We start from the raw sequence: 52,792 nt of genomic DNA, 5'->3' as shown, positions 1-52,792 counted from the left end.
ACCCTGCCACGCCCCTTTGCTAAGATGCCAGCGCGCCTTCGGGCGCACCTTATGGACGACGACCCTTATCCCCCTGCGCCGCGCCGGACCCCGTTCCTGAGCGCCAGCCGCCATCGCAAGCACCCGCCCTCCCTGCCACCAACCGGGGACGACGCCCGTGTTTGAAATGATCCTGATTGTCTTCGCGCTTGTTCTGCTGAACGGCTTCTTCGCCATGTCCGAGATGTCGGTCATGACCTCGCGCAAGAGCCGCCTGAAGCAGATGGCCGCCACCTCCAAGCGCGCGGCCAAGGCGCTGGAGCTGTCGGAGAAGCCGGAAAGCTTCCTGTCCACCGTGCAGATCGGCATCACCGTGATCGGCGTGCTGACCGGCTATCTCGGCGGTGAGGCGCTGGGTGAGGCCTTCGGCGGCTGGATCCAGGGCCTGATGCCGGGCTTTGCCTATGCCGGCAACATCGGCACCGCGCTGGCGGTCAGCCTGATCACCTTCATCACGTTGATTTTCGGCGAACTGGTGCCCAAGCGCCTGGCGCTGACCCGCTCCGAGGCCATCGCCGGCCTGGTCGCGATGCCGATGAGCTGGCTGGCCAAGCTGGCCCTGCCCTTCGTCTGGCTGCTGTCCAAGACCACCCAGCTGGTATTGCGCCTGTTCGGCCTGGGCAAGGATGAAGTCGCCTCGGTGACTGAAGAAGAAATCCGCATGCTGGTGGCCGAGAGCCACGAGGCCGGCGTGATCGACGCCCACGAGCGCGACATGATGAACCGCGTCATGCGCCTGGGCGACCGCACCGCCGACAGCCTGATGACGCCGCGCAACCGCATCGCCTGGCTGGATACCCAGGCCGGGCTGGAACGCAACCTGGAAATCATGGCCGAGCACGAGTTCTCGCGCTACCCGGTGCTGCGCGACAACGACATGGACGTGGTCGGCGTGCTTGAACTGAAATCGCTGGCCACGCGCATGGCGCGCGGCGACAACGCGCTGTTCCAGACCCTGCGCGAACCGCTCTATGTCTCCGAATCGACCCACGCGATGAAGCTGCTGGAGATCTTCCGCGAGGAACAGCAGTCAATGGCGCTGGTGGTGGACGAGTACGGCGAGATCCAGGGCCTGGTGACCATCAGCGACCTGATGGGCGCCGTGGTCGGCCGCCTGCAGGCAGTGGAAAATGCCGACGAAGATGCGCTGGTGGTGACCCGCGAGGACGGCTCGCTGCTGGTGGACGGCTCGCTGCCGATCGAGGACCTGCGCGAGCTGATCGGCAGCAACGACCTGCCCGATGCCGAGGATGGCGACTACTACACGCTGGCCGGCATGTGCATCCACTACTTCGGCCGCATCCCGCACGCAGGTGAATACTTCGACTGGGCCGGCTGGCGCTTCGAGGTGGTCGACCTGGACGGTGCACGGGTGGACAAGCTGCTGCTGCGCACGCTGTCCGACGAGCAGGCCGATGAGCTCACCGCCTGAGGCCGGCCAGGGTCCGGGCGAGCAGCGCCCGGCCTACCGTAACGAGGGCATCCGCACCCTGCTGGAGATGTTCGCCTCCGGCGACCCGGCCGAGCACATGCCGCTCGGCCAGATCCTGTGCAACCTGCAGCAAAGCGCGTTCGGCGTGTTCCTGTTCGTGGCGATCCTGCCGTCGTTCATCCCGATCCCGGGCATGGGCGGCGCGGTCAGCGGCCCGCTGGTGATCCTGATCGGCCTGCAGATGCTGTGCTGCCTGCGCAGGCCCTGGCTGCCCGGCTTCATCGCCCGCCGCGGGCCAAAGCGCAGCACCATGCACCGTTTCCTGGACCGCATCGACCGCCCGCTGCGGCGCCTGGACAAGATGCTGAAACCGCGCCTGCCGCAGCTGCTGACACCGCTGCCCGCCCACGCCTTCACTGGCCTGCTGCTGGTGTTGCTGGGCCTGCTGCTGTCGCTGCCGATTCCCTTCACCAACTTCCTGTTCGGCTTCCAGCTGCTGCTGTTCTCGCTGGCACTGCTGGAACGCGATGGCGCGCTGATGCTGTTCAACTGGATCGCGGCGCTGGCCGCGATCGCGTTCTTCGGTTTCAGTTCGGGGCAGCTGGTGGGCTATACGGTGGAGTTGTTCCAGCGCTGGTTCTGAGCACCGGAATTCACCGGGGTCGCCCCCATCCACGCATGGCGTGGATCTACTGGGAAACACGCGTGCCTGGAATCAGTAGATCCACGCCATGCGTGGATGAAGCTCTCAGCGCAGGTCGATGAACCCGTTGTCGGCCAACGCCGCCGGCTCATCCTGCACCGCCGACAGCACGAAACTCAGCGCCGTGCCCAGCAGCGTGCCCGGCCCATCCCAGTACTCGGCCGAGTCGGCACGCACCTGGATCAGGCGCAGGTTCGGGTCGTCCTTGCCGCCCGGGAAGAACAGCTTCATCGCCGGTGACCACAGCGCCTCGATCTTCGCGCGATCATCGACAACCCGCGCGCGCCCCGCCACAGACACGTAGGTGTTCTTCGATGGCGAGGCATAGGCCACGTTGACGCGCGGATCGAGCGCGATCTCGGCCACCTTCGGGCTGTCGGCAGTGATGACGAACCACAGGTCACCGTCGAAAGTGACCTGCTGGGTGGCCAGCGGCCGGCTGTAGAGCCGTCCGTCGACGCCGGTGGTGGTGAACATCGCCACCTCCACGTCCTTGATCAGATCTGCCAGCTGGGCGATGTGTTCGGCGCGGGTGTCGGCCATGAGGGGGCTCCTTCGATATGAGCCCCCATCAGACGCGGTTCGGCCGCAATGGGCCGTGACGCAATTGTTCAGCCCGCGTGGCGGGCGTGCCAGGCCTGCATGGTCAGTTCGAACGAGCGCAGGCGCGCGCGGTGGTCGTACAGGTTGGCGGTGAGCATCAGCTCGTCGGGCTTGTGCCGTTCAACGAACGCGGCGATGCCATCGGCCACCTGTTGCGGATCGCCGAGGACGGTGCAGGCCAGTGCCCGCTCCACGCCCAGTTTTTCGTGCGGCTCCCAGAAGGACTCGATGTCGTCGATGGGTGCCGGAATCTTGCCCGGGCGGCCGCGACGCAGGTTCACAAAACTCTGCTGCTGGCTGGTGAACAGGCGCCGCGATTCGGCTTCGCTGTCGCTGGCAACGACGTTCAGGGCCAGCATCGCGTGCGGCTGCTTCAGCGTGGCCGAGGCGCGGAACTCACGGCGGTACACCGCCAGCGCTTCGTCCATCACGTCGGGCGCGAAATGCGAGGCGAATGCATACGGCAGGCCCATCGAGGCGGCCATGCGCGCACCGAACAGGCTCGAACCGAGGATCCAGGTCGGCACCCGCAGGCCGCCACCGGGAACGGCCTGCACCGCCTGCCCGGGCTGTACCGGCTCGAAGTAGTGCAGCAGCTCGCGCACGTCCTGGGGAAACTGGTCGGCGCTGTCGAAATAGCGGCGCAGTGCACGCGCGGTCGGCTGATCGGTGCCCGGCGCACGGCCCAGGCCAAGGTCGATGCGGTCCGGATACAGCGAGGCCAGCGTGCCGAACTGCTCGGCCACCTGCAGAGGCGCATGGTTGGGCAGCATGATGCCGCCGGCACCGACGCGGATGCGCTTTGTGCCACCCGCCACGTGACCGATCAGCACGGCGGTGGCCGCACTGGCGATGCCGGGCATGTTGTGGTGTTCGGCCAGCCAGTAGCGGCGGTAGCCCAGCGCATCGGCGTGCTGGGCCAGTTCCAGCATGTTGGCGAAGGCAGCGGTGGTGTCACTGCCCTCGCAGACCGGGGCCAGGTCAAGGATCGACAACGGGATCATCAGGCGTTTTTCCGTCACAGGATCCCCCATGCATGGGGACGGCCGGGCGCGGCGGCCAGTGACGGTGGCGGGATGCTGATTCCCGTGGGGCGGGTTCAGGGCTGGCTGCGCCGATCCGGGGTGCCCTGATCCGCGCCAAGCGCGATTGGTAGTGCCGGCCGCTGGCCGGCATACAGGTAGATGGCTTCGCAGCCAGCCAGCGGCCGGCTCTACCGGGGAAGCATCAGAACGCGCTGGGGCGCGGCTCGGCCAGCGGCTGGTCAACCATCGGCTTCAGCTCGGCATCCAGCGCCACGCGCTCATCGAACACGAAGCAGCGGCCTTCGTAGCCTTCGCCGCCCACCTCCTCGAAGTAGCCGAGGATGCCACCATCGAGCTGCAGCACGTTGTCCATGCCGTCGTTGACCATCCACAGCGCGGCCTTCTCGCAGCGGATGCCGCCGGTGCAAAAACTGACCACGGTGCTGTCCTTCAGCGCTTCGCGGTGCGGCGCCAGCGCCTCGGGCAGGTCGGTGAACTTGTGGATGGGCAGCACCAGCGCATCCTTGAAGGTGCCGTACTCCACTTCCTGCAGATTGCGCGTATCGAGCATCACCACCGGCTTGCCGGCGTCGTCATGCCCCTGCCGCAACCAGCGTTGCACCGTGGCCGGATCGATTGCCGGCGCGCGCGGATAGTCCAGCGGCTGACCGTCGTCACGGCGGAAGCTGATGATCTCGTCCTTCACCTTCGCCTTCAGCCGCGCGAACGGCTGATGCTCACTGAGGCTGGTCTTGACCCGCATGTCGGCAAAGCGCGCGTCAGAACGCAGTGCCGCGTAGAAGTTCTCGATCGCCTCCGGCGCACCCGCCAGGAACAGGTTCAGCCCCTCGCCCGCCACCAGGATCGTGCCCCGCAGCTGCGCCGCCTCGGCACGCGCCAGCAACTGGTCGCACAGGGCCTGGGGAGCGTCGATGACGGCGAAATGGTAGGCGGCGGTATTGGCGATCATCCTGGCATTTTAGCGCCAGACCGCCCCAGGGTCAGATTTTCACGTTCATCCACCCGTGGCGTGGATCTGCGACAGATCACGGGAACTGTCAGAGGCAGGGCGGTGTGAGCAGGCGGGACCGTTGGCGCCATGGATGGCGCCATCGAGCCCCCAAGGGTGAGGGCGCTTTGCTTGCGAAGCACTGCTTCGCAAGCGCCCGAACGCACAGTCGCCAGCGGCTGGGCCGGACCGCGGAGCGGGGTTTACGGCGTGTCCCGCCTGCCCACACCGCCCTGCCCACCACAGATTGCCTGCGGTTGCTGTTGCTGTTGCCGGCCAGCGGCCGGCACTACCGCGGGTGCCGGGTGCAACCCGGCCGAAACCCCTTACCCCCGCAACAGCACGAACGGCAGCAATACCAGCGCAGCCGCACCGGCCATCGCCAGCAGCACCAGCACCACATACCCCGGTCGGCGCCGGAACAGGCTGCCGAAGGTCTCCGCCGTGCCCTCGCGCAACGCCTGCTCGCGCTCGGCCCGGATGCGCGGCCCGCGTTCGGCCTGGTACTCCGCCATCAGCGCCTTCGCACGCAGATGATCGGCGTCCTCACGTAGCCACAGGCCGCCGTTGGAAATGCCCCAGGGGCTGGGTTCGGTGCGATACCAGGCGATGCCATGCTGGTCGAGCAGCGTGCAGACATCGGCATATTCGTCGTCGCCGACATTACGCAGATTGAGCAGGAGTTTTGCCATGCCCCCATGATACCCGGCGCCGATGCGCTACCCTTGCCGCCCTCGCCCTGCGCCCTTCTGGAGACGCCCGATGCGCCGCCTGCTGCTTCCCCTGCTGCTGTCCCTCGCCGCCGCCGGCTGTTCGACCGAACCGTCCGGCCCGCCGCCCGGCGGCACCCTGACCACCTTCGAGCGCATCGATACCGTGCCCGGCACCGGCACCGAGGCCGTCTCCGGCAGCAAGGTGACCGTGCACTACACCGGCTGGATCTACGACAACCGCACCGAGAGCAAGCACGGCAAGACCTTCGACAGCTCGGTCAGCCGTGGCGAACCGTTCACCTTCGCGCTCGGCGCCGGCCAGGTCATCCGCGGCTGGGATGAGGGCGTGGCCGGCATGAAGGTCGGCGGCAAGCGCACGCTGATGATCCCGCCGGACTACGGCTACGGCGACCGCCGGGTCGGCCCGATCCCGGCTGGCTCGTCGCTGGTGTTCGACGTCGAGCTGCTCGATGTCAAACCGTAATACCGCAACGCCCCATCGGGTCGCCGTCATCGGCGGTGGCCCGGCCGGCCTGTTCGCCGCCGAGCGCCTGCGCGCCGCTGGGCTGGACGTGGACCTGTACGAGGCCAAGGGTTCACCCGGCCGCAAGTTCCTGATCGCCGGCAAGGGCGGCCTCAACCTCACCCACTCCGATCCGCGGCCGCTGTTCGACAGCCGCTACCGCGAGCAGGCCGAAGTGGTCGGTCGCTGGCTGGATGGCTTCGACGCGCAGGCGCTGCGTGACTGGGCCGCCGGCTTCGGCGTGGAGACCTATGTGGGCAGCTCCGGCCGCGTATTCCCGGTCGACCGCAAGGCAGCGCCATTGCTGCGCGGCTGGGTGCGCCGCCTGAAAGAGCAGGGTGTGCGTCTGCACGCCAACCACCGCTGGATCGGCTGGGGCAACGACGGCACGCTGCGCTTCGCCACAGAGGCGGACGAGATCGACGTCCACGCCGATGCCACTGTGCTGGCCACGGGCGGCGGCAGCTGGCCGCAGCTGGGCAGCGACGGTGCCTGGGTCGCGCCACTGCAGGCGCGTGGCGTGGACATCGCACCGCTGCAGTCGGCCAACTGCGGTTTCGACGTGGACTGGACCCCGTTCTTCGCCCAGCGCAATGCCGGTGCGCCGTTGAAGCCGGTGGTCGCGCACTGGGTCGACCTGGCCGGACAGCCACAGTCGCTGCAGGGCGAATGCGTGGCCAGCGAGTACGGCATCGAAGGCAGCCTGATCTATGCGTTGGCGGCGGACCTGCGCGAGACCATCAACCGCGATGGCCACGCGATGCTGTGGCTGGACCTGGTGCCGGGCCGCGACGAGGCGCGCCTGCTGGCCGATCTGTCGCGCCCGCGCAAGGGCCGCAGCTTCGGCGAGCACCTGCGCCGCCAGGCCGGCCTGGATGCAGTGAAAGCCGCACTGGTGTTCGAGATTCTGGGTAAAGAAGCGGGCAACGACCTGCCTGCCGTGGCGGCTACGCTCAAGCGCCTGCCGCTGCGCCTACAGCGTCCCCGGCCGATGGCCGAGGTGATCAGCACCGCCGGTGGCGTGCGCCTGGATGCGCTGGATGATGGCCTGATGCTGCGGACAGTGCCCGGCGTGTTCTGCGCCGGCGAGATGCTGGACTGGGAGGCACCGACGGGTGGCTACCTGTTGACCGCGTGCTACGCCAGTGGCCTGCGTGCTGCGGAAGGCGTGATCGGGTGGATGGCGGAGCGGTGACGCCTGCCTTGTAGAGTCGAGCAAGCTCGACGCTACATCACCACGGCCGGCGCATGCTCACCGAGGCCAGCGCCACGCCGCTGGGATGCGGGTAAGTCTCTTCGCGCACGCTGATGAACCCCTGCCGTTGATAGAACGGCACGGCATTGAGCGAGGCTGACAGCACCACCTCATGCTCAGGATCGGCCATCGCCAGCAGGCGCTGCATCAGCGCCTGGCCAATGCCCTTGCCGCCACGATCCGGATCGACGAACAACGCATCGACTTCATTGGCATCGGTATCAATCACACCGAAGCCGAGCAGGACACCCTGCCCGTCCTCGGCCACCACGCAGCCGCCCTGCCCCAGCAGCCGTGCGTACTGCGACGGCGGCGGCGAAGCCGACCACGGTGCGATGATCTCCGCCGGATAGTGGCTGCTGCAGGTCTCGCGAACGCAACGCGTGCGCAGTGCCCACAGCGTGGCGACATCGTCCATGGTGCCGGTCCTGAACTGCATGATGCCTCCTTGTAGCGTCGAGCCATGCTCGACAGTTCTTCGTTCCAGAAAGGCAGTCGAGCATGGCTCGACGCTACAGGGGCGTTATCGCGACTTGCTGGCGCGCAGTGCCTGGATCTTCGGAGGCGGCTGGAACGAGTCACTGCGTGCATCTGCCCAGAACGCATGGAACACCGCATGGTCGGGCACCTTGTGCAGCAGCTCGCCCGGTTCCAGGTAGCGGTACAGCGAGGCCAGCGAACGGATCTCCACCGGCGAAACACGGCGCAGGATGTGTTCCGGCCCCAGTTCAGCCGGATCATTCAGGCCTGCGGCACACAACAGTTCCTTCAAGGCATGCAGCGTGTGCTCGTGGTAGCTGTACACACGGGTGGCCTTGTCCGGTGCATCCAGATGCTTCCAGCGCGCAGGATCCTGGGTTGCGATGCCGGTCGGGCACTTGTCGGTGTGGCAGCTCAGCGATTGGATGCAGCCCAGCGCGAACATGAAGCCTCGGCCGGCATTGCACCAGTCGGCTCCCAGCGCGATGGTCCGCGCGATGTCGAACGCACTGGTGATCTTGCCGGCCGCACCGATGCGGATGCGATCGCGCAGGTCGAGGCCGACCAGGGTGTTGTGCACCAGCAGCAGCGCCTCGTGCATCGGCACGCCGACATGGTCGACGAACTCGGCCGGTGCCGCACCGGTGCCGCCCTCGGCGCCGTCGACTACGATGAAATCCGGCAGCAACCCGGTTTCCTGCATCGCCTTGGCAATACCGAACCACTCCCACGGGTGGCCGATCGCCAGCTTGAAACCGACCGGTTTGCCACCGGACAGCTCGCGCAGACGGGCGACGAACTGCAGCAGCTCGACCGGCGTCGAGAACGCCGAATGACGCGACGGCGACACGCAGTCCACCCCCATCGGCACGCCACGGGTCACCGAGATCTCGGCGGTCACCTTCGGCGCCGGCAGCACGCCACCGTGGCCGGGCTTGGCGCCCTGCGACAGCTTGATCTCGATCATCTTGACCTGATCATGGGTGGCATTGGCAACGAAGCGCTCCTCGCTGAAACCGCCCTTCTCGTCACGGCAACCGAAGTAGCCCGAGCCGATCTCCCATACCAGGTCACCGCCCATCTCGCGATGGTAGGGCGAGATCGAACCTTCGCCGGTGTCGTGGTAGAAGCCCCCTCGGCGTGCGCCTTCGTTCAGCGCGCGGATGGCATTGGCCGACAGTGAACCGAAACTCATCGCCGAGATGTTGAACACGCTGGCCGAATAGGGCTTGGCACAGTTCGGGCCGATCAACACGCGGAAGTCATGCTTGGCGATGGCGGTCGGTGCCAGCGAATGATTGATCCACTCGTAGTCCACCGCATAGGTGCTGCGCAGGGTGCCGAATGGCACCGTGTCCATCTCGTTCTTGGCGCGCTGGTAGATCAGTGCCCGCTGCTGGCGCGAGAACGGCACGTCTTCCAGGTCGCTCTGCACGAAGTACTGGCGGATCTCCGGGCCGATCGATTCCAGCCCGTAGCGGAAGTGCGCCATCACCGGATAGTTGCGGCGCAGCGTGCTGCGCTTCTGCAGCAGGTCCCAGGTCCCCAGCGCCACCATCGCGGCAGTCAGGCCGACGCCCCAATACCAGGCAGGCCAGATCGTGGCCAGCCACAGGCATATCGGGAACATCAGGATGGCGAGCAGGTAGACGATATACCGGTGCATGGCTTTCCTCGGTTGCAACTGCCCCCGAGTCTACCGCGACGCTCGCTGCCCGGGCTTACAAGCGATCGTCAACCACGTTGCGCGGCCAGGCCGATTTCACGTCGTAGACCAGGCCACCCGGCGCCAGCAGCCCCCGGATTGCGGATTCATCCATCGCCCTGAAACGGGCGTGGGCCACCGCCAGCACCACCGCGTCATAACGCCCCGCCGCGGGTTCGGCCAGCCAATCCAGGCCCTCGCCGGTCAATGCCGCAGGGCCGACCCACGGGTCGCTGACCTCCACCTGTGCACCGGCATCGCGCAGCCGTTGTGCCAGTTCCAGCGCGCGACTGTTGCGCAGGTCCGGGCAATCCTCCTTGAAGGTCACGCCCAGCACCAGGATGCGTGCGTCCGCCGGCGCGCGGCCGCGCTCGGCCAGCATCGCCAGCACCCGCGTCGCCACGTGCTCGCCGACGCGGTTGTTGACCTGTCGTGCGGTGTGGATCAGGTCCGGGTGGTAGCCCACGCTCTCGGACTTGTGCAGCAGGTAGTACGGATCGACGCCGATGCAGTGACCGCCAACCAATCCTGGCCGGAACGGCAGGAAATTCCACTTGCTGCCAGCGGCGTCCAGTACGTCCTGGGTATCGATGCCGAGCCTGTCGAAGATCAGGGCCAGCTCGTTGACCAGCGCGATGTTGACGTCGCGCTGGATGTTCTCGACCACCTTGGCTGCTTCGGCCACGCGCATCGACGGTGCCGGGAACGTACCGGCGGCGATGATGCGCTGGTAGAGACCATCGATTACCGCAGCGACTTCCGGTGTCGAGCCGGACGTGATCTTGCGGATGTCGGCCAAGCGCCGCTGGCGGTCGCCGGGACTGACCCGTTCCGGGCTGTAGCCGCAATAGAAGTCTTCGTTGAAGCGCAGGCCCGAACCCTGTTCCAGCAGCGGCACGCACACTTCCTCGGTGGTACCGGGGTACACCGTGGACTCGTAGATCACCAGATCGCCGGCGCGAAGATGACTGGCAATCAGCCGTGTCGCCGAACGCAGGGGCTCCAGGTCGGGCTGCTCGTATGCATCGATCGGGGTCGGCACGGTGACGATGTAGACATTGCAGGCATCGAGCAGTGCCGGATCGCTGCCGTACTGCAGCAGCTGCGCACTGGCCAGCTCGTCGGCTTCCATTTCCAGCGTGTGGTCCTGGCCGCTGCGCAGCTCGGCGATGCGACCGGCATCGATATCGAAGCCCAACGTCGGCCACTGCCGGCCAAACGCCACCGCCAACGGCAGGCCGACGTAGCCCAGGCCGATCACCGCAAACCGGGGTGCGTTGGCCGCCGCAACCGGCGCACTCATCGGCACATCCCGTGCAACGGATGCGATCGCACATACGCTGCCATGGCTTCGGCCAACACACTCATCTGCTGTACCACTCCGGAAAACCTGCGCCAGAAAGGCTACAGCCTACCGGCCCCGGCGCCCTGCCGCCAAGGCGGGCTCAGGACCCCAACGCCACCGCGGCCGGTTCCAGTTCACCGTCGGCGCCGGTCCAGGCCTGCAGCAGGCGCTCGAATCCACCGCTGCCAAGCAGGAAGCCGGGCCACGCGGCATCGACAATCTGCGCCAGCAGCTCCGGCTCGATCCGCCGCGTGCCCATCGACCAGCGTGGAAATGCGCGCTGCACCACGGGTGCACGGCACAGCACTTTCAGCTGCCCGTGGCTGCGCGCGTTGAGGATGCGCTGGAACACCGAATCGATGCCGTCCTCCGGGCCTTCCAGATACTGAAGGAAGCGTGCTCCGTCGAACATCAGGACACCGGTGACACCGGCTACACGATTGAATGCCGTGGCGTCGGCCAGCAGGCGGTCAAGATCGGTTGTCTGCAGATCGGCGCGGGCCTCACTGGCGTAGGCAATCGCGTGCAGCGACATCAGGTGGCTCCCCCCCTGGGAACGATGGCAGGGACTATGACATGAATGCGATCGACAGTTAAGCGCGCCGCCGCCGAGATGCAATCCGGTCGCAGTACCGCAGGTGGGCTACAATCGGCGCCGCGCTGCAGGCCCGGATGGCGAAACTGGTAGACGCATCGGACTTAAAATCCGCCGGGGGCAACCCCATGCCGGTTCGATTCCGGCTCCGGGCACCACACGCACGCAGCATAAGCCACCTTCAGATCGCCCGCGAGTAACGCGGTTGCTCGTGCGCGGCACGCAGATACGGGTCGAAGCACATCGCCAGCAACCGCAGCAACGGTCGCCCGGGTTCGCTGGCACGCACCACGCCATCGCGGTATTCGGCCAGGCCATCTTCCTGCAGCCGCTGCACCGAACGCAGGTCCTCGGCGAAGTACTGCTCGAAATCCACGCCGTGACGCTGCCCCAGCAGCACGCCATCCACCTCGCCCTGGCACATCAGCTGCTGGATCAGTTCCGCACGCAGCTGGTCGTCGGCACTCAACGCCACGCCGCGCCAGACCGGCAGCTGGCCCTGGTCCACCGCGTCCTCCCACGACGGCAGGTCGCGCGGATTCTGGCTGTAGGTGGCACCGATGTGACTGATCGCACTCACGCCCAGGCCGAGCAGATCGGTATCGGCGTGGGTGGTATAGCCCATGAAGTTGCGATGCAGCTGGCCGGCGCGCTGCGCGCGCGACAGATCCTCTTCCGGCAGAGCGAAGTGATCCATGCCGATGTACTGATAGCCCGCGGCAGAGAGCTTCTCCACCGCCAGGCCCAGCAATGCCAGCTTGTCTTCCGGCGAAGGCAAACGGCTTTCGTCGATCTGCTTCTGCGCGCGGAACAGATGCGGCAGATGCGCGTAGCCATACACCGCCAGGCGATCCGGGCGCAGCGCCAGCACCAGTTCAAGGGTGCGGCCGAATCCATCCAGGCTCTGCCCCGGCAGGCCATAGATCAGGTCGACGTTGACCGAACGCATGCCGCTGTCGCGGCAGGCGCGCAGGATGTCCAGCGTCTGCTGCACGCCCTGTATGCGGTTGATCGACTCCTGCACCTGCGGGTCGAAATCCTGCACGCCCAGGCTGGCCCGATTGAAGCCCAGCCGCGCCAGCATGGCGACGTCGCGGGTGTCGATGAAGCGCGGATCGAGTTCGATCGAGAAATCGCGCTGCGGCGAATCGCTGAAATCGAAGCGTCGGCGCAACCCTTCCACCAGCGTGGTCATCGCCTCGGCGTCGAGGAAGTTCGGCGTACCGCCGCCCAGGTGCAGCTGGATCACCTCGCGGCCGTCATCGAACTGCGGCGCAAGCAGGTCGGCCTCGGCCAGCACGCGCGAGACGTAGCTGTGGCCACGGCCGCGGTCGCGGGTGATCACCCGGTTGCAGCCGCAGTAGAAGCAGGGGCTGGAGCAGAACGGCACATGCACGTACAGCGACAGCGCGCGGGCCAGCTGGTTGCTGTCGGCGATCGCCTGGCGCAGCGCCGGCGCGTCGAAGCCATCATGGAAATGCGGCGCGGTCGGGTACGAGGTGTAGCGCGGGCCCGGCCGGTCGTGCCGGCGCAGAAGGTCGGGGTCGAAGGTCCAGGCCAGGCCACCGGCGGCGGGAGAGAACGTGTCCATGCCGCCAGCATCGCGCCGGGCGGCCTGCGCCGCCTTGACCCAGATCAATCCTTGCCGGGGATCCCCAGCACCGGCAGGCCGACCTGCGGCCAGCGCAGCATCTGGTAGCGCTTCCAGAAGGTGTCACCGATGCGCGCGGCCACGTCGTTGGCCAGCTCCTGCATCGGCGGGTTGTTGCATTCGGCGGTGGTGATCCGGAACAGCACCAGCCAGCGGTCGAACAGATCCTTGTCCAGCTCGATGGCCATGTGCTTGGACATCGGCGAGCCCTTGAACCGGCGGGTGCCGCGCAGCATCGCCGACCAGAAGTCGACCAGCTGCGCCAGGTGCTCGGGCCAATCGTGGACGTGCGCCCCGAACACCGGTCCCAGCCGCTCTTCCTCGCGCACGCGGGCATAGAAATCGTGAACCAGACGGGTCACTTCCTGCTCGGTGCACAACTCGGGCGAGGCGACGGGGAGGACAGGCGGCGGTATTGCGTTCATCGGGGTACCCAAAGCGTGCCGGCAGTGTGCCGCACCCAGGCGGCAGCGCCGTTGATCCAGATCAATGTCGGCGCAGTCCGCTGCACCTAGGCTGGCACGCTTGCAGGAAGCATGCCCTGCGGATGCTGCGCCAGCCTTGGCGAAGTATACGCGCCGCCCACTTTTCGATCCGGGACAGCATGAACAGACCTTCTCCCAACCGCCGCCAGCGGCTGATCCAGCAGTGGGGCGCCATCCTCTGGCCCAGCTTCATCGCCGCCGGCGTGGCCAGCGTGGTGTTCTTCGCCTTCGTCGATCCGTTGCGCCTGCAGGCCATCAGTTTCCCGGGCACGGCCATCAGCCGCGAGCTGGGTTATACGGCGGGATTCTTCATGTTCTGGTTGGTGACGGCACTGTCCAGCGCGGTCACCTGGTACCTGCAGCGGCCCATGCCGAGCGATGACGACGACGAGCTGCCGCTGGGATGAGCACGTCCTGCACCCGGATTCCCCGTCCCTGGCACTGGCGCGGCACGCTCAGCGCCGCCCTGCTGGCGCTGTTCTACGCACTGCCGTGGCTGCGCTGGGACGGACGCCAGGCGCTGTTGCTGGACATCAATGCGCGGCGATTCGACCTGTTTGGCTGGACCCTGTGGCCCGGCGACGTCGGCGTGCTGATCGGCCTGCTGACGGTGCTCGCCGTCGGCCTGGCGCTGCTTACCCATCTCGCCGGCCGAGTGTGGTGCGGTCACGCCTGCCCGCAGACGCTGTGGAGGCGCGCCTTCGACTGGATTGCCCGCAGCGCGGCCCGCATGCTGCCTGCACCTGCTGTACGCCCGGGCACCCAGCTGGCCTGGGGACTGCTGTCCGTGTGGACCGGCATTACCTTCGTCGGCCTGTTCAGCCCGATCACCGGATTGCTGGCCGCTGCGCCAAACGCTGGCTGGAGCGGCTGGGAAACGTTCTGGGTGCTGTTCTATGCCGCTGCCACCTGGGGAAACGCCGGCTTCCTGCGCGAGCAGGTCTGCCGTTCGTTGTGCCCGTTCGCACGCATGCAGCCATTGCTGACCGATCCGCATACGCCGCGCATGCTGTACGACGCCCGCCGCGGCGAGCCGCGCGGACCGCGTCCGTCCGGCCTGGGCGGCGTGCTCGGTCGCGGTCGTGGCCTGCTCGATCCAACAACTGCGCAGGACTACGTGTTCCGCGCTGCGCATCCGCTGCTGGCCGGACCGATGCCGACCTTCAGCGCCGATCGCCTCGGTGACTGCACCGACTGCGCTGCTTGTGTCAGCGCCTGCCCGATGCAGCTGGACATCCGCCAGGGGCCGCAGGCCGATTGCCTGGCCTGCGGCGCCTGCCTGGAGGCCTGCGCACAACAGCAGCACCGGGCCGGTTTCGGTCCGGGACTGGTGCGTTACTGCAGTCCGCAGGCGATGGCCGGACAACCGAAGCGCCTGTGGCGACCCCGGACCCTGGCCCTGCTGTCCTTGTTGCTGGCGCTGCTTGCCTGCGGCGCCTGGCGCCTGCTTTGAATCAACGCGGCCCGCTGGCGTGCGGCGGAACCAGCTGCGCACGTCGCACGATGCCCAACTGCTCGATGATCAGCGCCATTTCGTTGGTGACTTCGGTACGCTCGGTCCCCTGCGGGACCAGGCGGTCCAGCACCTGCTGGTAGGTATCCCAGAACGCCGGACCGCATCCGTGTTTGTGGTAACTGGCTTCCAGTTCGCGGCGTACCCGTTCAGCCAAGCCATGCATGCCGTATTCCATACGACCTCCGTTGGACTTGTTCTGCATTGTTGACGGTCTACCGACTCACTTGCGTGCTACTGAAAGACTCCCAGGCTTCACGCCCGGTTGATGCCAATTAGTCATAGATTTCACGACAGGTCAATTACATGCAGCGACTTTCGTGATTGAAATTATTAATCGTTCACGAAACTACATACGGGGACATGGGTCCCCCGGATGGGGTGAAGCCGACAGGTCGCAGGAACCCTGGACCGACTCCTCCAGTAGATGACACCGATTGTGACCTTCAGATCGATCGATTTTGCCTATTTTTCTAAGCATACTTAGCAGAAGGCGCTTAGCGTGCTAGATGCGACAAAAGGCGGCGCAAGTCAGATGGATTCGCCCGCCGACGCTTCTGTCGTGGGGAACAGGTTCGGATAGCGCTGATGCAGGATGTACTGCCTCAGGGCCGGAATCGGGAAGTCCCTAGGCCATTGCGACACTGCGGAACGGCTGATACCAAAGAAGCGGGCCAGTTCGGCGTCGGTGCGGAATCCCAGCCGGGTGCGCACCTGCCGTTTGCTCCAGAATTCGATCACGGTCGGTCCCTCTGTTAACCAACCTTATTCTTGTGACAAGGCTTCTTCGCATTCCACGCGTTAAGCTGGCTTGCATAGATGAATACTCTCGGCCAACGACTCGCTATCGCCATGAAGAAAGCCGGGCACCCACGCCCGGCCGCTCTGGCCCGCGCCGCCAAATCAACGACGGCAACCATCAGCAACTGGCTCAACGACCATGTGAGCGCTTCGCATGTGAAGGCCGAACAGCTGTTCCGTATCGCCGATGCGGCCAAGATGGACGCGCGCGAACTTCTGTACGGAGTGAGCGGGCTTGGCGTCGGCGAACCTGGCAGCGCCTACATCCCCAGCCAGGCCCACCTGGATGTCTGGCAGGACGCCTACGAGCTGGTCAGCCACCTGGTGGCCGAGAACGGGCTGGAGATCGATCATCGCCGCCACGCGGCACTGGATCTGCTGGCGTTCGAACTGCTGATGGATGGCTTCAGCCGCAGCAAGGTTGCCCGCGTGCTGACGACCTCGATGACGTGAATGCCCCGCCGCTGGTAGCATGGACCGCGATGGGGATGGGGCTCCCCCGATAACCGCCTGAGAAGGCTGATGGCTCCTGCCAGGACGAACCCGGTGTTCGTCGACGGCAGGTCGTGCCTGCCCTCGGCGTTCGCCATTGACCCTGCGAACCCGCATTCGAGGCACGCCATGCAAGCATTGAACAATTATTTCCTGGTCTTCGTCGGAGGCGGCATCGGCGCCTGCCTGCGCCACGCCTGCAACCTGATCGGCGCGCGGGTGGCAGTCGGCAGTCCCTGGCCCTGGTCGACCTTCCTGATCAACATCAGCGGTGCGCTGCTGATGGGCGTGGTGGTCGAGGTCTTCGCCATGCGCAATGGCGCCTCGCCGCAGCTGCGCCTGCTGCTCGCCACCGGCATCCTCGGCGGCTACACCACGTTTTCCACCTATGCGCTGGAGATCGGCCTGCTGCTGCAGCGTGGCCAGCATGGGCTGGCGGCACTGTATGCCGGTGGCTCGGTGGCGCTGGGCCTGGCCGGTCTGTTCGGTGGCATGAAGCTGGCCCGGCTGGTGCTGGGCTGACGCTCAGGCCGCGTTGGCGCGGGCCTGTCCACGCCATTCCCGTGGCGACTGCCCGGTGTGCGCCTTGAACGCGCGCGACAGCGCCGCCTCGCTACCGTAGCCCACATCGTCGGCGATCCGCTTCAGTGGCCGCCCCTGTCGCAGCGCCTGCTGTGCGAGCCCGACCCGCCACCCCTGAAGGTACTGGCCGGGCGTGGTGCCCATCGCCTCGCGGAAGCTGGCGGCGAACACGCTGCGTGACATGCCGGCAACCTCGGCCAGGTCTTCCAGGGTCCAGGACTGTGCGGGCGCTTCGTGCATTGCCACCAGCGCCAGCCGTAGCCGCGGATGACCCAGCCCGGCGAACAGGCCGCCGCGCATCTCGCCGCCTTCCATCAGCTGGCGCAGCACCTGGATCATCACTACCTCGAACAGCCGGTTGACCATCGCCGCCCGCCCGCAGCGCTGCTCGAAGGCCTCTTCGAACAGCAGTTCCAGCGCCGCGTTGCCGCCATACAGATCGGCCAGCGGCAGGCAGATGAAATCAGGCAGCGCGGCGCTGATCGGATTGAGCCGGCCGCCCTCGAAATACAGGTTGGCGCAGGCCATGTCGGCGCCCTGCTGCGGGTCGGTACTGAAGCGATGTGGCATCGGCCGCGGATACAGCAGCAGGCTCGGCACTTCGACCTGCACGGTCTGTTGCCCGTGGCTGACCTGCAGCGGCCCGCGCCGCACCAGGTGCAACTGCCCAGCCTCGTCCTCGCCGTCCAGCGTGTTGATGCCGCACAGCGCGCCGGCATGGAACACCGAGGCGGTGACCGCAAAACGTTCAAGCAGAATGGCGAGACGGTCGACCATGACAGGACTCCGGGTCAAACGAGGCGGGCTCAATGCGACAGATCGTATCGGAATCAATACTGGAAAGGACGGCACTGGCCGCGTGATCCCGCGGGCGCTATACAGGCCGCACATCCCCGCGCATGGAGGCACCGATGTCGCTCCGCATCGCCCTGGCCCTGTTGCCGCTACTGCTCGCGGCCCCGCACGCCTCGTCCACCTCACCCTCGAAGATCGAACACCTGGCCTGGCTGGCCGGTTGCTGGCAGCTTGATGGCCAGCCGGCCGGTGCCGGCGAGCAGTGGTCCACCCTGGCTGGAAACACCCTGTTCGGCAGCAGCCGCAGCCTGCGTGACGGTCGCACCGTGGGCTTCGAGTTCATGCAGCTGCGCCAGCATGACGACGGCCGCCTGGTACTGACCGCCCTGCCCTCTGGCCAGAACGCCACAGACTTCAACGCCACCCGGGTCGATGGCAATGAAGCCGTGTTCGAGAATCCCGCCAACGACTTCCCACAGCGTATCCACTATCGGCGCCTCGACGACCAGCGCGCGCATGCGCGCATCGAGATCGCGCAGGACAATCCGAAGCAGGCAATGGACTTTCCCATGCATCGCGTCGCCTGCGGTGGACCGACGCCCGCACCCTGACACGCAAACGCCCCGGACCGGCCGGGGCGTCTGCATGCGGTCAACGCCACACGGGCATTCACCCGGCCAGCGTGGTTTCCAGTGCCTTCAGGCCATCGCGATAGATGCCCTCGAACAGCGCGGACGCTTCTTCGTTGCTGACGCCCACCGGAGTGAACTCACCGGACCAGTCGATCCGCGAACCGCCGCCCTGCTCGACCACACGCAGGGTGGATCGATAGCCGGTGACCGGGAACGGGGCCTGCAGGATCGAGTAGGTGTAGCTGCGATCGGCCTGATCGAAGGCTTCCAGGCGCTCGACGATGGCATCGCCATCGGGATTGGCCAGATGGCGCACGCGACCGCCTTGGCTGAGCGTGCTCTGGGGAATGTACGGAAGCCAGTCGGGCAGCGAATCGAAGCCGCCGATGAGGTTCCAGACCTGGTCAGCCGGGGTCGGCACGGTGATGGATACAGATGCAGTTGCCATGGGCATGTCTCCTTGGGGACTCAGATGTTGTCGATCGGCAGCGGGGCGTTGGCAGCGACCAGGCCCTGGGCACGCAGCTCCTGCCAGAACCCTGCCGGGATGATTTCCTTCAGTGCGGCGTAGTCCTCGGCGATGCGTTCGGGACGGCTGGCGCCCGGGATCACCGCAGCCACCGCCGGGTTGGCCAGCGAGAACTGCAGGGCAGCCGCCTTGATGCTGATGCCGTACTCGGCCGCGATGGCCTTGATGCGCTCGACCTTGGCCAGGATCTCCGGCGACGCCTTCTGGTACTCGAAGTGGCTGCCACCGGCCAGCACGCCGGAGCTGTACGGACCGCCGACCACGATGCCGGTGTTGCGCTCGGCCGCCTTCGGCATCACCCGCTGCAGCGCACGCTCATGGTCGAGCAGCGAGTAGCGGCCCGCCAGCAGGAAGCCGTCCGGACGGGCTTCGTCCAGGTCCAGGGTCAGCTCGATCGGCTCGACACGGTTGACGCCCAGGCCCCAGGCCTTGATCACGCCCTCCTCGCGCAGGCGGGTCAGCACCTTGAAAGCGCCGCGGCGTGCCGTCTCGAAGTACGACAGCCACTCATCGCCGTAGAAGTCCTGGGCGATGTCGTGCACCCAGACGATATCCAGACGATCGGTCTTCAGGCGCTTGAGGCTGTCGTCGATCGAGCGAAGGGTGGCATCGGCCGAGTAGTCGTTGACCAGCTTGTTGGGGCGGCCGGCGACGAACAGGCCGCCCTTCTCGCCAAGGTCACGGGCGCTGGTGTCTTCCACTTCGTCCAGGATCAGGCGGCCGACCTTGGTGCTGAGCACGAAATCGTCGCGGTTGCGCTTGGCCAGCGCGTCGCCGAGCCGGATCTCGGCCAGGCCGGCGCCGTAGAACGGGGCGGTATCGAAGTAGCGGGTGCCCTGTTCCCAGGCCGCGTCCACCGTGGCCTGGGCCTCGGCTTCCGGAATGTCACGGAACATGTTGCCCAGCGGCGCGGTACCGAAGCCGAGGGTCTTGCCAGCCAGCAGAGTGTTGATGCTCATGGGGTTCCCCTTGGGGAGGTTGTTGAGGTTGAGGTATAGGCTAGGCTTGCCCAATAAGACTGTCCAAGACATAATTTATCCATCTTGAGTCCCAGATGGTCTTATGCTCGATCTCCGCCAACTGCGCTATTTCGTGGCCGTCGCCGAAGATGAACACGTCGGCCGCGCCGCCGAGCGCCTTCACATTTCCCAATCCCCGCTCAGCCGCCAGATCGCCCAGCTGGAGGAACGGCTGGAACTGCAGTTGTTCGAACGCTCGCAGCAACGCATCCGGCTGACCGCCGATGGCCGCACCTTCCTGGCCGAGGCGCGCGCCCTGCTGACCCACGCCAACCGGCTGGAATCGCTGGCGCGCCGGCTCGGCCGCGGCGATGAAGGCGGCCTGTGCATCGGCTATCTGGAATACGCGATGCACTCCGGCGTACTGCCCACCGCCCTGCGCGAACTGCGCGGCGACCGTCCTGCCGTACACATCGCGCTGTACAACCAGCAGTCGGACGTGCAGCTGGAAGGCCTGCGGCAACGCAGCCTGGACATCGCCCTGGTCTGCGAACCACCCGCGTTCGACGATCCGGACCTGGAAGCCACGCAGGTGCTGAACGATCCGATGCTGCTGGCGCTGCCGGCCGGCCACCCACTGGCCAGCGCAGAGACCATCACGCCCGAGGATCTCGCCAGCCAGCAGTGGATCGGCGTGATGCACAAGGAAAGCGCGCTGCGCCATGACACCTTCATCGCCGCCTGCGCGAAGGCCGGTTTCACCCCGACCATCGCCATGGAGGCGACCGAACCACTGGCCGCGCTTGGGCTGGTCGCCGCTGGGCTGGGCCTGACCACCATCCAGCGCAGCCTGGACCACCAGGCACCGGAGGGCGTGGTGCTGCGCGAGCTGCCGTGGTTCAGCTACCGCACGCCGCTGTGGGCGGCCTGGCACCGCATCAACCTGCGCCCGCTGGTCGAGACCTTCCGCAGGACACTGGTGCAGACCGCCACCGAGGGCAAGCCGGCCTTCGTCGACTGAACCAACCGCGCTATGCCGGGCCTGCCTCGGTGTAGCGCATCACCACGAAGGCCTCTTCCGCGGCAGGTGCAACGAAGTGGCGGGTGATCTGCTCGAATTCCTCGTCACTGGCCTGGAATGGATGCTCGCCGAGTGCATTGCGCGCGCGCAGCCGCGCCTTGCAGACCTCGTCGGCCACATCGAGAAAATGCAGTTGATGTGCAGCGCCAGCCGGCGAGAACACTTCGCGCGCCCACGCGCGGCTGGCGGGCGTATTGAATGGGAAATCGAGCACCACCGAAACACCCGCCTGCAGCAATGCGCGCAGATGATCGGCCAGCGCATTGCGCAACGTGGTTGCGCGCTGCAGATAGTCGGTAATGGAATGGATTTCGCCCGGATACAGCGCCGCCAGCCATGCGTCCTCGCTGATCAATACGTGGCGCGGCTTCAACGCCAACTGCTGCGACAGGGTGGACTTGCCGGCACCGATCTTGCCGCACACCAGGTGCAGGGTCGGCGCAGGGTCGTTCGATGAAAGGTCGTGCATCTGCGTTCTCCTTGGTGGATTCCACTACCCGGGAGAGCGCTGTATGCAACCCGCCTTCCCGGGCGGGTTGCATGGCCGTGACGACCGCGCGCTACCCCGCCTTCCCGTGGGGAATGCGGATAATCGACGCGGTGCTGTGCAGGGCCATGCCGCCAGCGTAGAACGCAGCACCGCCGACCGGCAATGCCCTGCGGCAGTGCAGCGCGCGCAAGGTAGTGTAGGGATCTATGCTCGGCGCCATTCCCGCATGGAATGCCCACAGTGCGACCCTTGCTTCGATGCACGCTTGCCCTCGCACCGCATTCAATGCCGGGGTGCGACGCATTGATGCCGCACCTGCTGCACGTGCAGCCGGCGTGTGCCGCAGTGCATCAGGGGCGTGCCCAAAGGACTGCTATGGTGGCCGCGCCCAATGAAGGGCAGACAAAGGACTGACGTGATGATCAAGACGACCTTGAAGACCGTGATGTTCCTTGGCATGGCCGTGACCGGCCTGGCCTTCGCCGCAGGAACCTGCGAGTTCTGCACGCTGAAGTACGAGCAGTGCCTGCGTACATCACAGGGACCGCGGGGCAAGACCTCCGAGCAGTGTCTGGCCGAGTACAAGCTGTGCCGCGAAACGGACTGCCCGTCTCCCTGACCGGCATCCAGCCGGCTCCTGCGGGAGCCGGCTCAGCCCACCGCGATGTCGAACGCTTACGATGCAGAGACCGGTGGAGTTCCTGCCGCCTCCCCTCCCTGCTCACACAACGCATACGATGGCCTTCTTCGAACGACTGAGCGACACCCGCTACCTGCCGACCGAACACACGGGCGGCGCCTGGAACATCCGCGAACAACACATCGCACCGGCGATCGGGCTGCTGGCGCACCACCTGGAACGCGACGCCGCAGCGCGTGGGCACGGTTTTCTGATCGCGCGCCTGTCCTACGACATCCTCGGCACCATCCCGATCGAAGCGATGGACGCCGAGGTACAGGTGCTGCGCGGCGGTCGCACCATCGAACTGGTGGAGGCCACGCTGCGCCATGACGATCGCCCGGCGCTGCGCGTGCGTGCGTGGCTGATGCGCCCGAACGATACGCAGGCCATCGCCGGCACGCCGATCGCTGCCATCGCACCGCCGGAATCAATGCCCGCGTGGGATCCAGGTACGGTGTGGCCAGGTGGTTTCATCAAGAGCGTGGAGATCCGCCGGCACGACCAGGGGCCCGGCCGTGCCACCTACTGGGCGCGCGCGAAGCACGCGCTGCTGGACGACGAGCCGGTCAGTCCACTGGCCCGTGCCGCCACCCTGTTCGATCTGTCCAATGGCATGGCCGTGCGCGCCGATCCGAAGGAGGTCGCCTTCCCCAACCTCGATCTGACCGCGCACCTGTTCGGCATGCCTGAAGGCGAGTGGCTGGGCTTCGACACGTCGGTATCGTTTGGCCACCAGGGTCTCGGCTTGACCAGCACCGTGCTGCACGATGCACGCGGTCCGATCGGCATGCTCGGCCAGGCACTGACCGTGCGCCCGTAACCCCAACGGGCGGCGTCAGCCGCCCAGCGTGCCCATGGTGAAGGTGTAGCCGGAGCTCATCAGGAATTCGCGCATGCGCATCTCCGCGCGCCGCGGTGAGGCCAGGTTGGCCGGAGCATACAGCGCGTAGACCATGCCCGCGCCTTCGATGGACTCGCGGCGCACCCCGCAGTGGCGGGTCTCCGAAGCAATCACCCATCCATCCTTCAGCCGATCCGGCCCGATCGACTGGCCGTTCATCAGCCGGAACGTCAGCCAACGTACTTCCACAGAAGATTTGCTCATTGCTGGCCTACCGCCAGCGTGCCGCGATCGTTCATGTCCTTGCTCGCCATTGCAGCTCCCTAAGACTTGGAGCTCGACCATAGCGCCTTGCCATGTCGTGGGCGAATGAGACTGGAGGGGTACTTATGTCGCCAGGCCGAACTGCTTCCACAGTGCTTCGCGCCCCAGCTGCGTCAGCCGCAGTTCGCGTCGCCCCTCAATCCGCCGAAACCAATCGTTCTTCACGAAGCTGTCCAGCATCGCCTCGCCGACCAGGCCAGCCAGATGCGGGCGCCGCTCGGTGCAATCCAGGCATCCTCGGCAATAGCGCCCAGGCTTGACCGTCACTGGACGCCGCAGCAACTCAGCCAGCGGCTGGCCAAGCTCCCGCAGGAACGCTGCACCCTCTACACTCACCTGCCAATGCGCCTCGCGCGGGATCAGATGTCCTGCCTGCAACAAGCGGTCGGTGATCGCCACCGCATGCACGCCGGCCAGATGCCGATAACAGGAGCGCGCCTGGCGCAACGCCGGCATGCTGCGTGATGCCGCAGCGGTGCAGGACGGCGTGCGGTCGGCAACACGCAGGATGCCCTCCAGCATGTCGGCAACTTCGTGCGAGGCCAGCCGGTGGTAGCGGTGGCGCCCCTGCGCGACGGCGACCAGTAGATCGCCCTCGACCAACCTGCGCAGATGCGTGCTCGCCGTCTGCGATGTCACCCCGGCCACGCGTGCCAGCTCCGTCGCGGTATACGCACGTCCATCCATCAACTGCAGCAGCATGGATGCGCGCGCCTGGTCACCGACCAGGGCACCGACGCTGACAAGGGAACCGGAGGTGTGGACCATGCCTGCATTGTGGCATGCCGTTGCGGGCCGACAGTTCGATGCAGGCCGAAGCGTCGGCACCCGGTGCCAAGGCACAGTGGACACCCCGATAGCGCAAGGCCTGCCGTGAAAACTGCCCCGATCCCCCGCCGCCGCATCACCCCTTCGGTCCTGTACCCGGGCACGCCGGTGCTGCTGATGACCACGCTGAACGACGATGGCAGCAGCAACATCAGTCCGCTGTCTTCGTTCTGGGCCCTGGGCAACCGGGTGGTGCTGGGCCTCGGCGTGCAGGGTCAGGGCTATTGCAACCTGCAGCTGCGCAACGAGTGCGTACTGAACTTCCCGTCCTCCGCACAGGCCGCACAGGTCGAGGCGATCGCACGGGCAACCGGCTGCGAGCCGGTACCGGCCGCCAAACAGGCGATGGGCTACGTGCACGTCCGCGACAAGTTCGCACTGGGTGGATTCAGCGCGGTCGACTCGACGCATGTCGCGCCGGTGGCGATTGCCGAGTGCCCGCTGCAGGTGGAAGTCAGCGTGATGGCGATGCACCCGCCCGGCGAGGATGACGGCCAGGGCTTCGTGATCGTCGAAGGCCGCATCCGTTGCGTGCATGCGCACGAAGCGATCACAGTGGCTGGCACCCAGCACATCGACGTTGCGCACTGGAAACCGCTGATCTACCTGTTCCGCCACTACCTGGGCGTGAGCGAACCGGTCGGGCGCAACTTCCGCGCGGAGACGCCCATGGGCGCCTCTGCCTAGCGTTCTAGACCGTTTCACCCTGCAGATCGAGCACGGCCGTGGTCCAGCGGCGCTCTCCCAGCGCGGCCACCATGCCGCCTCGATTGACGAAACGGCGCGCGTGACCGTCTTCGATGAAGCAGGTCTCGTTCTGCATCGGCGCATATCCGGCCGAGGCGTAGTGCCGATGATCGAGGGCGAACAACACCGCGAAATCGATCCCGCGCTGGCGCAGTTCAGCGTGCGCAGCTTCGATCAAGCGTGACGCGACGCCCTTCCTGCGAGCGTCAGCACGCACCACCACACCGCCGATCAAGCCTATGCGTTCCGGTTCGTCGTCCAGCAAGACGTTGCGTTCGTACAGTGCAAGGTGAGCGATCACGTGATCGCCTTCCATCGCCAGGACCAGGGCGACCGGCCCCGGAATGGCGTAGCCGTCGCCCTGCATGTCCGGGAACGCCTGGCGGAGCAGATCCACCGCTTGGTGACGGTGATCCAGCACCACACCTTGCCAGCTGGATACCTGAACGTGCATTGCCCTGTCTTCGTGGAATAAGCAAGTGTCCCGCCCCATCGTGGCACGAAAACATGACCCGCCACTTGCGTTGTGGCATGGGAATTGCCTGTCTTCAGGACAGGTACCCCAAGGAGATCCACGATGAAGATCGAAGCCGGCATGGCCGCCACCCTGCACACCGCCCGACAGGCCCTGAGCGGCAATGACGCCACCGCCCAGACCCCGTTCTCCCAGCTGCTCGCGCAATCTCAGGCCCAAACTGCCGCAGCGCCACCGCGTGCTGTAGGCAGCGTGCGCGAGATCGATCTGGCAGGGCTGCTGACCGCCCGCGACAAGGCCATCCTCGGGTGGCCGGGCAACACCGATGATCTCACCAGCGTCGCAGCAGGCATCCTGGCACTGGACCGCGAAGCCGGCGTGGTACGCGGGGAAGTCAGTCGCGAGTACCTGTTTGGCGACCCGGCCAAGGGACTCGTTGGTCTGATCGGCTCCATGCACCCGGAAACGCTGTCGAAGAACAAGGACGTTGCTGCCGCGATCGCAGCGCGGTTCGAACTGTATCGCTGAGCTCGCATCTGCTCAGAGCAGGGAGCGCCGGTACCAGACGATATCGATGTACCGATCTCCGCGCTTCACCGCGTCCGGCTCCGTGCCGAATACGCTGAAACCCGCCGATTCATACAGCGCGCGTGCGGCAGTATTGTCCGCCAGCACAGTGAGGGTGAGCGATTCAATGCCTTCCGCGCGCGCAGCCGCGAACGCTGCAAGAAGAAGCTGACGGGCGATACCCTGGCCACGATGGCCAGCCCCCACGTGGACACTGTGCACTTCCGCCGTATGCCGTCGCGCCATCCACACCGGGCGCACGTAACGCAGGAAGCCCACCAGCGTGCCGTCAACGAAAGCGCCGAAGTAGCGCGTACCAGGATCAGCAAGCTGGGCGCGCATCACGTCCGCCGAGTCATTCTGCGCCTCGGCCAGCGTGGACAGGAACGCAGCGGGCGACTCGCGAAGCGCCTGCAACCGTGCTTGCCAGAGAATATCGGCGTCGTCAGCGCTGAGTTGCCGGATAAGCATGCGACGCACCCGTGAGGTTGTTGATGCACAGGTGCCCAGCCTAACGTGGGTTCGCCTGATGCGACGTGCATGCAAGAATGAAGACAGCCCCTTCTTCATTCTCCGCCATGACTGAACTGCAGATTCCCCGCGTTGGATGCGGCGCCGTCGTCCGTGATGCCGACGGCCGCATCCTGCTGATCCAGCGCGGACGCGATCCGGAGCGCGGGCATTGGGGCCTGCCCGGCGGCAAAGTCGACTGGATGGAAACGGTGGAGGCTGCTGTGGTCCGCGAAGTCTGCGAGGAGACCGCCTTGGAAGTGCAGCTGCTGCGCCTGCTGTGCGTGGCCGATCATTTCGAGCCGGCGCTTGCGCAGCACTGGGTCGCGCCGATCTTCGAGGCACGGGCACCTGCGGGTGCCCAGGCTTCCATCCAGGAGCCGGGTGTGCAGACCGGGCTGGGCTGGTTCGCACTGGATGCCCTGCCCCAGCCGCTGACGCAAGCCACGGTGCAGGCGCTGGCCCGGCTGTAGCCATCGTTGGATGCCGGTCCAGGTCACGGAGAACCGGATTGAAGCGCCCTGAGCAATCTCAGCACCCTCCTTGAGCGGTGAGCGCCAAGCCTGTACGGCCGGGTTCAGGCTGAATGGTCGGACTTGTTTTACTCGGACGCTGCAACCGCCTATTGACGACTCATAACTCCATGGTTATAAATTAACGCATAACCAATTGGCTATGAATTGAGATGAGAGCGGGCGATGGAACATGACACAACCCATGCGCTGTTCAGCGCACTCGGGGAATCCACACGGCGCGGAATCTTCCAGCGCCTGGCCCGGGAGGGAGAACAGACGGTGGGCAACCTCACCGAGTTCGCGGGCATTTCCCAGCCCGCCGTCTCCAAGCATCTGGCCGTGCTCAAGCAGGCAGGGCTCGTCGAGGGCCGCAAAGACGGGCGCGAAACCTATTACCAGATTGCACCTGGCGGACTTTCTCCTCTGGTGGACTGGCTCAAGGTGTACAGCGACTTCTGGAACGGACGTCTCGATGCCCTGTCCAGCCTGCTGGACAGGATGGACTCATGAACACGTCGCCGGATGTACATAGCCTGGTCTTCGAACGGACGCTACCGCATCCCCCGGAAAAGGTATGGCGCGCGTTGACTCAGTCCTGGCTTATCGAAGAGTGGCTGATGGCCAACGACTTCGTTCCCGAAGTCGGTCGCCGTTTCACGTTGCGCGCAACGCCCCTGCCAGGGTGGTCGGGAGTAACCCATTGCCAGGTCGTCGCGGTAGAGCCTCCCCGGCTGCTGGTGTATCACTGGGGAGATGGGTCGGAGTCCACAAGCGGCCTGAAGACCACGGTGACCTGGACACTCCTGCCTGAAGGCAACGGGACACGTCTGCTCATGGAGCAGTCCGGTTTCCCCTCCACGTCTGCGCTCAGTTACACACGTATGGGCGAGGCGTGGCGTCGCTTCCTCTATCGCCTTGAAATTGTCGCAGGCGCTTTCGCCAGCTGATTTCAAGCCGTTCTGAATCTTTCCTGCTGAGGCTTCCACTCGAAGCCTCATCGGTCCCGTGCGCCTTGCAGAAACGCAAGGGGTTCATTTTCCTTGGAGTTCAAGATGTCCAGCGTTCGAATAGCCGTTGTCTACCACAGCACCTATGGCCACACAGCACGGCAGGCCAAGGCCGTGCGAGAGGGAGTGGAGCAGGTGCCAGGCGCCGAAGCCGTTCTGTACACCGTCGAAGAAGCACAACGTCACTGGGATGATCTGGCCCTGGTGGACGGGATCATCTTCGGCACGCCCACCTATATGGGCAACGTCTCAGCTGCCTTCAAGGCATTTCAGGAAGTGACCTCACCCGAGGTGATGTCCAAAGGCGCCGCGTGGCAGAACAAGATCGCCGCGGGCTTCACCAACTCCGGCGCGCATGCGGGCGACAAACTCGGAACGTTGATCCAGCTGGCTGTTTTCGCTGCACAGCACGGCATGCACTGGGTCAACATGGCTTTGCCCGCCTCGAACAACTCAGCGAGTGGCTCTCCGAATGACCTCAATCGCCTCGGGTTCTGGCTGGGCGCTGCGGCGCAGTCCAATGTCGATGAAACGGCGGAAACCGCACCACCGGAATCTGATCTGGCTACGGCGCGCCATCTTGGCGAGCGCGTTGCTGTTCTGGCCCTGCATGTCAGCCACGGACGCAGCGCCTTCCGTTCCGCAGCGTAGCCGTCAGATTCCCAATGACAGCAACAGGAAATCCACCAATGACAGCAGCAAGCTTTGCTTCATTCCTTTCCCGACGTGCCTGCGCAGCGTCCGCGTTCTGCAACGGCGATGCGGCCCCGTTGGACGCTCTTCTGAGCAAAGACGGGCAAGCCACATTTCACAGCCCCAGCGGAGACAGCATCTCCGGCGCCGAGGACGTTGCAGCACGATATGCGCGCGATTCGACGCTTTTCCAGCCGGGGGGGACAAGCCGAATCGATGTCCTGCACCAGGCCGAGGGTGATCTCGCCTTCTGGACAGGACACCAGATTGCGGCCGTCAAACTGGCCGGCCGCGATGCCACAACCAAGGTGACCATCAGAGTGACCGAGGTCTTCCGCAACGTCGACGACGAGTGGAAGTTGATCCACCGCCATGCCGACTTTCCAACGGGCTGACAGGTTCAGTCCGGCGACTGGCGCACGAACGTCCACATGCTCTCTCTCGTGGGGCCTGTGCAACACCTCACTTTCATGTGTTTCAGGGCGGCAGGGACTGCTGCCCTGTCTTTTCGTACTGCCAGCCCTCGACTCTGCCCACGGCATTGCACCTCGGGACCTTACGACACGGGCTCCAGCTCCTGTTCCGTCGCCCAAGCTGGCAGAGTCGGCATCCATCAAATACAAAAAAAAGCCCTGACCGGAGTCAGGGCTTTTCAATTGGAGGCCTCAAGCGGAATCGAACCGCTGTAAACGGATTTGCAATCCGGTGCATAGCCACTCTGCCATGAGGCCAACGTACTGCACGCCAGGAACGGAGCCCTGACAAGACAAAACCCCATGATGGGGCCTGTCGGAACATGGAGCGGGAAACGAGACTCGAACTCGCGACCTCAACCTTGGCAAGGTTGCGCTCTACCAACTGAGCTATTCCCGCATAAGCCGCCATGGTACCGGAAACCCGGAACACACACCAGCGATTTCACCTTTCTGACTGCGCGTAAAGCCTTGTGGCCCAACGTGCCCCGCCTTGCCGTGGCGGGAGAAAAACAAGGCCCCTACCGGGGCCCTGTAGAATCTGGAGCGGGAAACGAGACTCGAACTCGCGACCTCAACCTTGGCAAGGTTGCGCTCTACCAACTGAGCTATTCCCGCAGATTCCGTTCGACCTGCGTCGAAGGAGCGCTATTGTGTCCAAATTCCTTCACGCCGTCAACAGTCTTCACATCATGCGGTCACGGGCGTCCGCACTGGGGTACGCTGCCCCGCCCAGCCCCGTTCGCCCATGTTCCTTCGCGGCAAGCCCCTGTTGATCGCCCTGGCGCTTCATCTGCTGGTAGCGCTGCTGTACTGGGCACTGATTCCGCTGGGGATGAACTGGTATCGCGACCATTTCGGCTTCGCGTCCCATCGCGACATCGGGCTGGGCATCGCCCAGTTCTATCTGTTCTGGATGTTCCTCTGCGCGCAGCCGCTGATCGCGGTGTTGCGGCCGCTGTTCGCCAAGCTGTTGGTGCTGGCGATCCCCTTGGCGTTCGCCAGCTGGACGCTGATGCACAACCACCCGCTGCGCCTGCTGTACTTCACCCTCGGGCCCGGCCTGCTGGCACTGGCCGCGATCGTCACATCCGCATGGTATGCATCACACAACCGCCTGCCTGCCACCACGGACACCGCCGATGCCTAGACGCTACGTCCGCCTGTTCTGGTTGCTGGTCGCGCTGACCTGGCTGGCGCTGATCGCTGCGCTGGTCAATGCCGGCTTCACCCCGGACTACTGGTTGCTGCACCGACTGGAAGGCGCAGAGCTGCCCTACCCGACCAGCACCGTCATCGTGTTCGCGTTGCTGGGCACGGTTGAACTGGTCGTGGCCGCCTTGATCGTGCGTCCCTGGAAACTGAAACGACTGTGGCTGCGCCTGTTGATTGCCTTCGCCCTGCTGCTGGCGTGGTCGGTGCCGTGGATGCTGTCGGCCATGCACCAGCCGCCGGTGCACGGCATGCATCTGCTGTGGTTGCTGCTGCTGGACGTGGGACTGCTGCTGGCGCTGTGCGTGGTGTCGGCAGTGAGCGCATGGCGGGCGCTCAGGCGCCGAGGGCGTGCGGAGGCGGCCCCACTGCAACGCTAGGCCTACTTCCGGAACTCCACCCGCACATGCTGGCCGAAGCGCGCCTTGGCCTCGCCATCGAACTCCAGCACGCACTCCACCACCTTGGCCACGCCGCGCCCTGCGTCTTCAGGCAGGCGTGCCTGCGCGAACACCGGGCTGATGCGCACCACGCGCGCAGCAGGCAGCGTGCCGGTGTTTTCGGCGCCATCGCTATCCGGCACGACGGTAGCCTTCATGCCGACCTGCACGGCATCGGCATAGGCGGCGCTCAGTTCTGCACGCACCTGCAGCGGACGCGCCGGTAGCAGCGAGATCGCCGGCTTGCCGGCCTGCACGAATGCGCCAAGGCCCGGCACCTGGCCGACCACGGTGCCGGCTTCCGGCGCGCTCAGCGACATCTGCTGCAGTTTCAGCCTGGCGTGTTCCAGCTTGTGCTGGGCCATGTCGACCTGCGCACCGGCCACGTCGACATCGGCGCGCACACCGGCCAGCTGCTGCTTGGCTGCATCGGCCTGCTGATTGGACGACACGCCCTCGCTGGCACCCGTGGACAGGCGGGTAGCGTTGCGCTCCAGTTCGCGCAGCTGCGCCTGGCTGCCCTTCAGGCGGTCATTGGCCAAGGCGAGATCGGCGGTGGCCATCGCCACCTCCTGCTGCAGCAGGGCACCATCCAGCGACAGCAACAGCTGTCCCCTCTTCACCGTGGCGCCTTCCTTCACCGGCGCGGCAGTGATCGAGCCATCCACCGGCGGCGCCAACGCGATCAGCCCGCCCTCGACATCGATGATGCCGCGCGCGACCGCGACCTTGCCGGCGGCGGCATCGGCCTTGCCTGAAGGCGCAGGTGCAGGCGCGGGCGCGTCCTTGGAACAGGCACCGAGCAGCAATGCCGCGGACAGGGCCAGGCTGAGGGGAAGCAGGTGCGACGTCTTGGTCATGGGGCGGACTCTACAGTTTCGTTCTGGCGGCGGTCCTCACGGACCATGCCGTCTTCCATGGCGATCACCCGATCGGCATGCCGGATCAGGCGCGGATCGTGGCTCACGCACAGCACCGTGGCGCCATGCGCACGTGCGTAGCGATGCAGGATGTCGATCACGCGCTGGCCATTCTCGGCGTCCAGCGCGCTGGTGGGTTCGTCGGCGAAGATCAGTGTCGGCGACTTGGCGAAGGCGCGGGCCACCGCCACGCGCTGCTTCTCGCCGCCGGACAGCTGCGCCGGGCGCATGTGGCTGCGGTGGCTGAGGCCCACCTCTTCCAGTGCCCTGCGGGCCAGCGGTTCGCTTTCACGATTGCTCATGCCGCGATAGCCCAGTGGCAACTGCACCTGCTCCAGCGCGGTCAGTGCCGGGAACAGATTGAAGCCCTGGAACACGAAGCCGACATGGTGCAGGCGGAAGCGCTCCACCTCGCTGCGGCTCATGTGCCCCACATCCTGGCCGAGCGCGTGCACGCGGCCACCATCGGGCGCGGACAGGCCAGACAGCAGCGACAACAGCGTGCTCTTGCCGCAACCCGACGGGCCCGATACCAGGGTCAGCTCGCCAGGATAGATGTCCAGCGACAGGCCGCGCAGCACCGGCACCTGCACGTCACCTGACATGAAGCCCTTTTCAAGTGCATCGGCCCGCAGAGTCGGGGCGACGGCGCGTATGGAAGTCATCGGCCGGTCCTCAACGCAGCAGCAACGATGGATCGGAGCGGACGACACTGCGTACCGCCATGATGCTGGAGAGCATGGCCATCACCGCGACCAGTGCCACGCAGCCGAGGATCACCATTGGTGTCAGCTGCACCGGCACACGCTGGGTCTGCGCGATCAACAGCACCACGGTACTGAACGCCGCCGCCAGCAACATGCCCACGCCGCCGATCAGCAACGCCTGCTCGAACACCACCCGTGCCAGCGCATAGCGGCCGGCACCGAGTGCATTGAGCGTAGCGTACTCGCGCACCGAGCCGGCCACCACCGACGCGAACGACTGGTTGGTGATCACCGCGCCGACGAAGCAGACGATGACGGCCATGAACAACACCGCGATGCCGGCACCGGTATCGAACAGCCAGTACTGCTGCGAGCGGCTGGCGAACTCCGGCGCGGTCCATAACTCGACTGGCGTGGCCTGGCCCATCGACGCGGACAAGCGGTCTCGCACCCGGTCAGCCAGATCGGGCGAGCGCAGGCCCGCCACGAAGTAGGTACTGCCCTCATGTGGGTCGGTACCGGCGATGGCGCGCGCGGTATCCAGCGAAGCCAGCACATTGACACCACCAAGGCCACGCAGGCCTGGTTGCGCGGCAACCACACGCACGGCCTTGCCATTGATCCAGGCACGGCTGTTCTGCAGGTCCACGCCGAGCGTATCCAGATCGGCGCTGTCGACGATCACCGCACCCGGTTCGCGCAACTGCGCGCGCAGGTCGGCGGGCAGGATGCGCGCGAACATCATTGCGTCGTCGCGGGTGGAGATGCCGGACAGGTACACCGACACGTTGCCGGTACCCTGCGCACTGGAGCGCCACTCGCCATCGACCCATTCGTAGGGCTCGACGCGGGTGACATCCGGGTCCATGCGCAGGTGGCTTTCCACATCGGCACTGATCGCATGGCCGTAGTTGACGCTCTGGGTACCGGGAAAACCGGCCCAGATATCGGCCGACGATGCCTTCACGTAGATCGCGGCGGTACCGAAGATGCCCAGCACCAGTGCGGCCTGCACGATCAGCAGCACGCCGGCGAAACACATCGCCAGCACTACCGGCAAGAACCGGCGCCACTCATAGGCCAAGGTCTTTCGGGCCAGCGCGATCATTGCTGTTCGCCCTCAGCCGGCAGCGGTGCGCCGCCAAGCGCGCGGTACAGCGAAGCAAACGCGAGCACGCGTGCACCCTGCGCACCGATCAGATCCGCCTGCGATGCCAGTGCGGCACGCTGCGTGTCGAGACCATCGAATTCGCTGGACAGGCCGAGCTGCACCTGTCGGGCCTGGCGCTTGACCTGCTGTCCGGCGGCATCGTTGGCCACACGCAGCGACTGGATGCTGCTGTCCTGGCGTGCAAGGCTGCCGAGCGCGCCTTCCACTTCGCTCACGCCTTCCAGCACAGCTTTGCGGTAGCCGAGCAATGCGGCGTCCAGTTGCTTCTCATCGGCATGGAAACGCGCGCGGCGTTGGCCCCAGTCCCACAGTGGAATATCGACGTACGGGCCGATTGACGGACTGGAGTCGGAATTGGAGCGCGCGTTCTGGGTAAGGTTGTAGGCGTACAGGATGGAGCCGCCAAGGCTGACCCGCGGATACATCGCGGCGCGCGCAGAGCCCTTGCTGGCCGCAGCCTGCATTACCTCCGATTCGGCCAGCAGGATCTGCGGACGGTGGCGCAGCAGATCGGCGGGCACCTGCTGCAGCGAGAACGTGCCCAGCTTCGGCGGCGTGCGATAGGCGCGCCAGGCCGGATCCGGACCGTCACGGCCCAGCAGCAATGCCAGCGCGCGGGCCGCGTTGTCGGCGTTTTCCCGCGCCTGTGCGATGGCGGCGCGGGTGGTGGCCTGGCGTGCACGCAGGCGATCCAGCTCACCTGGCTCATCCAGGCGCAGGCGCTGGCGGACCAGGGCCAACTGTTCGCCACGGTCATCCACGGTCTGCTGCCGGGCCAGCAGGTCCTGCTGGGCCTGTGCCACGGTCAGGTCCAGATAGCTGCGCACCACGTCGGCAATCACCGCCACCTGCGCGGCATTGCGCAGCGCCTCGGCATTGCCGGCCGAGGCCTGCGCGCTCAGCTGCGCACTCTCGGCGGCGCCGAACAGGCCCAGGTCCCAGATCGCTTCGATGCCGGCATGGAAGTAGGTATCGACGGCGGCGGCGTCCTGCACCTGCTTGGCGCTGGCCGAGATTTCCGGCAGGAAACGCGAGTCGGACGTGCCGGCGACGATGCGTACGGCCTGCAGGCGAAGGGTCGCCTGCTGCAGGTCCAGGTTGCCGGCGACCGCCTGATCGACCAGGCCATCCAGCGCCGGGTCGGACAGCACTTTCCACCACTGCCTGGCATCCACCGCCACGCCCCGCCCCTGCGGCACCTGGGTCCAGGTGCTGGGCGTGCGGTCAGGCAGGTCTGGCACAGGCACCGACATGCAGCCGGCCAGGGCCAGGCTTGCCAACAACGCACCAGGGCGCAGCACTGCATACAGGGAGAGTCCGCGCCCGGTCCTGGGCACTGCCACTGAAGTGATACGCCTGACCACCAGCCCGCCAACGTGTAGAAGGAGCATGAAGGCTACCGTGCGATTGTGGAGCGAACATGGAGAAATCGTCCGAAAAAGGTCACAGCACGCGTGCGGTTCAGGCAACGCCGACCCAGTCTTTCACTACGCTTTCAATGCGTTCCCGGCACGGAACACTGGACGACTTTCACGGCGTATTGCACATTGCAGCACTGTCCTGCTTCGATGCTGCCCGACCGTGAAACACCCCCGCCGCTGGCTGCTGATTGGCTCGATCACGACAGCGGCTGTCGGTGTGATCGTGCTCGTCCTGACCACCCCACTGGTCTCGAACGCCCTGCAGCTACTGATGGAGCGCAGCAACTTCATTCCCGGTGAATCCTCGATCCTCACCTTCGAGCCGTATGCCATCAACCAGGGCTCATCGAACTACTGGTTGTACGGGAAGGACCGGAGCTACTACTACCACTTCACCTACGACGATGACGTTCCCTACGTCTACATTCCGCAGGACAACCGCTGCCCCCGTTTCGACCGGCAGGATGCCCGGACCTGGTGCAACGCCCTGCCCGGCAAGCCACGCTAGCGCGGCAGTGGTGCAACCGGTGTGACAAACGAAAAACGCCCCCTTGCGGGAGCGTTTTTCTTGAATCTGGAGCGGGAAACGAGACTCGAACTCGCGACCTCAACCTTGGCAAGGTTGCGCTCTACCAACTGAGCTATTCCCGCAGATTTCGTTCGACCTGCGTCGAAGGAGCGCTATTGTGTCGATATTGCTGCACGGCGTCAACAGGAATTTTCGCCTGCATTGTGGGGCGGCGTTCAGGCCCCGAGGACCGATACCTCAGGTTCGCAGGCCACGGCGGTGGAAGTAGACCTGCTCGGCGATGCGGCGCGTGGTCGCCGTGTGCAGCAGTGCGTTGAGCGGCCAGTCGGCCTGCAGATGATCCATCGCCCAGCGCAGCAGGCGCTTGCCATGGAATGCCGGCGCCACCTGCCGCGCCACCCGTTCCGCTTCCGGCCCTTGCCCACGCAGATGGCGGGCAATCGCCTCGCCTGCCGCCCAGCCGTGCCGCCAGGAGGAGTGGATGCCCCCGGCGGAGAGCGGCGAGACGATGCCCGCCGCGTCACCGGTCAGGATCACGCGTTGGCCGGTGATCGGCCCATCCGGCCGGCCACAGGGCACCAGTCCTGCGCGGGTAGCCGAGGGACGCGCCGAAGGTGGAATGCCAACCACATCGCGCACGTGGTCGAGGAAACCCTCAATGTCCGGCGGCCTCACCCGTTGCGGATCGTGACGCAGCGCCAGCCCGACCTGCAGGCCGGTTGGATTCTGCGCAACCCAGCCAATGTAGCCCGGCGCGTAGCGCTTGCTGACGAAGCAATGCAGCGCATCGCCCTGCGTCACCTGCAAGCCAGCGAACTCACGTTCTACGCCGTAGAGGTTGTCATGCACCTGGCCGAGGCCGGCGCGCTGGGCAACACGTGAGCGTGCACCGTCGGCGCCGACCAGATAGGCGCACCGCCCTGCCCCTTCCACCTGCCAGCCATCGCCACTGAGATCGGCGTCGGTGAAGGACTGCTGCAGGCGCAGATCGACACCGTTCGCGCGCAGTTCGCTGGCCAGCCAGCGCATCAGGTTCGGTGTATCGGTGGTGAGAAAGTAATAGCCCGGCGCGGCCAGCAATACGCTGCGCAGGTTGGGCGAGTACAAGCGTACGTTTGCGACACGTTGCACCAGATGTTCGGGCATGCGCCCCAGCCAGGTCTGCTCTATTGCCTCTTTCACCACGATGCCGGTGGTGTGCAGGCGCTCGCCGGGGTCAGCCTTGCGTTCCAGCACGCAGACACGCAGGCCGTATTGGGTGGCAGCCAGTGCGCAGGCGGCACCGGCGAAACTGGCGCCGACGATGACCACATCGTGGTCGTAGGCGGAGGGAGTGTGAGGCATTGCTGCATCGCCCTGGAGGATTGGAGATGCAGCTTCGAACGACTGCGCGGTGAGGTGATGGGGTGGCGGTGAAGTGGGGATGAAGCCATGAATAGCCCTGAGTGGCAGGCCCATTTCAGACAAGTTGCATGGACGGCACCGGGACGCTCATCGATAGTCGCCCGACCGCTCAGTACTGCCACAGGCGCGCCAGGAAGAAGTGCAAACGAAACTGACAGAAAACCACTGCCGAGAGCTATTGAAAGCCCTCTACTCGACCGAGCGCCTCGCTCACCTTTTCCGGCGCACCTCCTACTACTCAGAGGAACCGGCACGAGCGTTCCTTGACGCACTATGGATTACCGTCGAAACAGGCTCCCCTCCGAGTTTCACCACGAAGAAGACACTCAGGAAGTATCTCAACTCGAACAGCGTACCGCGTGAAGATGAATGCACTGAAGCCGATCATCTCGGCCAACAGTTTATCCTTTCGCTTCACTTGCTTCTCTCGTTCATAAGAAAGAGAGATACAGGCGATCTTGAGTACATCCTGAGCAACGTTGAAGGTGACCACATCTTCAACTTGGCAATAGAAGAACTGACAAAAAGTTCTGGAACAAGCACGACCCTGGTCACAAGGGAACTGAGCGAGAAGGCGAACTCGCTCCCGATAAGCGTCAACTTCAGGAACCAGCTTGAAATTGATGAAAGGAAGTCAAACAGCATCTCCCTCGATCACGCATCCATCGAATCATCGAAGGCAGGTTCAATCGATGAAATTAGTTGGACCGCATGAGGTGGCCTGGCGTGAGATTGATGGTCAGCCATGCCCGCAGCGGATCCTCCATGCCCAGAAGCCGATTGGCGCGATGCTGGATGATCCAGAAGAATGACGCCCCCTTTGCGAGCGCCATTCTCGAGTTCCCAACGCCGTCAGGCCACAACAATCCGCAGCGGATCCGCCGACGCCAGGATCTCAGCACGCTCACCACTGGGCGGGTAGATCCATTCGGTGTTGATCCGGGTCTTGAGCGCCTTGGCTTCAGCGCCGGACAGCACCACCTGTCGATCCCAGCCCTCGGTGTAGACAGCACCCCACGGCCCCAGGTCCAGGCAGGTCACGTACTTGGGCTGCGCATACGGAATCGTCGCTTCCCCGATCAGGTCAGCCGCGGCGTTGTGTCCGGCGGAGCGCCCCAGGTTCATCGCGTGCTGGCAGGACATCATCGCCACGTTGCCCTCGTCATCGGTGGCGGCATGCGCGCAGTCGCCAGTGGCGAACACCGCGTCGACACCCTTCGCCTTGAGAGTGCGGTCCACGTGCAGGCGACCCACCGCGTCGTGCTGGCCGGGAATCTGAGCAGTCAACGCACTGGCACGTGCACCGGCCGTCCACACAATGGTGGCCGCGTCGATACGTTCACCGTTCTCCAGAGTGACACCGTCGGCGTCCACGCAGGCGACGCCCGAGCCCAGGCGCCAGGACACACCTAGTTCGGTCAGGGCCTGGGTGATGACCGGTCGCGGCCCCTCCCCCAGGTCCGGGCCCAGCGCATCGGCGCGCTCGACCATGATGACGTTCACGGCCGCATCGGCACCCAGCACCTCGCGCAGGCGCGCGGGCATTTCGGCCGCCGTTTCAATGCCAGTGAAACCTGCGCCTGCAATCACCACCGTATTGCGGGCAACACTGTGCGGGCGATCAGCAAGACCTTCCACGTGCGCCTGCAGGCGCGCCGCATCGGCAATCTGATCGACGTTGAAGGCGTGCTGCTGCAAGCCGGGGATGGGCGGGCAGTTCAGGCGACTGCCGGCGGCCAGCACCAGGCGGTCGTAGTGCAGCGTCTGCGCTGCGGCATCGGCACCCGTGCCCACCACCTGCACCTGCTGGTTGGCGACGTCGATGTGTTCGACGCGGCCGGCAAGGTAGCGCACGCCCACGGCATCGAAGATGGCCTGCAGCGGCGCCTTCATGCGCTCCGGTCCCTTTTCGTAGAGGCGCGGGCGCACATGCAGTTCCGGCGACGGCGCAACCAGCACGACCTCCACATCATGGCGCGCGGCCTGGTCGAGAAGACGGGCGGCGGCGAGCGCGCTCCACATGCCGGCAAAGCCGGCGCCGATGACAAGAATGCGTTGAGACACGGAGGGAAATCCTTCTGGGAATCGGGGTTCAGGCGCCTTCATGCGCGGTCGGCACGGGCGTGGGTGATGTGCTGTAGCGACGCACCACATAACACGGATCATATGAGTCCGCGTTATGTGGTGCAAGCACCTGATGGCGGCACCGTTCAGGCCAGCACCTACCTGCCCTACGCCCTTCCCCAGCCACAACGCCAATGAAATCAAAGATCTGCATGAAGCTCCGAAGGGTTGCGGCGGGTAACTCAGGCCCCTATAGTCCGCGTTATATTTTCCTGGACCGGTTCCATGGCCCACATCGGAACGGGCGTCGAGTACGCCCTGCACTGCCTGCTCTGGCTGGTCCCGCCGCTGGAACAACGTCCCAGCAGCCGCGACCTGGCCGAACTGCAGGGCGTGCCTGCGGCCTTCATGGCAAAGATCTTCCCCAAGCTGGAGAAGGCCGGCATCGTTGAGTCCACTGGTGGTATCCGTGGCGGCTACCAGTTGGCGCGTGCGCCCGAAGACATCAGCGTGCTGGATGTGGTCGACGCCGTTGAGGGGCAGAAGGCACTGTTCGACTGCCAGGAAATCCGTGGGCGCTGTGCGCTGTTCGATGGCAGCCCGCCGCGATGGGCCAACCGTGGCGTGTGCGGCATCCACGCGGTAATGATCAACGCGCAGAAGGCCATGCGCGAAGAACTGGCACGTTCCAGCCTGGCCTCGATTGCCGAGGGCGTGCAGGGCAAGGGGCGCCCGGCGAGCTTCGCAGGGGATGTGCAGGAGTGGTTTGCGGACCGCCAGGTAGCACGCGAAGAAGCGCGCATCACCGGCATGCGTTCGCGCGCGGCGGCGCAGGATGATGATTGATCTGCACGGACACCGCCGCGCAAACGAAAAACGCTCCCTTGCGGGAGCGTTTTTCTTGAATCTGGAGCGGGAAACGAGACTCGAACTCGCGACCTCAACCTTGGCAAGGTTGCGCTCTACCAACTGAGCTATTCCCGCTTGGGAGGCGAAATTTTACCTATTCCAAGGATGGCGTCAAGCGCTTTTTCTCAGGGTCTGCGAGGCACCTTGCATTGCGTATCCACGCATGGCGTGGATCTACTACAGCATCCCCACAAACCGATGGATCCGCACCATCCGTGGATGCAGCATTTCCAGTAGATCCACGCCATGCGTGGATGGGGCATCACCGTAGATCCGTCCAGCGCGTCGAGTAGATCCACGCCATGCGTGGATGGGCGAATCGATGGGCTCAGTTGCCCAGCTTCTTCTGCCGCGCACGCTCGCGCGCCGCGCGCTCGTCATCACGCAAGCTCGGCCAGGCGGCGTGCAGGTACTGCAGGCCCGACCACAGGGTCAGCACCGCGGCGATCGCCAGGGTCCAGTCGCCGATGTGGAACACCGGCCAGCCCATCCAGATGTCTTCCACCGGCACGTTGGGGGCCACCGAATACAGCAGGCACAACAGCGCGACCATCTGCGCGGTGGTCTTGACCTTGCCGATCATCGCCACGCGCACCTTGGCGCGCTGGCCCAGCTCAGCCATCCATTCGCGCAGCGCCGATACCGCAATCTCGCGGCCGACGATGACCGCCGCCCAGAACGCCATCCACGGCGTCGGGTGGCCCTGCACGATCAGGAACAGCGCCACTGCCACCATCAGCTTGTCCGCGACCGGGTCGAGGAAGGCGCCGAAGGCCGACTCCAGCTGGTAACGGCGTGCGATCCAGCCGTCGAGCCAGTCGGTGATCGCGGCCAGGCCGAAGATCGCCGCCGAAGCGAAGTTGGTCCAGGTGTAGGGCAGGTAGAACACCAGCACCAGCACCGGGATCATCACGATCCGCAACAACGTCAGCCAGGTGGGCAGGGTCAACTTCATGCTTGCGTGCTTCTCTCTCTACTCGGCCGCATCAGGCGTGGCCAACCCGTGCAGGTTAGCGTAGATACGTGCCGCGAGGGCGTCATTGATGCCTTCCACCTTGGCGATTTCCGCTTCGCCAGCGGCTTTCAGGCCGACCAGGCCGCCGAAATGCTTGAGCAGGCTGGCGCGACGGCGCGGCCCGATACCGGGGATGTCCTCCAGCTTGCTGGTCATCCGCGCCTTCTGGCGGCGGCCACGATGGCCGGTGATGGCGAAGCGGTGCGCCTCATCGCGCACCTGCTGGATGAACTGCAGCGCCGGGTTGGCCGCGCCCGGGCGCAGCTCGCGGCCATCGGGCATCACCAACGCCTCGTGGCCGGCGCGGCGCTCCACGCCCTTGGCCACACCCACCAGCAGCACGCCTTCCACACCCAGGTCGGCCAGTGCGGCCTGGGCCTGCGCCAGCTGCCCGGCGCCACCGTCGATCAGCAGCACGTCCGGCAGCACGCCCTGCTCTTCCACCGCACGGCGGAAGCGGCGGTCGATGGCCTGGCGCATGGCGGCGTAGTCATCGCCCGGCTCGATGCCGCTGATGTTGAAGCGGCGATACTGCGCGCGCACCGGACCGGCGGCGTCGAACACCACGCACGAGGCTACGGTGGCCTCGCCCAGGGTGTGGCTGATATCGAAACATTCAACACGCTTGACCGGCTCGGCCAGGCCCAGCATGTCGCGCAGTGCATCGCTGCGCGCGTGCTGCGCGTTGCGGCTGTTGAGTTCGGTGGCCAGGGTCAGCTGCGCGTTGCGGCTGGCCAGTTCCACGTAGCCGGCACGCTCGCCGCGCACGTTCCACTTCAGCTGCACCTTGCGCTCGGCCGAGGCCGACAGCGCAGCAACCAGCAGGTCGGCGTCGGGAATCTCGCGGTCCAGCAGGATCTCGCGCGGCGGCTCGAATTCGATGTAGTACTGCGAGACGAACGCGGCCAGCACTTCCTCCGGGCTCTCTTCGCCATTGGTGCGCGGGAAGAACGGGCGGGTGCCGAGGTTGCGGCCATCACGGAAGGCCAGCAGCAGCACGCAGGCCTGCGAGCCCTGCATGGCCACCGCCAGTACGTCCAGGTCGGCGGCGCGACCGTCCACGTACTGACGGGTCTGCATGCTGCGCAGCGAGGAGATCAGGTCGCGCAGGCGCGCGGCCTGCTCGAACTCCAGCGCCTCGCTGGCGGCCTGCATCTGCTCGCCCAGCTCACGGGTCAGTTCGTCGCTCTTGCCTTCCAGGAACAGCGCCGCGCGGCGCACCGATTCGGCGTAGTCCGGCGCCGGCACCAGCTCCATGCAGGGCGCGCTGCAACGGCCGATCTGGTACTGCAGGCACGGCCGCGAACGGTTGCGGAACACGCTGTCCTCGCAGCTGCGCAGCTTGAACAGCTTGTGCATCAGGTTCAGCGTTTCGCGTACCGCGGTCACGCCGGGGTACGGCCCGAAGTAGCGGCCGGGAATGGCACGCGGGCCACGATGCAGGGCGATGCGCGGCCAGTCCTCGCGGGTCAGCAGCACATGTGGATAGGTCTTGTCGTCGCGCAGCGAGACGTTGTAACGCGGCGACAGCGACTTGATCAGCTGGTTTTCCAGCAGCAACGCCTCGGCTTCCGAGCGCGTCACGGTCACGTCCATGCGCGTGATCTGCGAGATCATCGACATGATCCGCGCGTTCTTCGGGCTGCCGTTGAAATAGCTGCCGACGCGGTTGCGCAGTGCGCGCGCCTTGCCCACGTACAGCAGGGTGTCGTCGGCCGCGTACATGCGATACACGCCAGGGGCGGTGCTGAGCTGGGCCGCGAAGGCCTTGCCGTCGAAGACCGGAGCGGGAACGTCGGTCATTCGCTGATCGGCACTTCGCTGAGCACGCCGCTGTCGGGATCGAAGCGCAGCACGGCGTGGGCGTCGGTCTCGGCGATCCACACCGCACCGGCGCCTACCGCCAACCCCGCCGGGCCATGCAGGCGGCGCGGCAGCGGCTGGGTGGTCAGTTCACCGCCACCCAGGCGCAGCGTGCGCAGGCGACCGTTGCCGGTATCGGCAATCCACAGCAGCGGTGCATCCGGGCTGAGCGCGATCGCCTGCGGGAACTGCAGGCTGGCGTCCGCACGCGGGCCGTCTTCGCTGCCGAAGCGCCACGGCCCCTGCCCCACCAGCGTCTGCACCAGGTCGCCGCGCAACTGCAGCGCGCGGATCGAGGAACCCAATGCATCGGCCACGTACAGCACCTGCTGCACCACGGCCAGCGCGGTCGGCTGCGCGAACGCAGCCAGATGGCCGCTGCCATCACGCTCGTCGATGGAACCACTACCCGCCCGCCATTGCAGGCTGCGCTGGCCCAGGTGGTAGCTCCAGATGCGGTTGTCGCCGGCCATGGCGATGTGCAACTGGTTGTCGGCGATGGCCAGGCCGACCGGATGGTCCAGCGAGACCTGCCGCGCCTGCGCGACCGGACCTTCCACCGGCGCCCCGGGACGCCCGTTGCCACACAACGTATCGACGATGCCGGTCAGCAGGTTGATGCGGCGCACGGCATGGTTGCCGGTATCGGCGACGTACAGCGAATCGCGTTCCAGCACCAGCGCCTGCGGGCGATGAAACGCCGCTTCGGCGAGGTTGCCGTCCATGAAATCGGCGGTGCCCAGCCCGAACTGGCGCAGGATACGGCCGCCATGGCTGCATTCGAGGATGCGGTGGTGGCCGCTGTCGGCGATGTACAGGCGTTCGGTACTGACTGCCAGGCCCAGCGGGAAGCGCAGCGCCTGGCGGGGTTCCGGGTGCAGTTCGCTGCCGCCACGCGGCGGTGCCGACGGTGCACCTTCGCACAGCGCGTTCAAGGCGCGCTCCAGCTCACCGGGTGCCCCCTGCCCGACCAGCCGTTGCTGCTCGCGGCCCTGCGCATCCAGCAGCACCAGCGTCGGCCAGGCGGTGATGCCGAAGCGGCGCCAACCATCCCAGTCGGCATCGAGCAGTACCGGCATCGTCAGGCCCTGGCGACGCAGCAGCTTCAGTGCAGCACCGGCGTCGCGTTCGAAGTCGAAGCGCGGCACCTGCAGCACCAGCGGCTGCAGCTTGCCGGGGTGGCGCGACAGCCATTGGCCGAATTCGGCCAGGCGTTGCGCACTCCAGGCGGAGGCGGCGTTGACGAACAACAGCGCCACCGGCCGACCGCGCAGTTCGGTCAGGGTGCAGGGGGTGGCATTGAGCCAGGTGGCGAACTCGGGCAGGTCCGGGACGGGCTGGACGTTCATGGCCCGATTATGCCGGAGTCGGCGTCATGCAACAGTCGTGCCACGGCACGTTTTGCAGCATCGTCGACCAATGTCCAGACCTGTTCGAAATGCTCACTGCCGCCGGTGTACGGGTCCGGGATCGCCCCTCTGCCCTGCCCGCCGGACCACGGCAGGTACAGCGCCAGCCGCTCGCGCTGGGAGGGCGTAGCGAGGCGGCCGGCATCACGCAGGTTGGCCTCGTCGGCGCACAGGATCCAGTCGAAACGGTCGAAATCCACGGCCTGCAGCTGGCGTGCACGCAGGCCGCCGATGTCCACGCCGTGCCCGGCCGCGCAGGCGATCGCACGCCGGTCCGGCGGCTCGCCCACATGCCAGTCGCCGGTGCCGGCCGAATCGACCTGCACCTGCCCGGCCAGCGGCGAGGCCTCCAGGCGTGCGCGCAGCGCACCTTCGGCCATCGGCGAACGGCAGATGTTGCCGAGGCAGACGACCAGCAGCTTCATCGGGCAGCCAGCGTCTGCAGCAGTGCTTCGGCGCGCTCCAGATCCTCGGGCGTGTCGATGCCCGGCGGGAACGGTTCGGGTGAGATCGCCACGCTGATCGGGAAGCCCGCTTCCAGCACGCGGAGTTGTTCCAGCGATTCGACCTGCTCCAGCTGGCCCGGCGGCATCGCCGCGAACTGCTGCAGGAAACCGGCGCGATAGCCGTAGATGCCGATGTGGCGCAGCCAGTTGTGACCGGCCGGCAGCGTGTCGCGGCTGCGTGCAAAGCCATCGCGATGCCAGGCGATCGGCGCGCGGCTGAAGTACATCGCCTCGTTGCGCACGTTGCGCACCAGCTTCACCACGTTCGGATCGAACAGGGTTTCTGCATCCTCCACGGCGGTCGCCAGGGTCGACATCGGCGCGTTGCCATCGAGCAGCGCCTCGGCCACCGCGCGGATGCCTGCCGCGGGCGCGAACGGTTCATCGCCCTGCAGATTGACCACCACGGTGTCGTCGGCCCAGCCGGCGATGCGCGCGCACTCGGCAAGGCGGTCGGTACCGGAGGCATGCGAGGTGGCGGTCATTGCCACCTTCACTTCGGCCAGGCCGGACAGTGCGTCGGCAATGCGCTGATCGTCGGTAGCGACCCAGACCTCACCGGCACCGGCCTGCAGCGCGCGGCGCGCCACATGCAGCACCAGCGGCTCACCGCCCAGCAGGCGCAGCGGCTTGCCCGGCAGCCGCGAGGCGGCATAGCGGGCCGGGATGGCGACGACGAATTCGGTCATGGGGCGATACTCGGCAGGCTCGTTACAACGGGAATGCGGCCGGCGGCGCATGAATGCAAGCGCCGCCGCGCCACTCAGTTCGGTCGCAGCTTGTCCAGGCGGTCGGTCAGCGCCACCCAGAATGCGGCAGGCAGCTCGGCGCGCAGCGGGACCGCGTAGTGCCAGTCATTGCCGAACGCACGGCATTTCACCGCGTCCTTTTCGGTCATCAGCACCGGCAACTGGCTGCCGAAGGACAGGTCCTGCGGCTGATAGGCCTGATGGTCAGCGAAGGCATGCGGCACGACGCCGATGCCACGCGCGCGCAGCATGTCGAAGAAGCGCTGCGGGTGGGCGATGCCGGCCACCGCGTGCACGCGCTGGCCCTTGAAATACGACAGCGGACGGGCACGGCCTCCGGCCAGCGGTTGTGCGCTGTCGATGTGCAGGGCCATCGGCCACTGGCCGAAACCACAGGCCCGGGCTGCAGATTCCTCATCGGCCTGGCCGAGATTCACCACGCGGAAGTCGCACTCGCTGGCGCGGCTGACCGGCTCGCGCAACGGCCCGGCCGGGATCATCCGGCCATTGCCGTAGCGGCGCTGCGCATCGACCACTTCGATTTCGATGTCACGCGCCAGCCGATAGTGCTGCAGGCCGTCGTCGCAGACGATCACATCGCAGCCGGCCTCGATCAGCGCCTTGCCGGCAGCAACGCGATCACTGTCCACGCGTACCGGCACGCCAGTCTTCCAGGCAATCAGCACCGGCTCGTCACCGCCCTTGGCGGTCGGCGTATCGGCCTTTACCCACAGCGGCTTGTCGGCATCTTCGCGGCCGTAGCCACGACTGGCCACGCCCGGCTTCCAGCCGGCGGTACGCAGGCGCTCCACCAGCGCGATGGTCAGCGGCGTCTTGCCAGTACCGCCGGCGGTGATGTTGCCGACCACGATGACCGGCACCGGCAGCGTGTAACGCTTGCGCCAGCCACGCCGATAGGCGCGCCGGCGCAGCGCAGTGACGCCGGCATACAGCGGCGCCAGCAGGCGCATCGCCCACGGAACCGGGCTGCCGTCGTACCAGTACGGCGGGGTCTGGGTGCCCTTGCCGGCCATCAGTCCTGCCTTTCGCGGAACTGCATGCTGTGCAGATGCTGGTACAGGCCACCCATGGTGAGCAGCTCCTTGTGGGTACCGCGCTCGACGATGCGACCGTGGTCCATCACCAGCACCTGGTCAGCATGCTCGATGGTCGACAGGCGATGCGCGATCACCAGCGTGGTGCGCTCGGGCATCAGGCGCTGCAGTGCGTCCTGCACCAGGCGCTCGGATTCGTTGTCGAGCGCGGCGGTAGCTTCATCGAGGATCAGGATCGGGGCGTCGCGCAGGATCGCACGGGCGATCGCCAGGCGCTGGCGCTGGCCACCGGACAGCAGCGCGCCGTTCTCGCCCACCGGGGTCTGCAGCTGCTGCGGCATGCGTGCGATGAACTCCCAGGCGTTTGCGGCTTCGGCCGCCGCCCGGATCTGTTCATCGGTCGCGTCCATGCCGTAGGCGATGTTGGCGCCGATGGTGTCGTCGAACAGCATGACCTTCTGCCCGACCATCGCCACCTGGCGACGCAGGTCAGCCAGCGGATAGTCGTCCAGTGCCACCCCATCGAGGGTGATGCGCCCACCGCTGGGTTCATAGAAGCGCGGCACCAGCCGGATCAGGCTGGTCTTGCCACTGCCGGATCGACCGACGATGGCGGTGACCGTACCCGGCTTGGCCACGAAGCTGATGTCGTCCAGGGCGATGCCACTGTCTTCGCGGTAACGCAGCATGACGTGCTCGAAGGCCAGTTCGCCACGCACGCGCTGCACCGTGTTGCGGCCTTCGTCGCGCTCGACCGGCATGTCGAGGATGTCGAACAGGCGTTCGGCGGCGGACACACCGCGGGAGATCGAGGACTGCACGCTGGTCAGGCGGCGCAGCGACGGGATGATCGCTGTCATGGAGATCATCAGGCCCATGAACTGGCCGGCATTGAGGCGGCCTGCCAGTGCTTCGCGGGTCGACACCCAGACGATCACCGCCAGCGCCAGCGCGGCCAGGAACTGGACCACGCTGGAGGCACCGGCACGGGTGATTTCCACCTTCATGTTCAGCGCCAGCATGCGGTTGGCCAGGCGCGAATAGCGCGACATTTCGTGCTGCTGGGTGCCGTGCACCTTCACTTCCTGCTGGGCCGCCAGCGACTGCTCGGCGGTCTGCGCCATCGTGCCCATGCCGTCCTGGATGCCGCGGCTGATACGGCGGTAGCGCTTGCCGACGTAGGACACGATCACGCCGATCATCGGCACCACCACCAGCATGGCCACGGTCACCTTGACGCTCATCTGCAGCATCACCGCCAGCATGGCGATGATGGTCAGGGTGTCGGCAACCACGGTCTTGAGTGCATCGGCGCTGGCCTGGGTGACCTGCTCGGTATCGAAGTTGAGGCGGCTGACCATCACCGGCGTCGATTCGGTATCGAAATGCGAGGACGGCAGGTGCAGGTACTTGGCCAGCACCTGCTCACGCAGGTCGCGCACCACGCTGCGGCCGGTCTTGGCCAGCGCGTAGTCGCTGACCCAGGTGGCGGCGCTGCGCATCAGGAACAGGCCGAGGATGGTCAGCGGCAGGATCACCGCCATTTTCGGTTCGGGATTGACGAAGCCACGGTTGACCAGCGGCTCCATCAGCTTTGTGAAGTGGTAACCGGCCACCGACTCCACCACCATGGCGATGACGGCGGCGACCATCAGGCCCCAATAGGCGCGGGTATACCCCAGCAGACGTTTGTAGATCGGCCACACCGGCGCGTGTTTGGAACTCATGGACGCACCTCGGGTGCTGTTGCAATGGCAATACGGCGGAAACCGAGCTGACCGAGCGCATCCTGCACGGTCACCACGGCCTGATAGGGCGTGCGGGCATCGGCACGCAACAGCACCGGCTGGGTGCGGTCGCTGCCAGCAACGGCCGCGATGGTCTGCTTGACCGACTCGACGTCGCTGCGCAGCACTTCCTGGTCATTGATGAAGTAGCGGCCTTCGGCGTTGATCAGCACGCTCAACGAGCGCGGCGGCTCATTGCTGGGCTGCTGGCTGGCCGTGGGCAGCTCCACCTGGAGGGTCGAGCGCGCGTCGAAGGTGGTGGTGACCACGAAGAAGATGATCAACACCAGGATGACGTCGATCAGTGGCACCAGGTCGATATGCGGCTCATCCTGGGATCGGTCGTTGCCGATACGCATCGATCAGGCCTTCGCCGTGGCCGCGCCGGCCGGGCGCGTGGCAGCGGCAGGGTTCATCACCCCGGGGCGGCCGTCGAGCGTATCCAGCAGCGCGCTGGCTTCCTGCTCCATTTCCACCACGTAGCCGTGAATGCGGCCCTTGAAATAGCGGTGGAACATCAGCGCCGGAATGGCGACGATCATGCCGGTGGCGGTGCACACCAATGCCTTGCCGATACCACCGGCCAGCTGGTTCACATCACCCACGCCGTGGTCGAGGATGCCCAGGAACATCTGGATCATGCCGATCACCGTGCCCAGCAGGCCCAGCAGCGGCCCGGCCGAAGCGATGGTGCCCAGCGCGTTTAGGAAACGCTCCATGCGATGCACCAGGTGGCGGCCAGTGTCTTCGATGCGCTCGCGGATCTGGTCACGCGGGCGGTTGCGCGCTTCCAGCGCCGCGGCCAGCAGCGCGCCCAGCGGCGAGTTCGCACGCAGGGTCTGCAGGTGGGCCGGGTCGAGCTTGCCGCGTGCCGCCCAGTTGCGCACTTCCTGGCCGAGGCCGGGCGGCAGCACTTCAGTACGTCGCAGGGACCAGAAACGCTCCAGGATGATCGCCAAAGCCAGTACGCCCAACAGCAGCAGCGGCACCATCGGCCAGCCACCGGCCTTGACCAGTTCCCACACGTTTCAACCCTCCGGCCCAACGGCCGCTTGTTCGATCGGCGATAGGATAGCAGCCGACCGCGCCCGCCCAGCGGCATCCCACCAGCGGGATGCGTGGATGCGCTGTTCACGCAGCTGCAGCCCTTGTGCGCCAAGCCATATGCGGATCGCCCCGGAATCGGCCGTGGCCAGTACCTCGGCCCCTTGCGCCTGCCAGCGCTGGACCACGTCCTGGCGGGGGTGCCCGAAGCGGTTGCGGTGCCCGGCCGAGACCACCGCCAGCCGTGGCGCCACGGCCTCAACCCACGGCGCGCTGGAGCTGCCGCCGCTGCCATGGTGCGGCACCAGCACCACATCCGCCTTCAGCGCGGCCGGAGACGCCTGCAGCAGCGTCCGCTCGGCCGGTCGGCCGATGTCACCCGGCAGCAGGACCACGCCATGACGGCTGGCGATGCGCAGCACGCAGCTGTCCTCGTTCTCGGCCTGGCGACTGCCCGGCGCCGGGTGCAGGACCTGGAAATCGACCCCGTCCCACTGCCAGCGCAGCCCCTGCTGGCAGGGCGTGGCGCCAGCGATGGTGCTGCCGGGTGGCGCCAGCAGCTGCAGACCGGGCAGCTGCCGGCGCAGGCTGGGCAGGCTGCCGGTGTGATCAAGATGGTCATGGCTGAGCATCACCTGCCGGGGCGGCCCCTGGCCGAGCGCGCGCAGGGCCGGGACCAGAATGCGTTCGTTGCCTTCGCCGCCGGTCGGCGGCCCCACGTCGTACCAGAGCGCGTGCCGCGCCGTACGCACCAGCACCGCAGTGCCCTGCCCTACGTCGTGCACCAGCAGCTCCAGTTCCCCCTCGGCCGGCGCATGCCGGGCGGGCCACAGCAGCGGCAGGCACAACAGCAGGCCCGCCAGGCCACCGCCGGCGCCGCGGGGCAGCAGCCACCAGAACACCCCCGCCAATGCCGCCGGTACGGCCCAGCGCGGCGCCTCGGCCAACCACCACATCGCCTGCGGGTGCAGCGCCAGTGGCTGCAGCGCCTGCCAGCTCAGCTCGAACAGCCAGGCAGCGGCACGCCAGGCCCAACGCCCGGCACCGTCATGCAGCACCTGCAGCCCGGTACCCAGCAACGACAACGGCACCACCAGCAGGGTCCACCACGGGATGATCGGCAGATTGACCAGCGGCCCCAACCGCGCGGTGCCGCCGAACAGGGCCACGCACAGCGGCAACAGGCCGAGGCTGGCTACGCCCTGGGCAGCCAGGAAGCCGCGCAGGCCCCCACCGACGCCCTCCGGCCCGGTTCGCGGCAGGCACCACAGCAGCCACAGCACCCCGCAAAAGCTGAGCCAGAAGCCGGCCGACAACACCGATAGCGGTGCCGGCAGCAGCATCACCATCGCGGCCAGGGCCAGCCCCTGCCCCGCACCCACCGGGCGACGTCCGGCCCGGGCCAGTGCCACCAGCCCAATCATCAGCGCCGCGCGCACCGTCGGCAGCGCGCCGCCGGCTGCCACGGCATAGGCGGCTGCGGCCAGCGCCGCGCCCCATGCCGCCGCCTGCGGCCGTGGCCGGTACCGTCCCAACACCGGGCACAGCCACCACGACACGCGACACAGCAGTACGCCGAAGCCAGCCACTACGCCCACGTGAAAGCCGGAGATGGCAACCAGATGGGTCAGGCCCAGCGCGCGCAGGTGCTCCCAGTCGGCATCGGACAGGCCACGGGTGTCGCCCAGTGCCAAGGCCTGCACGAACCGCGCGGCAGGGTGTGCCACCTGCGTGGCGATGGCGTCACTGCTGCGCGCGCGCCAGGCCGACAGGCCCTGCGCCGGTGCGCGCTCATGCGCAGCGCCCGGGTCGCGCACCGTGCCATTGCCGGAAATACCGCGCAGCAATGCATGGCGTTCGCCATCGAAGCCGCCGGGATTGATCCGCGAGCGTGGCGCGCGCACGCGCAACGACAACTGCCAATCCGATCCCGCACGAACCGCATGGCGTCCGCCCTCGGCCTCGTGCGCTGACGATCCGCGCCACGGGTCGTTCCAGGTGACCTGCAGGCGCTTGCCACGCAGCGCTGGCAGCGTATCGGCCTCATCCACATGCAGCACGAAACGCGTGTAGCCGGGTCCCCGCTGCGGAAGATCGGCGACCCGCCCGCGCACCTGCACATCCTGCGGCGGCGCGCCGGGTGGTAGCTGGCCGTGCAGGGTCCACTGCCCGTGCACTGTTGCCCATGCCAGGCCGAGCATGCCTGCAGCCCAGCTGCGGCCTCGCCAGCGCAGCAGCCAGCCCGCGCCGCCGGCAACCGCCATCGGCACGCTCAGCCACAGCGGCAGCAGCGCCGGCATCTGCACGCAGGCCAGCGCACCCAGCACCAGGCCGGCGGCGCAGCCGGGGCCGAACAGGGCCGGCGCGGAACGTTCGGAAACCATTCCACCAGCCTGCCGCCAGGCGTGACAGGCTGCCTATCGGGGTTTTCCCCGCGCGGCTGTCAGCGCCGGACGGTGCCGCGGTGGAAGTTGACCCGGAAGCTGGCACCGCCGCCGGCAGCCTCGCCGACACTGACCGAGCCGCCGTGATGCTGCACGATTTCCTTCACCAGATGCAGGCCCAGGCCACTGCCACTGCCCGCCGCGCGCAGGCGATGGAACGGCTCGAAGATCGCTTCACGGTCGCTCACCGGAATACCGGCGCCCTGATCGCTGACTTCCAGCAGGCCGCGTGCATCCAGGCGCACGCAGATGGTGCCGCGCCCGCCGCCGTGGACGATGGCGTTGTGCACCAGGTTGGCGATCACCCGGCCCAGCGCCAGGCTGTCGCCGTGGATCCACACCGGAACCTCCGGTGCATCCACTTCGAAGCCGTAACCGGCACCGACCACCAGCGGCGCCAGATCGGCGGCCGCTTCACGCACCAGCAACGCCAGATCCAGCCGCTGCAGTGCGCCGACATTGCGATCAAGTCGCTGCAGGTCAAGCAGGTGCTCGGCGACGTTGCCGAGCCGCGCCACGTCGGTCAGCAGTTGCGACTTCAACTCGCCCTGCGGCAGCTGCGACAGGCGTGCCTGCACCACTGCAATCGGCACACGCAGCTCGTGCGCGGCATCGGCAAGGAACTTGTCACGCGCCGCATACCCCTGCTGCACCTTGTCGATCGCGTCGTTGAAGGCTTCCACCAAGGGTGCGACCTCGGTCGACACCAGCTGCGCATCCAGCCGCGCGCCCGGCTGGCCGATGTCCAGCTCCTTGGCCTGTTGCGCGGAGCGGCGCACGCCACGCATCGCGCGGTGGATGACGGTCGGCATCACCAGCAGCGTGATCACGATCAGCCTGTCCCTTATACACATCTCCGAGCCCACGACAGGGACGCCTATCCCGTATCCCGCTTTCTCCTTGAAACCACACCCCCAAAAACACAACACTGCCCCGGAAAAGAAATACGTACGGTGAACGCCTGGTGGACCACTCCGTCGACGAGAGTATCCTGACTCCTCCTCTTCTTCCCATGTAACGGCAACCCGGGCGGGGAAAAGCCGG

At 66.3% G+C, this 52,792-nt stretch carries 60 protein-coding genes, 6 tRNA genes, 1 pseudogene and 1 riboswitch; of the genes and pseudogenes, 25 read left to right on the top strand and 42 right to left on the bottom strand.

The genetic code is table 11. The features are described from left to right. Positions 1-166 precede the first annotated feature (166 nt). Complete coding sequence (locus EKL94_RS02215; protein WP_126927812.1) at positions 167-1,471, top strand: hemolysin family protein; 1,305 nt, start codon at positions 167-169, stop codon at positions 1,469-1,471. Next, positions 1,455-2,114, top strand: a complete 660-nt coding sequence (locus EKL94_RS02210) for an exopolysaccharide biosynthesis protein (protein ID WP_126927811.1) — start codon at positions 1,455-1,457, stop codon at positions 2,112-2,114. The genes EKL94_RS02215 and EKL94_RS02210 overlap by 17 nt, the downstream gene beginning before the upstream one ends. Positions 2,115-2,219: 105 nt before the next feature. On the opposite strand, the gene EKL94_RS02205 is transcribed toward EKL94_RS02210, so the two are convergent. The 4 genes from EKL94_RS02205 to EKL94_RS02190 form a co-directional block, all read right to left on the bottom strand. Further along, positions 2,220-2,717, bottom strand: a complete 498-nt coding sequence (locus EKL94_RS02205; protein WP_126927810.1) for a pyridoxamine 5'-phosphate oxidase family protein — start codon at positions 2,715-2,717, stop codon at positions 2,220-2,222. A 68-nt stretch (positions 2,718-2,785) separates the two neighbouring features. Further along, positions 2,786-3,781 carry an LLM class flavin-dependent oxidoreductase gene (locus EKL94_RS02200; protein ID WP_126927809.1) on the bottom strand — a complete coding sequence of 332 codons (996 nt, stop codon included), beginning with the start codon at positions 3,779-3,781 and terminating at the stop codon, positions 2,786-2,788. 223 nt (positions 3,782-4,004) lie between these two features. Continuing rightward, entirely contained in the window at positions 4,005-4,772 is a 768-nt protein-coding gene (locus tag EKL94_RS02195) for a sulfurtransferase (RefSeq protein ID WP_126927808.1), read from the bottom strand. A gap of 365 nt (positions 4,773-5,137) precedes the next feature. Then, positions 5,138-5,503 (bottom strand): DUF6164 family protein, encoded by a 366-nt coding sequence (locus EKL94_RS02190; protein WP_049413235.1) that lies wholly within the window; start codon positions 5,501-5,503, stop codon positions 5,138-5,140. 70 nt (positions 5,504-5,573) lie between these two features. Between EKL94_RS02190 and EKL94_RS02185 the strand changes: the two genes are divergently transcribed. Next, entirely contained in the window at positions 5,574-6,008 is a 435-nt protein-coding gene (locus tag EKL94_RS02185) for an FKBP-type peptidyl-prolyl cis-trans isomerase (protein ID WP_126927807.1), read from the top strand. Next, complete coding sequence (locus EKL94_RS02180; protein ID WP_126927806.1) at positions 5,995-7,242, top strand: TIGR03862 family flavoprotein; 1,248 nt, start codon at positions 5,995-5,997, stop codon at positions 7,240-7,242. Before EKL94_RS02185 ends, EKL94_RS02180 begins: the two co-directional genes overlap by 14 nt. 37 nt (positions 7,243-7,279) lie before the next feature. Here the strand turns inward: EKL94_RS02180 and EKL94_RS02175 are convergent, their stop codons facing one another. The 4 genes from EKL94_RS02175 to EKL94_RS02160 form a co-directional block, all read right to left on the bottom strand. Then, positions 7,280-7,741: a GNAT family N-acetyltransferase gene (locus EKL94_RS02175; RefSeq protein WP_126927805.1), complete on the bottom strand. Its 462-nt coding sequence runs from the start codon at positions 7,739-7,741 to the stop codon at positions 7,280-7,282. An 84-nt stretch (positions 7,742-7,825) separates the two neighbouring features. Beyond that, the gene (locus EKL94_RS02170) at positions 7,826-9,448 is read right to left on the bottom strand and encodes an FMN-binding glutamate synthase family protein (protein WP_049420983.1); all 1,623 of its coding nucleotides are present in this window, start codon (positions 9,446-9,448) and stop codon (positions 7,826-7,828) included. Positions 9,449-9,503: 55 nt separating this feature from the next. After that, positions 9,504-10,790 (bottom strand): nucleotide sugar dehydrogenase, encoded by a 1,287-nt coding sequence (locus EKL94_RS02165; protein ID WP_126927804.1) that lies wholly within the window; start codon positions 10,788-10,790, stop codon positions 9,504-9,506. Positions 10,791-10,932: 142 nt separating this feature from the next. Then, positions 10,933-11,367 (bottom strand): BLUF domain-containing protein, encoded by a 435-nt coding sequence (locus EKL94_RS02160; protein WP_032128935.1) that lies wholly within the window; start codon positions 11,365-11,367, stop codon positions 10,933-10,935. A 131-nt stretch (positions 11,368-11,498) separates the two neighbouring features. On the opposite strand from EKL94_RS02160, the gene EKL94_RS02155 reads away from it, so the two are divergent. After that, a tRNA-Leu gene (locus EKL94_RS02155) sits at positions 11,499-11,585 on the top strand. A 23-nt stretch (positions 11,586-11,608) separates the two neighbouring features. On the opposite strand, the gene hemN is transcribed toward EKL94_RS02155, so the two are convergent. Next, positions 11,609-13,018, bottom strand: coding sequence for an oxygen-independent coproporphyrinogen III oxidase (gene hemN, locus EKL94_RS02150; RefSeq protein ID WP_126927803.1), 1,410 nt, complete (start codon positions 13,016-13,018; stop codon positions 11,609-11,611). 44 nt (positions 13,019-13,062) lie between these two features. After that, positions 13,063-13,503 (bottom strand): group III truncated hemoglobin, encoded by a 441-nt coding sequence (locus EKL94_RS02145; protein ID WP_126927802.1) that lies wholly within the window; start codon positions 13,501-13,503, stop codon positions 13,063-13,065. A 179-nt stretch (positions 13,504-13,682) separates the two neighbouring features. On the opposite strand from EKL94_RS02145, the gene EKL94_RS02140 reads away from it, so the two are divergent. Both EKL94_RS02140 and EKL94_RS02135 read left to right on the top strand, forming a co-directional pair. Beyond that, the gene (locus EKL94_RS02140; protein WP_126927801.1) at positions 13,683-13,970 is read left to right on the top strand and encodes a hypothetical protein; all 288 of its coding nucleotides are present in this window, start codon (positions 13,683-13,685) and stop codon (positions 13,968-13,970) included. Then, the gene (locus EKL94_RS02135; RefSeq protein ID WP_126927800.1) at positions 13,967-15,016 is read left to right on the top strand and encodes a 4Fe-4S dicluster domain-containing protein; all 1,050 of its coding nucleotides are present in this window, start codon (positions 13,967-13,969) and stop codon (positions 15,014-15,016) included. Before EKL94_RS02140 ends, EKL94_RS02135 begins: the two co-directional genes overlap by 4 nt. A 1-nt stretch (position 15,017) precedes the next feature. Here the strand turns inward: EKL94_RS02135 and EKL94_RS02130 are convergent, their stop codons facing one another. Further along, on the bottom strand, positions 15,018-15,254 hold the full coding sequence (locus EKL94_RS02130) for a hypothetical protein (protein WP_088025582.1): 237 nt from the start codon (positions 15,252-15,254) through the stop codon (positions 15,018-15,020). Between the two features lie 353 nt (positions 15,255-15,607). After that, a complete protein-coding gene (locus EKL94_RS02125) occupies positions 15,608-15,817 on the bottom strand; it encodes a helix-turn-helix domain-containing protein (protein ID WP_126927799.1) in 210 nt (69 codons plus the stop codon). Between the two features lie 111 nt (positions 15,818-15,928). Between EKL94_RS02125 and EKL94_RS02120 the strand changes: the two genes are divergently transcribed. Continuing rightward, positions 15,929-16,330 carry an XRE family transcriptional regulator gene (locus EKL94_RS02120; protein ID WP_049447507.1) on the top strand — a complete coding sequence of 134 codons (402 nt, stop codon included), beginning with the start codon at positions 15,929-15,931 and terminating at the stop codon, positions 16,328-16,330. Positions 16,331-16,352: 22 nt separating this feature from the next. Next, a riboswitch (Fluoride riboswitch) is annotated at positions 16,353-16,416 on the top strand. Between the two features lie 82 nt (positions 16,417-16,498). Then, complete coding sequence (gene crcB, locus EKL94_RS02115) at positions 16,499-16,891, top strand: fluoride efflux transporter CrcB (RefSeq protein ID WP_005412844.1); 393 nt, start codon at positions 16,499-16,501, stop codon at positions 16,889-16,891. Between the two features lie 3 nt (positions 16,892-16,894). Here crcB and EKL94_RS02110 read toward each other — a convergent pair whose 3' ends face one another. Beyond that, positions 16,895-17,728 carry an AraC family transcriptional regulator gene (locus tag EKL94_RS02110; RefSeq protein WP_126927798.1) on the bottom strand — a complete coding sequence of 278 codons (834 nt, stop codon included), beginning with the start codon at positions 17,726-17,728 and terminating at the stop codon, positions 16,895-16,897. A gap of 134 nt (positions 17,729-17,862) precedes the next feature. Here EKL94_RS02110 and EKL94_RS02105 point away from each other — a divergent pair, with 134 nt between their 5' ends. Then, a complete protein-coding gene (locus tag EKL94_RS02105; RefSeq protein ID WP_126927797.1) occupies positions 17,863-18,357 on the top strand; it encodes a DUF6265 family protein in 495 nt (164 codons plus the stop codon). Positions 18,358-18,415: 58 nt separating this feature from the next. Here the strand turns inward: EKL94_RS02105 and EKL94_RS02100 are convergent, their stop codons facing one another. Continuing rightward, positions 18,416-18,826 carry an SRPBCC family protein gene (locus EKL94_RS02100; RefSeq protein ID WP_126927796.1) on the bottom strand — a complete coding sequence of 137 codons (411 nt, stop codon included), beginning with the start codon at positions 18,824-18,826 and terminating at the stop codon, positions 18,416-18,418. Positions 18,827-18,846: 20 nt separating this feature from the next. Further along, on the bottom strand, positions 18,847-19,866 hold the full coding sequence (locus EKL94_RS02095; RefSeq protein WP_126927795.1) for an aldo/keto reductase: 1,020 nt from the start codon (positions 19,864-19,866) through the stop codon (positions 18,847-18,849). A 103-nt stretch (positions 19,867-19,969) separates the two neighbouring features. On the opposite strand from EKL94_RS02095, the gene EKL94_RS02090 reads away from it, so the two are divergent. Continuing rightward, positions 19,970-20,887, top strand: coding sequence for a LysR family transcriptional regulator (locus EKL94_RS02090; RefSeq protein WP_126927794.1), 918 nt, complete (start codon positions 19,970-19,972; stop codon positions 20,885-20,887). Between the two features lie 10 nt (positions 20,888-20,897). Here the strand turns inward: EKL94_RS02090 and EKL94_RS02085 are convergent, their stop codons facing one another. Beyond that, complete coding sequence (locus EKL94_RS02085) at positions 20,898-21,416, bottom strand: P-loop nucleotide/nucleoside kinase family protein (protein WP_126927793.1); 519 nt, start codon at positions 21,414-21,416, stop codon at positions 20,898-20,900. 439 nt (positions 21,417-21,855) lie between these two features. On the opposite strand from EKL94_RS02085, the gene EKL94_RS02075 reads away from it, so the two are divergent. Then, positions 21,856-22,056, top strand: coding sequence for a hypothetical protein (locus EKL94_RS02075; RefSeq protein WP_260473360.1), 201 nt, complete (start codon positions 21,856-21,858; stop codon positions 22,054-22,056). Between the two features lie 118 nt (positions 22,057-22,174). Next, entirely contained in the window at positions 22,175-22,939 is a 765-nt protein-coding gene (locus tag EKL94_RS02070; RefSeq protein WP_126927791.1) for a thioesterase family protein, read from the top strand. 15 nt (positions 22,940-22,954) lie between these two features. Here the strand turns inward: EKL94_RS02070 and EKL94_RS02065 are convergent, their stop codons facing one another. Together EKL94_RS02065 and EKL94_RS02060 are read right to left on the bottom strand one after the other, a co-directional pair. Next, a complete protein-coding gene (locus EKL94_RS02065) occupies positions 22,955-23,224 on the bottom strand; it encodes a hypothetical protein (protein ID WP_126927790.1) in 270 nt (89 codons plus the stop codon). A 123-nt stretch (positions 23,225-23,347) separates the two neighbouring features. Next, on the bottom strand, positions 23,348-24,052 hold the full coding sequence (locus tag EKL94_RS02060) for an ArsR/SmtB family transcription factor (RefSeq protein WP_126927789.1): 705 nt from the start codon (positions 24,050-24,052) through the stop codon (positions 23,348-23,350). A 105-nt stretch (positions 24,053-24,157) separates the two neighbouring features. Between EKL94_RS02060 and EKL94_RS02055 the strand changes: the two genes are divergently transcribed. After that, on the top strand, positions 24,158-24,799 hold the full coding sequence (locus EKL94_RS02055) for a flavin reductase family protein (RefSeq protein WP_126927788.1): 642 nt from the start codon (positions 24,158-24,160) through the stop codon (positions 24,797-24,799). A gap of 4 nt (positions 24,800-24,803) precedes the next feature. On the opposite strand, the gene EKL94_RS02050 is transcribed toward EKL94_RS02055, so the two are convergent. Then, positions 24,804-25,280 (bottom strand): GNAT family N-acetyltransferase, encoded by a 477-nt coding sequence (locus EKL94_RS02050; RefSeq protein ID WP_260473358.1) that lies wholly within the window; start codon positions 25,278-25,280, stop codon positions 24,804-24,806. 156 nt (positions 25,281-25,436) lie between these two features. Here EKL94_RS02050 and EKL94_RS02045 point away from each other — a divergent pair, with 156 nt between their 5' ends. Beyond that, on the top strand, positions 25,437-25,862 hold the full coding sequence (locus EKL94_RS02045; protein ID WP_126927786.1) for a hypothetical protein: 426 nt from the start codon (positions 25,437-25,439) through the stop codon (positions 25,860-25,862). A gap of 12 nt (positions 25,863-25,874) precedes the next feature. Here EKL94_RS02045 and EKL94_RS02040 read toward each other — a convergent pair whose 3' ends face one another. After that, entirely contained in the window at positions 25,875-26,372 is a 498-nt protein-coding gene (locus EKL94_RS02040; protein WP_126927785.1) for a GNAT family N-acetyltransferase, read from the bottom strand. Positions 26,373-26,479: 107 nt separating this feature from the next. Here EKL94_RS02040 and EKL94_RS02035 point away from each other — a divergent pair, with 107 nt between their 5' ends. From EKL94_RS02035 to EKL94_RS02015, 5 genes are all read left to right on the top strand, one after another. Beyond that, a complete protein-coding gene (locus tag EKL94_RS02035) occupies positions 26,480-26,884 on the top strand; it encodes an NUDIX hydrolase (protein ID WP_126927784.1) in 405 nt (134 codons plus the stop codon). A 225-nt stretch (positions 26,885-27,109) separates the two neighbouring features. Next, on the top strand, positions 27,110-27,436 hold the full coding sequence (locus tag EKL94_RS02030; RefSeq protein ID WP_126927783.1) for an ArsR/SmtB family transcription factor: 327 nt from the start codon (positions 27,110-27,112) through the stop codon (positions 27,434-27,436). Continuing rightward, positions 27,433-27,873, top strand: a complete 441-nt coding sequence (locus tag EKL94_RS02025; RefSeq protein WP_126927782.1) for an SRPBCC family protein — start codon at positions 27,433-27,435, stop codon at positions 27,871-27,873. The genes EKL94_RS02030 and EKL94_RS02025 overlap by 4 nt, the downstream gene beginning before the upstream one ends. Before the next feature lie 105 nt (positions 27,874-27,978). Beyond that, complete coding sequence (locus EKL94_RS02020; protein ID WP_126927781.1) at positions 27,979-28,584, top strand: flavodoxin family protein; 606 nt, start codon at positions 27,979-27,981, stop codon at positions 28,582-28,584. 38 nt (positions 28,585-28,622) lie between these two features. Then, on the top strand, positions 28,623-29,021 hold the full coding sequence (locus EKL94_RS02015) for a YybH family protein (protein ID WP_185829977.1): 399 nt from the start codon (positions 28,623-28,625) through the stop codon (positions 29,019-29,021). A 262-nt stretch (positions 29,022-29,283) separates the two neighbouring features. On the opposite strand, the gene EKL94_RS02010 is transcribed toward EKL94_RS02015, so the two are convergent. The 3 genes from EKL94_RS02010 to EKL94_RS02000 all read right to left on the bottom strand — a co-directional run bounded on the left by EKL94_RS02010 (position 29,284) and on the right by EKL94_RS02000 (position 29,717). Continuing rightward, positions 29,284-29,357, bottom strand: a tRNA-Cys gene (locus EKL94_RS02010). Between the two features lie 66 nt (positions 29,358-29,423). Beyond that, positions 29,424-29,499: transfer RNA gene (locus tag EKL94_RS02005), tRNA-Gly, on the bottom strand. Positions 29,500-29,641: 142 nt separating this feature from the next. Beyond that, positions 29,642-29,717, bottom strand: a tRNA-Gly gene (locus EKL94_RS02000). A 130-nt stretch (positions 29,718-29,847) separates the two neighbouring features. Here EKL94_RS02000 and EKL94_RS01995 point away from each other — a divergent pair. Both EKL94_RS01995 and EKL94_RS01990 read left to right on the top strand, forming a co-directional pair. Beyond that, positions 29,848-30,249, top strand: coding sequence for a hypothetical protein (locus EKL94_RS01995; RefSeq protein WP_126927779.1), 402 nt, complete (start codon positions 29,848-29,850; stop codon positions 30,247-30,249). Beyond that, entirely contained in the window at positions 30,242-30,691 is a 450-nt protein-coding gene (locus EKL94_RS01990; RefSeq protein WP_126927778.1) for a hypothetical protein, read from the top strand. The genes EKL94_RS01995 and EKL94_RS01990 overlap by 8 nt, the downstream gene beginning before the upstream one ends. Positions 30,692-30,693: 2 nt before the next feature. Here EKL94_RS01990 and EKL94_RS01985 read toward each other — a convergent pair whose 3' ends face one another. The 4 genes from EKL94_RS01985 to EKL94_RS01970 are packed head-to-tail and all read right to left on the bottom strand — an operon-like array spanning position 30,694 to position 34,940. After that, positions 30,694-31,611 carry an HlyD family secretion protein gene (locus tag EKL94_RS01985; RefSeq protein WP_126927777.1) on the bottom strand — a complete coding sequence of 306 codons (918 nt, stop codon included), beginning with the start codon at positions 31,609-31,611 and terminating at the stop codon, positions 30,694-30,696. Then, positions 31,608-32,336, bottom strand: coding sequence for an ABC transporter ATP-binding protein (locus EKL94_RS01980; protein ID WP_126927776.1), 729 nt, complete (start codon positions 32,334-32,336; stop codon positions 31,608-31,610). Before EKL94_RS01980 ends, EKL94_RS01985 begins: the two co-directional genes overlap by 4 nt. Positions 32,337-32,346: 10 nt before the next feature. Further along, the gene (locus tag EKL94_RS01975; RefSeq protein WP_126927775.1) at positions 32,347-33,486 is read right to left on the bottom strand and encodes an ABC transporter permease; all 1,140 of its coding nucleotides are present in this window, start codon (positions 33,484-33,486) and stop codon (positions 32,347-32,349) included. After that, positions 33,483-34,940, bottom strand: a complete 1,458-nt coding sequence (locus EKL94_RS01970; protein WP_126927774.1) for an efflux transporter outer membrane subunit — start codon at positions 34,938-34,940, stop codon at positions 33,483-33,485. The genes EKL94_RS01975 and EKL94_RS01970 overlap by 4 nt, the downstream gene beginning before the upstream one ends. Before the next feature lie 190 nt (positions 34,941-35,130). Here EKL94_RS01970 and EKL94_RS01965 point away from each other — a divergent pair, with 190 nt between their 5' ends. Beyond that, positions 35,131-35,478 (top strand): hypothetical protein, encoded by a 348-nt coding sequence (locus EKL94_RS01965; RefSeq protein ID WP_260473357.1) that lies wholly within the window; start codon positions 35,131-35,133, stop codon positions 35,476-35,478. A gap of 67 nt (positions 35,479-35,545) precedes the next feature. On the opposite strand, the gene EKL94_RS01960 is transcribed toward EKL94_RS01965, so the two are convergent. Continuing rightward, a tRNA-Gly gene (locus EKL94_RS01960) sits at positions 35,546-35,621 on the bottom strand. A 115-nt stretch (positions 35,622-35,736) separates the two neighbouring features. Next, positions 35,737-36,843 (bottom strand): NAD(P)/FAD-dependent oxidoreductase, encoded by a 1,107-nt coding sequence (locus EKL94_RS01955; RefSeq protein WP_126927773.1) that lies wholly within the window; start codon positions 36,841-36,843, stop codon positions 35,737-35,739. 199 nt (positions 36,844-37,042) lie between these two features. Here EKL94_RS01955 and EKL94_RS01950 point away from each other — a divergent pair, with 199 nt between their 5' ends. Then, complete coding sequence (locus EKL94_RS01950) at positions 37,043-37,618, top strand: hypothetical protein (RefSeq protein ID WP_126927772.1); 576 nt, start codon at positions 37,043-37,045, stop codon at positions 37,616-37,618. Between the two features lie 137 nt (positions 37,619-37,755). Here the strand turns inward: EKL94_RS01950 and EKL94_RS01945 are convergent, their stop codons facing one another. Beyond that, complete coding sequence (locus tag EKL94_RS01945; protein WP_126927771.1) at positions 37,756-38,967, bottom strand: NAD(P)/FAD-dependent oxidoreductase; 1,212 nt, start codon at positions 38,965-38,967, stop codon at positions 37,756-37,758. A gap of 285 nt (positions 38,968-39,252) precedes the next feature. Here EKL94_RS01945 and EKL94_RS01940 point away from each other — a divergent pair, with 285 nt between their 5' ends. Beyond that, the gene (locus EKL94_RS01940) at positions 39,253-39,813 is read left to right on the top strand and encodes an RrF2 family transcriptional regulator (RefSeq protein ID WP_126927770.1); all 561 of its coding nucleotides are present in this window, start codon (positions 39,253-39,255) and stop codon (positions 39,811-39,813) included. A gap of 62 nt (positions 39,814-39,875) precedes the next feature. On the opposite strand, the gene EKL94_RS01935 is transcribed toward EKL94_RS01940, so the two are convergent. From EKL94_RS01935 to EKL94_RS01880, 12 genes and pseudogenes are all read right to left on the bottom strand, one after another. Continuing rightward, positions 39,876-39,951 (bottom strand) — tRNA-Gly (locus tag EKL94_RS01935). A 253-nt stretch (positions 39,952-40,204) separates the two neighbouring features. Next, on the bottom strand, positions 40,205-40,831 hold the full coding sequence (gene pgsA, locus EKL94_RS01930; protein ID WP_012510614.1) for a CDP-diacylglycerol--glycerol-3-phosphate 3-phosphatidyltransferase: 627 nt from the start codon (positions 40,829-40,831) through the stop codon (positions 40,205-40,207). An 18-nt stretch (positions 40,832-40,849) separates the two neighbouring features. Further along, complete coding sequence (gene uvrC, locus EKL94_RS01925; protein ID WP_126927769.1) at positions 40,850-42,694, bottom strand: excinuclease ABC subunit UvrC; 1,845 nt, start codon at positions 42,692-42,694, stop codon at positions 40,850-40,852. After that, the gene (locus EKL94_RS01920) at positions 42,691-44,103 is read right to left on the bottom strand and encodes a hypothetical protein (RefSeq protein ID WP_126927768.1); all 1,413 of its coding nucleotides are present in this window, start codon (positions 44,101-44,103) and stop codon (positions 42,691-42,693) included. Before EKL94_RS01920 ends, uvrC begins: the two co-directional genes overlap by 4 nt. Then, entirely contained in the window at positions 44,100-44,588 is a 489-nt protein-coding gene (locus EKL94_RS01915; protein ID WP_126927767.1) for a low molecular weight protein-tyrosine-phosphatase, read from the bottom strand. The genes EKL94_RS01920 and EKL94_RS01915 overlap by 4 nt, the downstream gene beginning before the upstream one ends. After that, entirely contained in the window at positions 44,585-45,358 is a 774-nt protein-coding gene (kdsB, locus tag EKL94_RS01910) for a 3-deoxy-manno-octulosonate cytidylyltransferase (RefSeq protein ID WP_126927766.1), read from the bottom strand. The genes EKL94_RS01915 and kdsB overlap by 4 nt, the downstream gene beginning before the upstream one ends. Positions 45,359-45,432: 74 nt before the next feature. Next, positions 45,433-46,452 (bottom strand): tetraacyldisaccharide 4'-kinase, encoded by a 1,020-nt coding sequence (gene lpxK, locus EKL94_RS01905; RefSeq protein ID WP_126927765.1) that lies wholly within the window; start codon positions 46,450-46,452, stop codon positions 45,433-45,435. Further along, a complete protein-coding gene (msbA, locus tag EKL94_RS01900) occupies positions 46,452-48,200 on the bottom strand; it encodes a lipid A export permease/ATP-binding protein MsbA (protein ID WP_126927764.1) in 1,749 nt (582 codons plus the stop codon). Before msbA ends, lpxK begins: the two co-directional genes overlap by 1 nt. After that, entirely contained in the window at positions 48,197-48,619 is a 423-nt protein-coding gene (locus EKL94_RS01895; RefSeq protein ID WP_126927763.1) for an ExbD/TolR family protein, read from the bottom strand. Before EKL94_RS01895 ends, msbA begins: the two co-directional genes overlap by 4 nt. 3 nt (positions 48,620-48,622) lie before the next feature. Next, positions 48,623-49,285: a MotA/TolQ/ExbB proton channel family protein gene (locus tag EKL94_RS01890; protein ID WP_019337175.1), complete on the bottom strand. Its 663-nt coding sequence runs from the start codon at positions 49,283-49,285 to the stop codon at positions 48,623-48,625. 3 nt (positions 49,286-49,288) lie between these two features. After that, the gene (locus tag EKL94_RS01885; RefSeq protein ID WP_126927762.1) at positions 49,289-51,688 is read right to left on the bottom strand and encodes a DNA internalization-related competence protein ComEC/Rec2; all 2,400 of its coding nucleotides are present in this window, start codon (positions 51,686-51,688) and stop codon (positions 49,289-49,291) included. A 59-nt stretch (positions 51,689-51,747) separates the two neighbouring features. After that, a pseudogene (locus EKL94_RS01880) lies at positions 51,748-52,584 on the bottom strand (sensor histidine kinase); the annotation flags it as partial. Between the last annotated feature and the right edge of the window lie 208 nt (positions 52,585-52,792).

This window comes from Stenotrophomonas maltophilia (genome assembly GCF_003970865.1).
Classification (GTDB): Bacteria; Pseudomonadota; Gammaproteobacteria; order Xanthomonadales; family Xanthomonadaceae; genus Stenotrophomonas; species Stenotrophomonas maltophilia_AR.
This window is presented reverse-complemented; position numbering and strand designations above follow the sequence as displayed.

What these genes read in the sequence shown, in the direction of transcription:
- EKL94_RS02215 (WP_126927812.1), top strand. Translation starts at nt 167, where the DNA reads ATGATCCTGATTGTCTTCGCGCTTGTTCTGCTGAACGGCTTCTTCGCC.
- EKL94_RS02210 (WP_126927811.1), top strand. Translation starts at nt 1,455, where the DNA reads ATGAGCTCACCGCCTGAGGCCGGCCAGGGTCCGGGCGAGCAGCGCCCG.
- EKL94_RS02205 (WP_126927810.1), bottom strand. Translation starts at nt 2,717, where the DNA reads ATGGCCGACACCCGCGCCGAACACATCGCCCAGCTGGCAGATCTGATC.
- EKL94_RS02200 (WP_126927809.1), bottom strand. Translation starts at nt 3,781, where the DNA reads ATGATCCCGTTGTCGATCCTTGACCTGGCCCCGGTCTGCGAGGGCAGT.
- EKL94_RS02195 (WP_126927808.1), bottom strand. Translation starts at nt 4,772, where the DNA reads ATGATCGCCAATACCGCCGCCTACCATTTCGCCGTCATCGACGCTCCC.
- EKL94_RS02190 (WP_049413235.1), bottom strand. Translation starts at nt 5,503, where the DNA reads ATGGCAAAACTCCTGCTCAATCTGCGTAATGTCGGCGACGACGAATAT.
- EKL94_RS02185 (WP_126927807.1), top strand. Translation starts at nt 5,574, where the DNA reads ATGCGCCGCCTGCTGCTTCCCCTGCTGCTGTCCCTCGCCGCCGCCGGC.
- EKL94_RS02180 (WP_126927806.1), top strand. Translation starts at nt 5,995, where the DNA reads ATGTCAAACCGTAATACCGCAACGCCCCATCGGGTCGCCGTCATCGGC.
- EKL94_RS02175 (WP_126927805.1), bottom strand. Translation starts at nt 7,741, where the DNA reads ATGCAGTTCAGGACCGGCACCATGGACGATGTCGCCACGCTGTGGGCA.
- EKL94_RS02170 (WP_049420983.1), bottom strand. Translation starts at nt 9,448, where the DNA reads ATGCACCGGTATATCGTCTACCTGCTCGCCATCCTGATGTTCCCGATA.
- EKL94_RS02165 (WP_126927804.1), bottom strand. Translation starts at nt 10,790, where the DNA reads ATGAGTGCGCCGGTTGCGGCGGCCAACGCACCCCGGTTTGCGGTGATC.
- EKL94_RS02160 (WP_032128935.1), bottom strand. Translation starts at nt 11,367, where the DNA reads ATGTCGCTGCACGCGATTGCCTACGCCAGTGAGGCCCGCGCCGATCTG.
- hemN (WP_126927803.1), bottom strand. Translation starts at nt 13,018, where the DNA reads ATGGACACGTTCTCTCCCGCCGCCGGTGGCCTGGCCTGGACCTTCGAC.
- EKL94_RS02145 (WP_126927802.1), bottom strand. Translation starts at nt 13,503, where the DNA reads ATGAACGCAATACCGCCGCCTGTCCTCCCCGTCGCCTCGCCCGAGTTG.
- EKL94_RS02140 (WP_126927801.1), top strand. Translation starts at nt 13,683, where the DNA reads ATGAACAGACCTTCTCCCAACCGCCGCCAGCGGCTGATCCAGCAGTGG.
- EKL94_RS02135 (WP_126927800.1), top strand. Translation starts at nt 13,967, where the DNA reads ATGAGCACGTCCTGCACCCGGATTCCCCGTCCCTGGCACTGGCGCGGC.
- EKL94_RS02130 (WP_088025582.1), bottom strand. Translation starts at nt 15,254, where the DNA reads ATGGAATACGGCATGCATGGCTTGGCTGAACGGGTACGCCGCGAACTG.
- EKL94_RS02120 (WP_049447507.1), top strand. Translation starts at nt 15,929, where the DNA reads ATGAAGAAAGCCGGGCACCCACGCCCGGCCGCTCTGGCCCGCGCCGCC.
- crcB (WP_005412844.1), top strand. Translation starts at nt 16,499, where the DNA reads ATGCAAGCATTGAACAATTATTTCCTGGTCTTCGTCGGAGGCGGCATC.
- EKL94_RS02110 (WP_126927798.1), bottom strand. Translation starts at nt 17,728, where the DNA reads ATGGTCGACCGTCTCGCCATTCTGCTTGAACGTTTTGCGGTCACCGCC.
- EKL94_RS02105 (WP_126927797.1), top strand. Translation starts at nt 17,863, where the DNA reads ATGTCGCTCCGCATCGCCCTGGCCCTGTTGCCGCTACTGCTCGCGGCC.
- EKL94_RS02100 (WP_126927796.1), bottom strand. Translation starts at nt 18,826, where the DNA reads ATGGCAACTGCATCTGTATCCATCACCGTGCCGACCCCGGCTGACCAG.
- EKL94_RS02095 (WP_126927795.1), bottom strand. Translation starts at nt 19,866, where the DNA reads ATGAGCATCAACACTCTGCTGGCTGGCAAGACCCTCGGCTTCGGTACC.
- EKL94_RS02090 (WP_126927794.1), top strand. Translation starts at nt 19,970, where the DNA reads ATGCTCGATCTCCGCCAACTGCGCTATTTCGTGGCCGTCGCCGAAGAT.
- EKL94_RS02085 (WP_126927793.1), bottom strand. Translation starts at nt 21,416, where the DNA reads ATGCACGACCTTTCATCGAACGACCCTGCGCCGACCCTGCACCTGGTG.
- EKL94_RS02075 (WP_260473360.1), top strand. Translation starts at nt 21,856, where the DNA reads ATGATCAAGACGACCTTGAAGACCGTGATGTTCCTTGGCATGGCCGTG.
- EKL94_RS02070 (WP_126927791.1), top strand. Translation starts at nt 22,175, where the DNA reads ATGGCCTTCTTCGAACGACTGAGCGACACCCGCTACCTGCCGACCGAA.
- EKL94_RS02065 (WP_126927790.1), bottom strand. Translation starts at nt 23,224, where the DNA reads ATGAGCAAATCTTCTGTGGAAGTACGTTGGCTGACGTTCCGGCTGATG.
- EKL94_RS02060 (WP_126927789.1), bottom strand. Translation starts at nt 24,052, where the DNA reads ATGGTCCACACCTCCGGTTCCCTTGTCAGCGTCGGTGCCCTGGTCGGT.
- EKL94_RS02045 (WP_126927786.1), top strand. Translation starts at nt 25,437, where the DNA reads ATGAAGATCGAAGCCGGCATGGCCGCCACCCTGCACACCGCCCGACAG.
- EKL94_RS02040 (WP_126927785.1), bottom strand. Translation starts at nt 26,372, where the DNA reads ATGCTTATCCGGCAACTCAGCGCTGACGACGCCGATATTCTCTGGCAA.
- EKL94_RS02035 (WP_126927784.1), top strand. Translation starts at nt 26,480, where the DNA reads ATGACTGAACTGCAGATTCCCCGCGTTGGATGCGGCGCCGTCGTCCGT.
- EKL94_RS02030 (WP_126927783.1), top strand. Translation starts at nt 27,110, where the DNA reads ATGGAACATGACACAACCCATGCGCTGTTCAGCGCACTCGGGGAATCC.
- EKL94_RS02025 (WP_126927782.1), top strand. Translation starts at nt 27,433, where the DNA reads ATGAACACGTCGCCGGATGTACATAGCCTGGTCTTCGAACGGACGCTA.
- EKL94_RS02020 (WP_126927781.1), top strand. Translation starts at nt 27,979, where the DNA reads ATGTCCAGCGTTCGAATAGCCGTTGTCTACCACAGCACCTATGGCCAC.
- EKL94_RS02015 (WP_185829977.1), top strand. Translation starts at nt 28,623, where the DNA reads ATGACAGCAGCAAGCTTTGCTTCATTCCTTTCCCGACGTGCCTGCGCA.
- EKL94_RS01995 (WP_126927779.1), top strand. Translation starts at nt 29,848, where the DNA reads ATGTTCCTTCGCGGCAAGCCCCTGTTGATCGCCCTGGCGCTTCATCTG.
- EKL94_RS01990 (WP_126927778.1), top strand. Translation starts at nt 30,242, where the DNA reads ATGCCTAGACGCTACGTCCGCCTGTTCTGGTTGCTGGTCGCGCTGACC.
- EKL94_RS01985 (WP_126927777.1), bottom strand. Translation starts at nt 31,611, where the DNA reads ATGACCAAGACGTCGCACCTGCTTCCCCTCAGCCTGGCCCTGTCCGCG.
- EKL94_RS01980 (WP_126927776.1), bottom strand. Translation starts at nt 32,336, where the DNA reads ATGACTTCCATACGCGCCGTCGCCCCGACTCTGCGGGCCGATGCACTT.
- EKL94_RS01975 (WP_126927775.1), bottom strand. Translation starts at nt 33,486, where the DNA reads ATGATCGCGCTGGCCCGAAAGACCTTGGCCTATGAGTGGCGCCGGTTC.
- EKL94_RS01970 (WP_126927774.1), bottom strand. Translation starts at nt 34,940, where the DNA reads ATGCTCCTTCTACACGTTGGCGGGCTGGTGGTCAGGCGTATCACTTCA.
- EKL94_RS01955 (WP_126927773.1), bottom strand. Translation starts at nt 36,843, where the DNA reads ATGCCTCACACTCCCTCCGCCTACGACCACGATGTGGTCATCGTCGGC.
- EKL94_RS01940 (WP_126927770.1), top strand. Translation starts at nt 39,253, where the DNA reads ATGGCCCACATCGGAACGGGCGTCGAGTACGCCCTGCACTGCCTGCTC.
- pgsA (WP_012510614.1), bottom strand. Translation starts at nt 40,831, where the DNA reads ATGAAGTTGACCCTGCCCACCTGGCTGACGTTGTTGCGGATCGTGATG.
- uvrC (WP_126927769.1), bottom strand. Translation starts at nt 42,694, where the DNA reads ATGACCGACGTTCCCGCTCCGGTCTTCGACGGCAAGGCCTTCGCGGCC.
- EKL94_RS01920 (WP_126927768.1), bottom strand. Translation starts at nt 44,103, where the DNA reads ATGAACGTCCAGCCCGTCCCGGACCTGCCCGAGTTCGCCACCTGGCTC.
- EKL94_RS01915 (WP_126927767.1), bottom strand. Translation starts at nt 44,588, where the DNA reads ATGAAGCTGCTGGTCGTCTGCCTCGGCAACATCTGCCGTTCGCCGATG.
- kdsB (WP_126927766.1), bottom strand. Translation starts at nt 45,358, where the DNA reads ATGACCGAATTCGTCGTCGCCATCCCGGCCCGCTATGCCGCCTCGCGG.
- lpxK (WP_126927765.1), bottom strand. Translation starts at nt 46,452, where the DNA reads ATGGCCGGCAAGGGCACCCAGACCCCGCCGTACTGGTACGACGGCAGC.
- msbA (WP_126927764.1), bottom strand. Translation starts at nt 48,200, where the DNA reads ATGAGTTCCAAACACGCGCCGGTGTGGCCGATCTACAAACGTCTGCTG.
- EKL94_RS01895 (WP_126927763.1), bottom strand. Translation starts at nt 48,619, where the DNA reads ATGCGTATCGGCAACGACCGATCCCAGGATGAGCCGCATATCGACCTG.
- EKL94_RS01885 (WP_126927762.1), bottom strand. Translation starts at nt 51,688, where the DNA reads ATGGTTTCCGAACGTTCCGCGCCGGCCCTGTTCGGCCCCGGCTGCGCC.